The sequence below is a fragment of the Massilia niastensis DSM 21313 genome, from assembly GCF_000382345.1.
Classification (GTDB): Bacteria; Pseudomonadota; Gammaproteobacteria; order Burkholderiales; family Burkholderiaceae_D; genus Telluria; species Telluria niastensis.
The window spans coordinates 55,874-112,831 of record NZ_KB908084.1 but is presented as its reverse complement, the minus strand read 5'-3'; the positions used below and the strand labels follow the sequence as shown (position 1 = coordinate 112,831).

52 protein-coding genes (2 of these 52 only partly in view) are annotated in these 56,958 nt (G+C 67.2%); 30 read left to right on the top strand and 22 right to left on the bottom strand.

The genetic code is table 11. From position 1 onward, the window contains the following. Positions 1-790, bottom strand: partial view of a family 43 glycosylhydrolase gene (locus H162_RS35645; RefSeq protein ID WP_020652830.1) — the beginning only. Its footprint begins 1,553 nt before the window's first position; the window shows 790 of its 2,343 coding nt (coding positions 1-790); its start codon is at positions 788-790; its stop codon lies beyond the left edge, outside the window. 205 nt (positions 791-995) lie between these two features. Here H162_RS35645 and H162_RS0107435 point away from each other — a divergent pair, with 205 nt between their 5' ends. Genes H162_RS0107435 through H162_RS0107410 form a run of 6 tightly spaced genes read left to right on the top strand, consistent with a single transcriptional unit; the run spans position 996 to position 6,896 of the window. Next, positions 996-1,466 carry a MarR family winged helix-turn-helix transcriptional regulator gene (locus H162_RS0107435; RefSeq protein WP_020652829.1) on the top strand — a complete coding sequence of 157 codons (471 nt, stop codon included), beginning with the start codon at positions 996-998 and terminating at the stop codon, positions 1,464-1,466. Next, positions 1,463-3,511: an FUSC family protein gene (locus tag H162_RS0107430; RefSeq protein WP_020652828.1), complete on the top strand. Its 2,049-nt coding sequence runs from the start codon at positions 1,463-1,465 to the stop codon at positions 3,509-3,511. Before H162_RS0107435 ends, H162_RS0107430 begins: the two co-directional genes overlap by 4 nt. Then, a complete protein-coding gene (locus tag H162_RS0107425; protein ID WP_020652827.1) occupies positions 3,508-3,714 on the top strand; it encodes a DUF1656 domain-containing protein in 207 nt (68 codons plus the stop codon). Before H162_RS0107430 ends, H162_RS0107425 begins: the two co-directional genes overlap by 4 nt. Positions 3,715-3,721: 7 nt before the next feature. Then, positions 3,722-4,666 (top strand): efflux RND transporter periplasmic adaptor subunit, encoded by a 945-nt coding sequence (locus H162_RS0107420; RefSeq protein WP_084676959.1) that lies wholly within the window; start codon positions 3,722-3,724, stop codon positions 4,664-4,666. Continuing rightward, positions 4,666-6,099, top strand: coding sequence for an efflux transporter outer membrane subunit (locus tag H162_RS0107415; protein WP_026354359.1), 1,434 nt, complete (start codon positions 4,666-4,668; stop codon positions 6,097-6,099). Before H162_RS0107420 ends, H162_RS0107415 begins: the two co-directional genes overlap by 1 nt. A gap of 50 nt (positions 6,100-6,149) precedes the next feature. Then, positions 6,150-6,896 carry a hypothetical protein gene (locus H162_RS0107410; protein ID WP_020652824.1) on the top strand — a complete coding sequence of 249 codons (747 nt, stop codon included), beginning with the start codon at positions 6,150-6,152 and terminating at the stop codon, positions 6,894-6,896. Positions 6,897-6,999: 103 nt separating this feature from the next. On the opposite strand, the gene H162_RS0107405 is transcribed toward H162_RS0107410, so the two are convergent. Next, a complete protein-coding gene (locus H162_RS0107405; RefSeq protein WP_020652823.1) occupies positions 7,000-8,124 on the bottom strand; it encodes a branched-chain amino acid ABC transporter substrate-binding protein in 1,125 nt (374 codons plus the stop codon). A gap of 348 nt (positions 8,125-8,472) precedes the next feature. Here H162_RS0107405 and H162_RS30340 point away from each other — a divergent pair, with 348 nt between their 5' ends. Beyond that, a complete protein-coding gene (locus tag H162_RS30340) occupies positions 8,473-8,802 on the top strand; it encodes a hypothetical protein (RefSeq protein ID WP_020652822.1) in 330 nt (109 codons plus the stop codon). Here H162_RS30340 and H162_RS0107395 read toward each other — a convergent pair whose 3' ends face one another. From H162_RS0107395 to H162_RS0107380, 4 genes are all read right to left on the bottom strand, one after another. Continuing rightward, positions 8,803-10,137, bottom strand: a complete 1,335-nt coding sequence (locus tag H162_RS0107395; protein ID WP_020652821.1) for an ATP-binding protein — start codon at positions 10,135-10,137, stop codon at positions 8,803-8,805. After that, on the bottom strand, positions 10,134-10,796 hold the full coding sequence (locus H162_RS0107390) for a response regulator (RefSeq protein WP_026354358.1): 663 nt from the start codon (positions 10,794-10,796) through the stop codon (positions 10,134-10,136). The genes H162_RS0107395 and H162_RS0107390 overlap by 4 nt, the downstream gene beginning before the upstream one ends. Before the next feature lie 46 nt (positions 10,797-10,842). Then, positions 10,843-12,372 (bottom strand): Do family serine endopeptidase, encoded by a 1,530-nt coding sequence (locus tag H162_RS0107385; RefSeq protein WP_020652819.1) that lies wholly within the window; start codon positions 12,370-12,372, stop codon positions 10,843-10,845. A gap of 243 nt (positions 12,373-12,615) precedes the next feature. Next, positions 12,616-13,080: an Hsp20 family protein gene (locus tag H162_RS0107380; protein ID WP_020652818.1), complete on the bottom strand. Its 465-nt coding sequence runs from the start codon at positions 13,078-13,080 to the stop codon at positions 12,616-12,618. 300 nt (positions 13,081-13,380) lie between these two features. Between H162_RS0107380 and H162_RS0107375 the strand changes: the two genes are divergently transcribed. Further along, the gene (locus tag H162_RS0107375; protein ID WP_040786734.1) at positions 13,381-14,118 is read left to right on the top strand and encodes a DUF4386 domain-containing protein; all 738 of its coding nucleotides are present in this window, start codon (positions 13,381-13,383) and stop codon (positions 14,116-14,118) included. A gap of 11 nt (positions 14,119-14,129) precedes the next feature. Here the strand turns inward: H162_RS0107375 and hisN are convergent, their stop codons facing one another. The 4 genes from hisN to H162_RS0107355 form a co-directional block, all read right to left on the bottom strand. Continuing rightward, entirely contained in the window at positions 14,130-14,927 is a 798-nt protein-coding gene (gene hisN, locus H162_RS0107370) for a histidinol-phosphatase (protein ID WP_020652816.1), read from the bottom strand. A gap of 22 nt (positions 14,928-14,949) precedes the next feature. Further along, the gene (locus H162_RS35540) at positions 14,950-15,081 is read right to left on the bottom strand and encodes a hypothetical protein (RefSeq protein ID WP_020652815.1); all 132 of its coding nucleotides are present in this window, start codon (positions 15,079-15,081) and stop codon (positions 14,950-14,952) included. Positions 15,082-15,345: 264 nt separating this feature from the next. After that, positions 15,346-15,795 (bottom strand): GNAT family N-acetyltransferase, encoded by a 450-nt coding sequence (locus tag H162_RS0107360; RefSeq protein WP_020652814.1) that lies wholly within the window; start codon positions 15,793-15,795, stop codon positions 15,346-15,348. Then, positions 15,792-16,571 (bottom strand): alpha/beta hydrolase family protein, encoded by a 780-nt coding sequence (locus H162_RS0107355; protein WP_026354356.1) that lies wholly within the window; start codon positions 16,569-16,571, stop codon positions 15,792-15,794. Before H162_RS0107355 ends, H162_RS0107360 begins: the two co-directional genes overlap by 4 nt. A 241-nt stretch (positions 16,572-16,812) precedes the next feature. Here H162_RS0107355 and H162_RS30330 point away from each other — a divergent pair, with 241 nt between their 5' ends. Both H162_RS30330 and H162_RS0107345 read left to right on the top strand, forming a co-directional pair. Continuing rightward, positions 16,813-17,517, top strand: a complete 705-nt coding sequence (locus H162_RS30330) for a GNAT family N-acetyltransferase (protein ID WP_020652812.1) — start codon at positions 16,813-16,815, stop codon at positions 17,515-17,517. A gap of 94 nt (positions 17,518-17,611) precedes the next feature. After that, a complete protein-coding gene (locus H162_RS0107345) occupies positions 17,612-18,901 on the top strand; it encodes an aspartyl/asparaginyl beta-hydroxylase domain-containing protein (protein WP_020652811.1) in 1,290 nt (429 codons plus the stop codon). A 36-nt stretch (positions 18,902-18,937) separates the two neighbouring features. On the opposite strand, the gene H162_RS0107340 is transcribed toward H162_RS0107345, so the two are convergent. Beyond that, positions 18,938-20,419: a Y-family DNA polymerase gene (locus H162_RS0107340; RefSeq protein ID WP_084676956.1), complete on the bottom strand. Its 1,482-nt coding sequence runs from the start codon at positions 20,417-20,419 to the stop codon at positions 18,938-18,940. Then, positions 20,349-21,059 carry a translesion DNA synthesis-associated protein ImuA gene (gene imuA / locus H162_RS0107335; RefSeq protein WP_026354355.1) on the bottom strand — a complete coding sequence of 237 codons (711 nt, stop codon included), beginning with the start codon at positions 21,057-21,059 and terminating at the stop codon, positions 20,349-20,351. Before imuA ends, H162_RS0107340 begins: the two co-directional genes overlap by 71 nt. Positions 21,060-21,284: 225 nt before the next feature. Here imuA and H162_RS0107330 point away from each other — a divergent pair, with 225 nt between their 5' ends. From H162_RS0107330 to H162_RS30325, 6 genes are all read left to right on the top strand, one after another. Then, positions 21,285-22,523 (top strand): putative Na+/H+ antiporter, encoded by a 1,239-nt coding sequence (locus H162_RS0107330; protein WP_020652808.1) that lies wholly within the window; start codon positions 21,285-21,287, stop codon positions 22,521-22,523. A gap of 18 nt (positions 22,524-22,541) precedes the next feature. Further along, positions 22,542-22,961: a type VII toxin-antitoxin system HepT family RNase toxin gene (gene hepT, locus H162_RS0107325; protein ID WP_020652807.1), complete on the top strand. Its 420-nt coding sequence runs from the start codon at positions 22,542-22,544 to the stop codon at positions 22,959-22,961. Positions 22,962-23,089: 128 nt separating this feature from the next. Continuing rightward, entirely contained in the window at positions 23,090-23,671 is a 582-nt protein-coding gene (locus tag H162_RS0107320; RefSeq protein WP_020652806.1) for a DUF2760 domain-containing protein, read from the top strand. Beyond that, positions 23,668-25,515 (top strand): Hsp70 family protein, encoded by a 1,848-nt coding sequence (locus H162_RS0107315; protein ID WP_020652805.1) that lies wholly within the window; start codon positions 23,668-23,670, stop codon positions 25,513-25,515. Before H162_RS0107320 ends, H162_RS0107315 begins: the two co-directional genes overlap by 4 nt. Beyond that, positions 25,512-28,340 carry an Hsp70 family protein gene (locus tag H162_RS0107310; RefSeq protein ID WP_020652804.1) on the top strand — a complete coding sequence of 943 codons (2,829 nt, stop codon included), beginning with the start codon at positions 25,512-25,514 and terminating at the stop codon, positions 28,338-28,340. Before H162_RS0107315 ends, H162_RS0107310 begins: the two co-directional genes overlap by 4 nt. A gap of 223 nt (positions 28,341-28,563) precedes the next feature. Further along, complete coding sequence (locus H162_RS30325; protein ID WP_020652803.1) at positions 28,564-29,154, top strand: phasin family protein; 591 nt, start codon at positions 28,564-28,566, stop codon at positions 29,152-29,154. A 213-nt stretch (positions 29,155-29,367) separates the two neighbouring features. Here the strand turns inward: H162_RS30325 and H162_RS0107300 are convergent, their stop codons facing one another. Then, positions 29,368-29,577, bottom strand: a complete 210-nt coding sequence (locus H162_RS0107300; RefSeq protein WP_020652802.1) for a cold-shock protein — start codon at positions 29,575-29,577, stop codon at positions 29,368-29,370. A 314-nt stretch (positions 29,578-29,891) separates the two neighbouring features. Here H162_RS0107300 and H162_RS0107295 point away from each other — a divergent pair, with 314 nt between their 5' ends. The 5 genes from H162_RS0107295 (at position 29,892) to H162_RS32565 (ending at position 35,494) form a co-directional block, all read left to right on the top strand. Continuing rightward, positions 29,892-31,307 (top strand): circularly permuted type 2 ATP-grasp protein, encoded by a 1,416-nt coding sequence (locus H162_RS0107295; RefSeq protein ID WP_020652801.1) that lies wholly within the window; start codon positions 29,892-29,894, stop codon positions 31,305-31,307. Further along, on the top strand, positions 31,307-32,248 hold the full coding sequence (locus H162_RS0107290; RefSeq protein ID WP_026354354.1) for an alpha-E domain-containing protein: 942 nt from the start codon (positions 31,307-31,309) through the stop codon (positions 32,246-32,248). Before H162_RS0107295 ends, H162_RS0107290 begins: the two co-directional genes overlap by 1 nt. 1 nt (position 32,249) lies before the next feature. Then, positions 32,250-33,062 (top strand): transglutaminase family protein, encoded by an 813-nt coding sequence (locus H162_RS0107285; RefSeq protein WP_020652799.1) that lies wholly within the window; start codon positions 32,250-32,252, stop codon positions 33,060-33,062. Positions 33,063-33,104: 42 nt separating this feature from the next. Further along, positions 33,105-33,980: a proteasome-type protease gene (locus H162_RS0107280; protein ID WP_040786730.1), complete on the top strand. Its 876-nt coding sequence runs from the start codon at positions 33,105-33,107 to the stop codon at positions 33,978-33,980. Positions 33,981-34,711: 731 nt separating this feature from the next. Further along, positions 34,712-35,494 carry a PRC-barrel domain-containing protein gene (locus tag H162_RS32565; RefSeq protein ID WP_026354353.1) on the top strand — a complete coding sequence of 261 codons (783 nt, stop codon included), beginning with the start codon at positions 34,712-34,714 and terminating at the stop codon, positions 35,492-35,494. A gap of 58 nt (positions 35,495-35,552) precedes the next feature. On the opposite strand, the gene hrpA is transcribed toward H162_RS32565, so the two are convergent. Continuing rightward, positions 35,553-39,581: an ATP-dependent RNA helicase HrpA gene (gene hrpA / locus H162_RS0107265; protein WP_020652795.1), complete on the bottom strand. Its 4,029-nt coding sequence runs from the start codon at positions 39,579-39,581 to the stop codon at positions 35,553-35,555. 169 nt (positions 39,582-39,750) lie between these two features. Between hrpA and argA the strand changes: the two genes are divergently transcribed. Together argA and H162_RS0107255 are read left to right on the top strand one after the other, a co-directional pair. Beyond that, on the top strand, positions 39,751-41,064 hold the full coding sequence (gene argA, locus H162_RS0107260; RefSeq protein ID WP_026354351.1) for an amino-acid N-acetyltransferase: 1,314 nt from the start codon (positions 39,751-39,753) through the stop codon (positions 41,062-41,064). Between the two features lie 37 nt (positions 41,065-41,101). Then, on the top strand, positions 41,102-41,374 hold the full coding sequence (locus tag H162_RS0107255; RefSeq protein ID WP_020652793.1) for an oxidative damage protection protein: 273 nt from the start codon (positions 41,102-41,104) through the stop codon (positions 41,372-41,374). Between the two features lie 48 nt (positions 41,375-41,422). Here H162_RS0107255 and H162_RS0107250 read toward each other — a convergent pair whose 3' ends face one another. Beyond that, positions 41,423-41,737: a YdgH/BhsA/McbA family protein gene (locus tag H162_RS0107250; RefSeq protein WP_020652792.1), complete on the bottom strand. Its 315-nt coding sequence runs from the start codon at positions 41,735-41,737 to the stop codon at positions 41,423-41,425. Positions 41,738-41,751: 14 nt separating this feature from the next. Next, the gene (gene rpiA, locus H162_RS0107245) at positions 41,752-42,429 is read right to left on the bottom strand and encodes a ribose-5-phosphate isomerase RpiA (RefSeq protein WP_026354350.1); all 678 of its coding nucleotides are present in this window, start codon (positions 42,427-42,429) and stop codon (positions 41,752-41,754) included. 418 nt (positions 42,430-42,847) lie between these two features. Between rpiA and H162_RS35640 the strand changes: the two genes are divergently transcribed. After that, the gene (locus H162_RS35640) at positions 42,848-44,518 is read left to right on the top strand and encodes a methyl-accepting chemotaxis protein (protein WP_020652790.1); all 1,671 of its coding nucleotides are present in this window, start codon (positions 42,848-42,850) and stop codon (positions 44,516-44,518) included. Between the two features lie 2 nt (positions 44,519-44,520). Here H162_RS35640 and H162_RS33935 read toward each other — a convergent pair whose 3' ends face one another. From H162_RS33935 to edd, 4 genes are read right to left on the bottom strand one after another with little or no spacing between them, the layout of a single operon-like run. Beyond that, on the bottom strand, positions 44,521-44,799 hold the full coding sequence (locus H162_RS33935; protein WP_156885503.1) for a hypothetical protein: 279 nt from the start codon (positions 44,797-44,799) through the stop codon (positions 44,521-44,523). A 36-nt stretch (positions 44,800-44,835) separates the two neighbouring features. Continuing rightward, positions 44,836-45,396 carry a hypothetical protein gene (locus H162_RS30315; protein ID WP_020652788.1) on the bottom strand — a complete coding sequence of 187 codons (561 nt, stop codon included), beginning with the start codon at positions 45,394-45,396 and terminating at the stop codon, positions 44,836-44,838. A gap of 8 nt (positions 45,397-45,404) precedes the next feature. Next, positions 45,405-46,025, bottom strand: coding sequence for a bifunctional 4-hydroxy-2-oxoglutarate aldolase/2-dehydro-3-deoxy-phosphogluconate aldolase (gene eda / locus H162_RS0107225; RefSeq protein WP_020652787.1), 621 nt, complete (start codon positions 46,023-46,025; stop codon positions 45,405-45,407). Next, on the bottom strand, positions 46,022-47,941 hold the full coding sequence (gene edd, locus H162_RS0107220) for a phosphogluconate dehydratase (RefSeq protein WP_020652786.1): 1,920 nt from the start codon (positions 47,939-47,941) through the stop codon (positions 46,022-46,024). The genes eda and edd overlap by 4 nt, the downstream gene beginning before the upstream one ends. 227 nt (positions 47,942-48,168) lie before the next feature. Here edd and pgi point away from each other — a divergent pair, with 227 nt between their 5' ends. Together pgi and H162_RS0107210 are read left to right on the top strand one after the other, a co-directional pair. Further along, entirely contained in the window at positions 48,169-49,812 is a 1,644-nt protein-coding gene (pgi, locus tag H162_RS0107215) for a glucose-6-phosphate isomerase (RefSeq protein ID WP_026354349.1), read from the top strand. Between the two features lie 30 nt (positions 49,813-49,842). Beyond that, positions 49,843-50,739: an SMP-30/gluconolactonase/LRE family protein gene (locus tag H162_RS0107210; RefSeq protein ID WP_026354348.1), complete on the top strand. Its 897-nt coding sequence runs from the start codon at positions 49,843-49,845 to the stop codon at positions 50,737-50,739. Between the two features lie 93 nt (positions 50,740-50,832). Here H162_RS0107210 and H162_RS0107205 read toward each other — a convergent pair whose 3' ends face one another. Next, entirely contained in the window at positions 50,833-52,275 is a 1,443-nt protein-coding gene (locus H162_RS0107205; RefSeq protein ID WP_020652783.1) for a methyl-accepting chemotaxis protein, read from the bottom strand. Between the two features lie 262 nt (positions 52,276-52,537). Here H162_RS0107205 and zwf point away from each other — a divergent pair, with 262 nt between their 5' ends. The 4 genes from zwf to tal all read left to right on the top strand — a co-directional run bounded on the left by zwf (position 52,538) and on the right by tal (position 56,503). Continuing rightward, a complete protein-coding gene (gene zwf / locus H162_RS0107200) occupies positions 52,538-54,007 on the top strand; it encodes a glucose-6-phosphate dehydrogenase (protein ID WP_026354347.1) in 1,470 nt (489 codons plus the stop codon). Positions 54,008-54,017: 10 nt separating this feature from the next. Continuing rightward, a complete protein-coding gene (locus H162_RS0107195; protein WP_020652781.1) occupies positions 54,018-54,872 on the top strand; it encodes an SIS domain-containing protein in 855 nt (284 codons plus the stop codon). Between the two features lie 126 nt (positions 54,873-54,998). Further along, on the top strand, positions 54,999-55,496 hold the full coding sequence (gene msrC / locus H162_RS0107190) for a free L-methionine (R)-S-oxide reductase MsrC (protein WP_020652780.1): 498 nt from the start codon (positions 54,999-55,001) through the stop codon (positions 55,494-55,496). Positions 55,497-55,573: 77 nt separating this feature from the next. Then, on the top strand, positions 55,574-56,503 hold the full coding sequence (gene tal, locus H162_RS0107185; RefSeq protein WP_020652779.1) for a transaldolase: 930 nt from the start codon (positions 55,574-55,576) through the stop codon (positions 56,501-56,503). A 63-nt stretch (positions 56,504-56,566) separates the two neighbouring features. Here the strand turns inward: tal and H162_RS0107180 are convergent, their stop codons facing one another. Beyond that, positions 56,567-56,958: the 3' portion of a TetR family transcriptional regulator C-terminal domain-containing protein gene (locus tag H162_RS0107180; RefSeq protein ID WP_020652778.1), read on the bottom strand. 70 nt of this gene lie beyond the right edge of the window; only the last 392 of its 462 coding nucleotides appear in the window; its start codon lies off the right edge, out of view — the gene reads right to left on this strand; its stop codon occupies positions 56,567-56,569.

The window sequence follows — 56,958 nt, the reverse complement described above, 5'->3', positions numbered from 1 at the left end:
CCCGCATGTTGTAGCCGCCGCTCGCATCCAGGCCGCCGAACGAGGTGAACATGTAGTAGTAGCCGCTGGCCGGGCTGTACATCACATACGCCCCTTCGATGCGGCTGTGGTTACCGCCGATCAGGCGCTTGCCGTAGCCCTGGCCCGGCAGGGGCATGCCATTGGCCGGGTTCATCTGCATGATGAAGATCCCGCCCGAATACGAGCCGTAGATCATCCACAGCTTGCCGCCATTATCGAAGAACACATGCGGGTCGACGGCGTTCGGGTGCTTGAGCGCGTCGTAGACCGTGCCGTCATGGCTCGCCTGCCCCCACATGCCGGACTTCAGGATGATGCCCTTGTCGACGTAGGGACCTTCGATGTTGCTGGCCACGGCGATGCCCAGGGCCGAGCGCGGCGAATCGCCCTTGCAGGCGTTGTAGTACATGTAGAACCTGCCGTCGGCCAGCTGACGGACGTCCGCCGCCCACAGCGTGTTCGACTGCGCCCAGCTGAAGGTCTCGGCCAGTTCGGTGAACACGTTCGCCGCGCCGTTCAGGAACAGCGGATTGGTGGCGCTGACGCTGTCGGTCATCTGCTGCCACTTCATCAGGTCCTTCGACTTCGCCGCGGCCAGGTGGGAACCGAACACATAGAACGTGTCGCCGACCTTGATCACCGAAGGATCGTGGACGGATGCGTTTTGAAAGCTGATGGGAGTAAAACCCGCCTGGGCGGCGGCATGCTGGGAAAACATGGACGAGGCCAGGATGGCGCAGGTCCCCACCAGGGACAGTGTCTTCTTCAATTGTCGTCTCCGTGATTTTATCGTTATCGGTATGTGTGATGAATACGCAGGATGGTGGAAATTCAATTGTTCTTCCAATCACATTTATCAGCCTACCGATATCAAAAATTACATCTTTCGCCATGGCGTTCCAGGCAGGCCTGCTGTTTTGCAGCAAATTACTTCGCATGCTAAACTTTAGGACTCAAACCAAAACGCGCCCGCCATGGACTCCTTCGACCACACCCTGATGCAACTCACCTCCGCCCTCACCCAGGCGTCGCGCGCCTACAAGGCGATGGCGGACAAGGTCGCTTCCCAGTACAGCCTGTCGCAGGCGACCGCGCTGCCAGTGCTGATCCTGGGCCGCCTGGGCGAGAACGGCGCGCGTCCCGGCGTGCTGGCCGATGCGCTCGGCCTCGAAGCCTCGTCCCTGGTGCGGGTGGTCGACCTCCTGATCGAGAACGGCCTGATCGAACGGCGCGAGGATCCGCAGGACCGCCGCGCCAAGCTGCTGCAGCTCACCGCTGACGGCAAGACCCGCGCGGCGCAGATGGAAGACGCGCTGATGCCGTTCCGCCGCCAGGTCTTCTCCGGCTTCGACCGGGCCGACATCGAGGCCTGCCTGCGCGTGCTCACCGGGATCCAGTCCATGATCAAGCCCTGCGAAGGCGCCGCCGGAGACAAGACGGCGTGAGCCTGCCGAGCAAAGCCGAGGCCCTGTTCTCGGTCAAGAGTTTCGCCGCCGCGATGCTGGCGCTGTACATCGCGATGAGCATCGGGCTGCCGCGCCCGTTCTGGGCGCTGATGACCGCCTACATCGTGGCGGCGCCCTTCGCCGGCCCGACCCGCTCGAAGGCCGTCTACCGCTTCGGCGGCACCTTGCTGGGCGCCTTCGCCACCGTGCTGATCGTGCCGGCCTTCTACAACTCGCCGGAGCTGCTGTCGCTGGCGCTGTCGCTATGGGTCGGCGGCTGCCTGTTCGTGTCGCTGCTCGACCGCACGCCGCGTTCCTATGTCCTGATGCTGGCCGGGTACACGGCCGGCCTGATCGCCTTCCCGGCGGTGAACGAACCGGGCACGATCTTCGACATCGCGCTGGCCCGCGTCGAGGAGATCCTGCTCGGGATCACCTGCGCGACGGTGGTGCACTCGCTGGTGTTCCCGCAAGGCTTCGGCCCCGTCATGCTGGCGCGTCTCGACCACGCCCTGCGCGACGCCCGGCATTGGATCGCCGACGCGCTGGCTCCCGGCGGCGACACGAAGAGCGCGCAGGACCGGCGCAAGCTGGCCGGCGACATCACCGAGCTGCGCATGATGGCCGTGCACCTGCCCTTCGATACCTCGCACCTGCGCTGGACCTCGAACGCGATCCACGCGCTGCAGGAGCGCCTGGCCGCCATGGTGCCGCTGCTGTCCTCGATCGAAGACCGGCTGCTGGCGCTGCGCCAGCTCGGAGCGTCCGACCAGTCCTCGCGCTGGCGCACGCTGCTGGCCGATATCACGGCATGGAGCGGCGCCGGACACGACGGCAAGCCGACCGACACGGCGACGCTGCACGGCGCCATCGATGCGCTGGCTCCAGAGCCGCAGCGCCATGCCGGCTGGCCCGACCTGCTCCAGCTGAACCTCGCCGCGCGCCTGCACGGGCTGGTCGACGCCTGCGCCGAGGCGCGAAGCTTGCGCCGCCATATCGGCATCGGCGTGGCGGGCGCCTTGCCGCTACAGGCGCGGCACCTGGCCGGCGTTCCGGCGCACGCCCTGCACCTGGACCACGGCATGGCCGTCCTGTCGGCGCTGGCCGCGGTCATCGCCACCCTCGCCGGCTGCGCCTTCTGGATTCTCACCGGCTGGCCCGCCGGCTCGGCGATGCCGATGATGGCGGCCGTGATGTCCTGCTTCTTCGCCACCCAGGACGACCCGGTGCCCTTCATCAAGGGCTTCCTCGTATGGACGATCTATTCGGTGCCGGTGTCCGCCATCTACCTCCTGGCCGTGCTGCCGGCGATCCACAGCTTCGAGATGCTGGTGCTGGCCTGCGCCCCGGTCTTCCTGCTGCTCGGCGTGCTGATCGCGCGGCCGGCCACCTTCGGCAAGGCGATGCCCTTCGTGATGGGCATCGGCGGCACGCTGGCGCTGCAGGACACGAATACCGCCGATACCGCCTCCTTCATCAATGCCACCCTGGCCCAGCTGGCCGGCCTGGCGCTGGCGGCGCTGGTGATGGGCATGTTCCGCAGCGTCGGCGCCGGCTGGACCGCGCGCCGCGTGCTGCGCGCCGGCTGGGGCGAACTGGCGCGCATCGGCGACGGCCGGCAGCTGACTTCGGCGCCGGAGTTCTCGGCGCGCATGGTCGACCGCATCGCCCTGCTGACGCCGCGCCTGAGGATGGCCGGCGCCCAGCAGGACCTGCAGGCGGCCGATGCGCTGGTCGACCTGCGCATCGGCCTGAACATGGCGCACCTGCAGTCGTCAAGCCACGAACTGGGACGCAGCCAGGCCGCGCTGCGGGAGCTGATGGCGCACCTGTCCCGGCATTTCGAGGCGCGCCCGGCCCTGGACCCGCGCGAAGACGCGCAGCTGCTGGCATCGCTCGACAATGCCCTGCGCTCGGTCAGCGCGGCGCAGGAATCGGAGGCCCGCCGCGCGGCGCTGGTCGCGCTGGCCGGCATCCGGCGCGACCTGTTCCCGCAAGCCCCGCCCTATCAACCCGCGCCCATGCCCGACAAGGAGAACCGATGATCGGCGAAGTCAGCCTCTATGGCATCTATGTTCCACCGCTGCTGCTGCTGGCCCTGCCCGCGCTCGCGGCCTCGCGCCTGTGCAAGCACGTGCTGGCGCGCACCGGCTTCTACCGGTTCGTCTGGCATCCTGCGCTGTTCGATTTTTCGCTGTTCATCATCGTGCTGGGCAGTCTCGCTTTCCTTGGTTCCAACTGGTTTTGACATGGACATGAAATTCTCTCTTCCGGCCGTGAGCCGGGTCGCCGTCACCCTGCTGGCCGCCGCCGGCGCCGCCTATGCCGGCTGGCAGCTGTGGCGCCATTACGAAGTCGAACCCTGGACGCGCGATGGCCGCGTCAAGGCCTATGTGGTGCAGGTCGCGCCCGACGTCACCGGCCAGGTGACCAGGGTGCACGTGCACGACAACCAGCAGGTGAATGCGGGCGACCTGCTGTTCGAGGTCGACCGCGCCCGCTTCGAACTGGCGCTGCGCCAGGCCGAAGCCGCCGAGCAGTCCGCGCAGGCCGCGCTGAACCAGGCGCAGCGCGAAGCGCGCCGCAACGTGCAGCTCGACGAACTGGTGGCCCAGGAAACCCGCGAACAGGGCCAGTCGCGCGTCGAGCTGGCGCGCGCGGCGCTGGCCCAGGCGGTGGTCAACCGCGATACCGCGAAGCTGGACCTCGAGCGCACCCAGGTCAGGTCGGTCGTCGACGGCTTCGTCACCAACCTCGACCTGCGCGCCGGCGCCTACGTCAGCGCCAGCCATCCGGTGATGGCGCTGGTGGACCGCGCTTCCTTCTACGTCGAGGGCTATTTCGAGGAGACCAAGCTGCCGGCGATCCACCTCGGCGATCCGGTCACCGTCTCTCTGATGGGCGCGACGCAGAAGCTGCACGGCCACATCGAGAGCTTCGCGGAAGGCATCTCGGACCGCGACCGCACGACCGGCAGCAACCTCCTGCCGAACATCAACCCGACCTTCAACTGGGTCCGGCTGGCGCAGCGCATCCCGGTGCGCGTCGCGCTCGACCCGATCCCCGCCGGCGTGCGCCTGGTCGCCGGCCAGACCGCGACCGTGCAGGTGCTGCCGGCCACTGGCAAACGGGTCGCACCGGTCCAGGCGCACGCGATGGCCGCTCCCAGCGCGCTGAAGAACGGATGGCCGCGCTCATGATGGATGTCCGCTCGTTCTCCCTGGCGGCGCTGGCGGCGCTGGCGCTCGGCGCCTGCAGCACGACCGTCGGCCCCGACTACCGCGTGCCCGACGCGGCGGTCGCCAAGCGCGGCGAGGCCGCGGCGCCATTCGTGGGCGCCACGGGAAAGCCCTACAGCGCCGCGCCCCTGCCGGCCCAATGGTGGCGGCTCTACCACGACAGCACGCTCGACGCCCTGGTCGACCGGGCCTTCGCCGCCAACGCCGACCTGAGGGTGGCCGGCGCCAACCTGGCGCGCGCCCGCGCGCTGCTGTCGGAAGCGGAACAGCTGCGCCGGCCGGAGGTCGACCTGAGCGCATCCCCGGCGCTCGGGCACGCGTCCGGCGCCGCCAACGGCGCATCGCACGCGCTGCCCGACCGGGCCAGCTACGACGCCGGACTGCACGTGTCCTACCAGCTCGACCTGTTTGGCCAGATCAGGCGTGCGGTCGAGGCGGCGAATGCCGATTCGGAAAGCGCCCAGGCCGCGGTCGACCTGGCGCGGGTGACGGTGGCTGCCGACACGGCGCGCGCCTATGCCGAAGCCTGTGCGGCCGGCCAGCAGATCGCGATCGCGCGGCAGTCGGTCGGCCTGCAGGGCAGGTTCGTCGCGTCGACCGCACAGCGCGTCAAGCTGGGCCGCGGCACCGCGCTGGACAACAGCCGCGCGCTCGGCCAGCTGGAACAGTTGCGCGCCGCCCTGCCGCCGCTCGAGGCCCAGCGGCGCACCGCGCTGTACCGGCTGGCCGTGCTGACGGGCGAGGCGCCGGCGCGTTTCCCGCAAGCGGTCGCCCGGTGCGCCACGGTGCCGCAGCTGGGGTCCACGATTCCCGTCGGCGACGGCGCCGCGCTGCTGCGCCGCCGGCCGGATATCCGCCAGGCCGAACGCACGCTCGCGGGCGCCACCGCGCGCATCGGCGTGGCGACGGCGGAGCTGTACCCGCAGGTCAGCCTGGGCCTGTCGGCGGGCAGCGCCGGCGCCCTGTCCAGCTTCGGAAAGGGCGACAGCTTGCGCTACAGCCTCGGTCCCCTGATTTCCTGGACCCTGCCCTCGACCGGCGCCGCCCGCGCGCACATCGCGCAGGCCGAGGCCAGCGCGGCGGCGGCACTGGCGCGCTTCGACGGCGTGGTGCTGAACGCATTGCGCGAGACCGAGACCGCCTTGACCGCGTATGCCCGTGAGCTCGACCGCCATGCCGCGCTGAAGGCGGCGCGCGACCAGAGCGCGCTGGCCTCGCAGCAGGCGGCGAAGCTGTACCGCTTCGGCCGCACGGACTTCCTGACCACGCTCGACGCCGAGCGCACGCTGGCGTCGGCGCAGGCGGCGGTGGCCGCCTCGGAGGCCAAGCTGGCGACGGACCAGGTGACGCTGTTCCTGGCGCTGGGCGGGGGATGGGAGAGTCCAGCGCGCTGACGCCCCCGTGTGTCAGAATAGCGCGCCAGACCAGAGCGCGAGGAAGTTTCATGCAGAAGTTAATTTCAGAACTCAACAGGCTGTACCTGCCGCCGGCGGCGCTGCCGTCCGAAGCGCTGGCGCGGCATGTGCAAGGCCAGGAGACCTTCGCCATCGGTCTTGTGACGGCCGACGACCTCACCCGTGGGGTGATGATCCCGTTCCATCAGTTGGACAAGGGCGACGAGGCGGCGCATTGGACGCAATTGTGTGTGGTGGCGAATGCGCTGCAGAATGAACTCGACCTTCCGGCGCCGGCGGTGAGCATTTCAGGCGCCAGCGGCTACGGGCTGTGGCTGTCGCTGGAGACGCCGACGCCGGTGGCGCAGGTGCAGGCCTTCGTCGAGCGGCTGCATGCCGCCTACTTTCCCGAGCAGAAGCTCGGTCCGGACATCGTCCGGGCCCAGGTCGAGCTGCCGCCTTGCCTGAACCGGAGCAGCGGCAAATGGGCCGCGTTCATCCACCCCGGCATGGGGGCGTCGTTTGCCGAGGAGTCGGGGCTGGAGATGGCGCCGCCGCTGGCCGGGCAAGTCGCCTTCCTGGAGGGATTGCAGAGCATGAGCGGGGAGCAGTTCAGGCATGCGCTGGAGCTGCTGCAGCCGGCGCGGGATGCGGCGCCGGCGCCGGCCAGCGCGCCATCGAAGCCCGCCGGCGTTCCCGACGGGCTGCTGCTGAAGGATGCGACGCTGGAGGACATCGTCAGGCACCTGCACTCGAAGAATATCGAGCCGACCTTCCGGCATCTGATTCCCCGGTAGGGTGGGCAGCTGCGCTGCCCACGCGTCGATTATTGAAGGCACCTATATCGTCTTCGATGATCTCGCTTTAACTATCACCGCGTGGGCGGGAGACCCGCCCACGCTACTTGGTGACCGTCAGCACCGAGCGCTTGCCGCCCTTGAACGAATACAGCGTGATGGTCCCGTCGCGGATATCGCCACGCTGGTCGAACGCGATCGGTCCGGTCACACCCTTGTACTGGATCTTCGCCAGCACCGGCAGGTACTTCGAAGGCGCCGGCGAGCCGGCCTTCACCATCGCCTCGGCCATGGTCATCACCGCATCGTAGGCATACGGCGCATTGATCTGCACATCGATGCCGAAGCGCTTCCTGTAGTCGGCGCGGAACTTGTCCATGCCGGCCCTGGCCTCGCCCTGCACCCCGCCCGCCTCCGCGCACACCACCTGGCCATCGGTCATGGTGCCGCCCGACAGCTTGTGGATCTCGTCCGAGCAGATGCCGTCGCCGCCCATCATGCGCACGTTCATGCCCAGCTGCTTCATCTGGCGCAGCATCGGGCCCGCGGTCGCGCTCATGCCGCCGAAGAAGACCAGGTCCGGCTTGGTGGCGCGGATGCGCGTGATGATGGCGCTGAAATCGGTCGCCTTGTCGTGCGTGAACTCGCGCGCCACCACGCTGCCGCCCTGCTTCTGCAGGCTGCGCGAGAACTCGGTCACCAGGCCCTGGCCGTACGCGGTGCGGTCGTCCACCACCGCCACCCGGCGCGCCGCCATGCCGCCGATGGCGTAGCGGCCCAGCGCCTGGCCCAGCTGCACGTCGTTGGCCACCACCCGGAAGCTGGTGTTGAAACCCTGCTGCGTGTACTTCGGGCTGGTGCTCGACGGCGAGATTTGCGGGATGCCGGCGGCGTGGTAGATCTTGGAAGCCGGGATCGTGGTGCCCGAGGTCTCGTGGCCGACCATGCCGTGGATCTTCGCGTCGACCAGCTTCTGCGCCACGCTGGTGGCCTGTTTCGGGTCGCCCGCATCGTCCTCGGCCATCAGCTCGAACTTCACCTTCCTGCCGCCGATCGCCACGCCGCGCGCGTTCAGCGCCTCGATGGCCATGCGCGCGCCGTTCTCGGTGTCCTTGCCGAAGTAGGCCACCGGCCCGGTCACGGCCGCCGCATGGCCGATCTTCACCACGTCCTGCGCCGACGCCATCCCGGCCGCCGCCAGCGCTCCCAACATCACAATCTTCTTCATCGATTCCTCATCTTTACATGCCGGTTTTCCCCGACCAAACCAGGCATTCTACCGCCAGCCCGGCAGCCGCGCCGGCCGTGACAATTGTAGAGAATATGGCGCCGGGAACTCGGGTATCCTGCTGCGCTTGACCGGCGCATGGACACCTGCCCGCAGCGCGGGCGTACAGAAGAATAAACGGAGACCGCTATCGTTACACCAGCCAGATCCAGAGCTGCCGGCCTGCTTGCCAGCGGCCTGCTGCTACTGCTTGCCGCCGCGTCCACCCACGCCCAGCTTCCCCAGCCGGGACGGACGATCTACAAGTGCGTTATCAAGGGAAAGACCAGCTATTCCGACGAGCCCTGCTTGGGCGCCCAGCGCCTGGATGTCGTTCCGACACGCGGCGTCAACAAGCTGTCGGGGAACGAACGCATCGGGGCCGACGTTGCTCGTGAGCGCAATCGGGAAATGTTTGCTGACGGGGTGCAGCCATTGACCGACATGAACGCCCAGCAGCTGGAAAGCGCCACCCGCCGCCGGCGCCTGGATACGCGCTCCAAGCAGGAATGCAGGGAGCTTGAAGGCGCTATCATCGAGAGCGAACGGGCCGAGCGGCGTGGTGGCACGGCCCTGATCGAATCCCTGCAGCACGACCTGCTCATCATGCGCAAGCGGTATCACCAGCTCGGCTGCTGATCAGGCCCCGTTCTTGAAGACGACCGTGGCGGCCAGCCCTTTCAGGCGCTCGGACTGGCCGAGCGTCAGGGTAGCGCCGTGGCGTTCGGCGATCGCCTTGATGATCGCCAGCCCCAGGCCGCTGCCGGCGGCTTCGCTGCCGGCCACGCGGTAGAAGCGGTCGAACACGCGCTCGCGTTCCTCGGGCGGGATGCCCGGGCCGCTGTCCTCGACCTGCACCACCACCCGGCCCGCCTCGGCATGCACCGAGATGTCGACCGTGCCGCCCGCGGGCGTGTACTTGATCGCGTTGTCCACCAGGTTGCGCAGCAGGATCTGCAGCGCGTCCGGCTGCCCTTCCACGCTCGCGTGGTCGGCCTGCTGCACGCCCACGTCCACGCCCTTGCTGGCGGCCACGCCGGCCAGGTCGGCCACCGTGCGGCGCGCCAGGTCGGCCAGGTCCACCGGGCGGCAGGCCGCGCCGGTGGCGGCGGTGGCTTCCTGCCGCGCCAGCACCAGCAGCTGCTCGACCAGCCGGGTGGCGCGGTCGATGCCGGCGGTCAGGCGCGCGACCGCGGTGCGGCGCGCTTCCGGCGTCTCGGCGCGGTCCAGGCTCTGGGCCTGCAGCCGCAGCGCGGCCAGCGGCGTGCGCAGCTCGTGCGCGGCGTCGCCGACGAAATTCTGCTGGGCCTCGAACGCGGTCTTGACGCGCCCGAACAGCAGGTTCAGTTCCTGCACCAGCGGGCGCACTTCGTCGGGCAGGCCCGCCTCGGACACCGGCGACAGGTCGTCGGCCTGGCGCGAGGCCACCTGCGAGCGCACCCGCGCCACCGGTTCCAGCGAGCCGCTGACGACCCACCACACCACCAGCATCAGGATCGGCATCATCACCGCGATCGGACCCAGGGTGCGCAGCGCCAGGTTGCCCGCCATGTTGCGGCGTACGGCGAGGTCCTGCGCCACCTGCACGGTCTGGTTCGCGGTCTGGATCGAGAACACGCGGTACACCGTGCCGTTGGCCTTCACGTTGGAAAAGCCCAGCACCGCGCGCTGCGGCAGGCGCGCGCGCGAGACGCTGTGGAACATCTGCACGCCGTCGGGCGACCACATCTGCACCACCATGTCGTCGTTGCCGCTGCCGTTGTCGGCTTCGGCGCGCGCGCTCGCCTCGATGTTCGACAGCGGCGTGCCCGAACGCAGCGACAGCGCCATCTGCTGCATGTGGTAGTCGAAGATCTGGTCGGCGTCGTGCAGCGCGGTGCGGTAGGCGATCGAGGCCTGCGCCAGCGCCGCGATGGTGATCGCGGCAAGCAGGAACCATAGCAGGCGCCCGCGCAGGGAGTGCGTGACTTTCATGCCTTGGGCACCATGTAGCCGACCCCGCGCACGTTCTGGATCAGGTCGCTGCCCAGCTTCTTGCGCAGGCCGTGGATGTAGACTTCCACCGCGTTGCTGCTGACTTCATCGCGCCAGCTGTACAGCTTTTCCTCGAGCTGCGCGCGCGACAGCACCGCGCCGGGACGCGCCACCAGCGCTTCCAGCACCGCCCATTCGCGCGCCGACAGCGATACCTGGACGCCGTCGACCAGCACTTCGCGGGTGGCGGGGTTGACCGTGATGTTCTTGTACTCGAAGATGGGTTCGGCGCGCCCGGCGGCGCGGCGCAGCAGCGCGCGGATGCGCGCCAGCAGTTCGTCGAGATCGTAGGGCTTGAGGACGTAGTCGTCGGCGCCGGCGTCGAGGCCGGCGATCCGCTGCGCGACCGAGTCGCGCGCGGTGGCGACCAGTACCGGCGTGCGATCCTTGCGGGAGCGCATCGAGCGCAGCACGTCCAGGCCATCCTTGCGCGGCAGCCCGAGGTCGAGCAGCACAAGGTCGTAGTTCTGGTTCTGCATCAGGGCCGTGTCGGCCATTTCGCCGTCCTTGACCCAGTCGACGGCGTAGTGCTCGGCCCTTAACAGGTCGAGCACTACTTCGCCGATCATCGTATCGTCTTCCACCAGCAATAGCCGCATGAATTCCCCGTTCTTGAAACCAGCAGGTCGAGGACGCTACGCCTCCTTAACCGATCCGCACTGGAATGAAGATTCTGTCATTCCCGCGCTGGATCAGCAAGGCCACAGACTTAGTGGATTTCCCCACCACGTCGCGGACCTGGTCGACGGTATTCACCGTACGACCGTTGACTGAAATAAGTACATCGCCCGGCTCGACACCCGCGATCGCGGCGGCGCCCGAGGCATCCTCGATCACCAGGCCCGTCGCGATGCCGCTCTGGCGGCGCTCGACCGGCTCCAGCGGACGCAGGGCCAGGCCCAGCTTGGCGCTGCTGTCGGCCGTCGCGGCCAGCTCTTCCTGCGGGCTGCGCTTGGCCTTCTCGCTGGCGTCGCCCAGCACCGCATCGATGCGCACGACCTTGCCGTCGCGCCACACGTCGAGGCTGATCTTGTCGCCCGGCTTGTTCAGCGACAGCATGCCCGGCAGGTCGCCCGAATCGACGATGGCCCGGCCGTTCAGGCGGCGGATCACGTCGCCCGACTTCAGGCCGGCGCGCTCGGCCGCACTGCCGCGCTCGACGCTGGAAACCAGCGCGCCTTCCGGCGACTCGAGCTTGAACGAGTCGGCGAAGCCCTGGTTCACTTCCTGCACCGTCACGCCCAGCTTGGCGTGCGCCACCTTGCCGGTGGACACGATCTGGTCCTTGATCTTGATCGCCATGTCGATCGGGATCGCGAACGACAGGCCCTGGTAGCCGCCGGTCTGGCTGTAGATCTGCGAGTTGATGCCGACCACTTCGCCGCGGGTGTTGAACAGCGGGCCGCCCGAGTTGCCCGGGTTGACCGCCACGTCGGTCTGGATGAACGGCACCGCGCCATCCTGCAGCGAACGGCCGGTCGCGCTGACCACGCCGGCGGTGACGGTGCTTTCCAGGCCGTACGGCGAACCGATGGCCAGCACCCACTCGCCCGCCAGCAGCGAACCGGATTTGCCGATCGGCGCCACCGGCAGGTTCCTGGCGTCGATCTTCAGCACGGCCACGTCGGTGCGCGGGTCGGAGCCCAGGACCTTGGCGCGGAATTCGCGGCGGTCCTGCAGCTTGACGGTCACTTCGTCGGCGCCTTGCACGACGTGGGCGTTGGTCAGGATGACGCCGTCCGGGCTTACGATAAAGCCCGATCCGGCGCCGAAAACGGGAGCTTCACGACCGCGTCCGCCACCATAGCGGGGATCCTGGAACTGTCGGAAAAATTCATAGAACGGATGGCTCGGGTCGATTTCCGGCATGCGGCCGCGCGCCGCGGTCTTGGTGCCGCCGACGACACGAATGTTCACCACCGCCTTGCCGTTCGTCGAGGCGATGCGCGTGAAATCAGGAAGGGTCACCGTCGACGCAGGCACGGCAGCAACGGCTGCGGGCGCGGGCGCCGGCGCCGGGACGGGAGCGGCCGCGACTTCGGCTGCGCCGTTCGCGGCGGCGTTGTTGTGGTTGACGGCAATTGCACCGACCGCTCCGCCAATGACGCCCGCGGCACACAGGGCCAGCGTGAGGCGTTTGGCAGTGATGGCAGTGACGGCACCTTCGTTAGACATGTTCTGTGCTCCTGATAAAAATGGTTGACCGATGTTGTTGCTATCGATGGGCTTATCTTCCCGTACCAGCCTTAGGACATACTTAAGTTGGCAAGACCCAGCCTTAAAGCAGGCTTAAGCATGAACCAGCCCAGCCGTGTGCGCCAGGTAACACCACGCGTCCAGGCGTGGAAAAGGGCGCCCCAACCGCGAGCGCCCTTTCTTTCAATCGACTACCAAGGTGTTACCTGCAGCTTGAACCGCTCAGGCGGCGTCGCGTTGTTCCAGTGCCTGGACGTTGCCGGTGTTGCCGGTCGCGTCAGCGATGGCAATCTTGCGCGGCTTCAGGGCTTCCGGCACTTCACGCACCAGTTCGATGGTGAGCATGCCGTTGTCGTACGACGCGGTGGTCACCTTCACGTGGTTGGCCAGCTGGAAGCGCTGTTCGAAATCGCGTGCGGCGATGCCACGGTGCAGGAAGGTACGCTGGATGTCGTCCTTCTGCTTGCGGCCGACGACATGCAGGCTGTCGCGCTCGGTCACGATCTCGATCTCGTCACGGGTGAAACCGGCGAGGGCCATCACGATGCGGTACTTGTCTTCGCTCACCAGTTCGATGTTGTACGGCGGGTAGCTCGGCTGCGCGTCGGCGCGTTGCTCGAGCAGGTTGGCCAGGCGATCGAAACCGATGGCGGAACGGTACAGCGGAGTCAGGTCAAAAGTACGCATGATGTCATATCCTTTTCAAGTTAAGCGATAAGTTGACGGACCTCAATTGAGCATCCGTTGAGACCAATCTAAAGCCAGGTGATCGCATTTTCAAGGTATGCAAAATACGAATTTTTTGCCATATCTAAAAATTTTATTTGGATCGCACACTCCCTGCGGACCAGCTGGCTCGACGATGGGGATGACGTGGGTTATGCTCGTCCGGAGTGCATTCCGGACACCCGGGATCGGCTGGAAGCACGGTTCGCACTGGCGAAACATGCCTGGCTTCATTGCGTTGTCGTGACATGGAGGCATCCGATGGAAGAAACAAGGATGGAAGCGGCCGGGCTGCGGCCTTTTCCGGCACGAGCGGCCGCCCGCCTGGGCGGCGCCTTCTACCTCGCGGTGATCGTGCTGGGGCTGTTCGGCGAAGCGGTCGTTCGCGGCCGCGTGGTCGTCAGCGGCGACGCGGCCGCCACGGCGCAGCGGCTGAGCGAATCGGTCTTCCTGTGGCGTCTCGGAGTGGCCGGCGAACTGCTGCTGCTGCTGTGCGCGGCCGGCGTGACCGTGGCCTGGTACCTGCTGTTTCGCGTCGTGAACCGGGAGCTGGCCGTGTTCATGGCCTTCCTCGGCCTGCTCTCGATCGCTGTCGAAAGCGTCGGCGCTTTTCACCTGCAATCGGCGCTCACGCCCTTGAGCAGCGCGGCCTTCGCCGGCGTGCAGGATCCGGGCGCGGCCCAGGCCCAGGCTTACCTGGCGGTCGTCGCGCACGGCCAGACCTTCGGCATCGCATTGATCTTCTTCGGCGTGGAGTGCCTGGTGGTTGGCCAGCTGATCCGCAAGTCCGGATTCGTACCGGGGACGATCGGCATCCTGATGCAGGTCGCGGGGCTGTGCTATCTCGTGAACAGCTTCAGCCTCGTCCTGCATCCGCCCCTGGCCCGCCTGCTCTTTCCCGCCATCCTGCTGCCGGCGCTGGTGGCGGAAGCCTCACTGTGCGGCTGGATGCTGTTCAAAGGCGTGGATGAAGCGGCATGGCGGCGGCGTGTTGGCTAGCTGCGCACTACTTATGCGATGCGAAGGCGCCGGATCAGCCGCAGCAGCGCGCCATGCAGCGCCTTGTCGCCGCAGGCCAGCACCGAGCCGCCGTGCTGCGGATCGCCGCCTTCCCAGGTGGTGATCACGCCGCCGGCGCCCTCGACCACCGGAATCAGGGCCTGCACGTCGTGGATCTCGAGGTGGGCTTCCAGCACCACGTCCACCAGGCCATGCGCCAGCAGCCCATAGGCGTAGCAGTCGCCGCCGTGGCGCACCATCTGCGCGCCGCCGGCGATGGCCTTGAAGACCGGCTCGTCCGCTTCGCTGGCGCCGGCCGCCGGCTTCGTCAGCATGACCCGGGCGCAGGCCAGGTCGGGACAGGCGCGGGTGCGGATCGGGACGCCGTTGAGCCAGGCGCCGGCGGGCGTGCCGACGAAGCGCTCGCGCGTGTAGGGCTGGTTGATGATGCCGATGACCGGGCGCGTACCATCGTTCAGCGCGATCAGCGTGCCCCAGACCGGCAGGCCCATGACGAAGGCGCGGGTGCCGTCGATCGGGTCGAGCACCCAGGTCAGCGGGCTGGCGCCGGCCACCCTGCCCTCTTCCTCGCCGATGATGCCGTGCGTGCGATGGTTGGCGGCGATCGCGTCGCGCATGACCCGCTCGGCCAGGCGGTCGGCCACCGTCACGGGATCGAAGACCTTGCCGTCCTTGTCCTCGACCTCCAGCCTGCCGCGGAAATACGGCAGGATCGCGGCGCCGGAGATGTCCGCGAGTTCTTCGGCAAAGGCCTGGAGCACGTCCAGTTCGCGTGTGTCAAGTAGCATGGTCCCTCCCAGGAATGCATCGTCATTTCCATTCGCCGCGCTCGTTCACCAGCGTCCTGCCGCCGTTCGTGACCACCAGGCGGCCATCGGCATGCACGGTATAGCGCACGCGGCCGGAGCGGAACAGGTAGCCCTGGAACGCGCAGGGCGTCACGCCGTCGCGGCAGGTCGCGCAGGGTCTTGCCGCGCAGCGTGATCGACCGGCCCGAGCGCTTGCTGGTGCCAGTGTAGACCACATCGTCGCAGCTGACCTTGCCTTCCGCGCAGCGCGATGCGATGGTGACCGTGCAGGTCGGGGTCTCCAGCGTCTCCCCATGGGCCGCCGCCGCGCACAGCAGCGCCGGCGGCATGCACCCTCGTCTCATGCGTTCTCCTTCCAGTCACGGCGCCGGTTTCGCTCACGCGCCCGTCCCGGCCATCAGGGAGCCGTGAGCGGACGGTGCAGCGTATAGCACACGTAGTCGTCCGCGGGCGTGACGCTGCGCAGCCACCCGCAAGCCTGGTAGAAGCGGTCGGCGCGCGTCCCGCCGGTGGTCTGCAGCCGGACCGTGTCGTGTCCCATGCCGAACAGCCAGTCGGCCGCCATGCCCAGCAGCGTGCGGCCGATGCCGAGGCCCTCGTAGTGCTGGCGCATGAACAGCGCCCAGATCGAGCCGTCCTGGAGGTCGGCATAGGCGAAACCGACGATCTCGCCGTCCGCCTCGCACACCCAGCCGCGCCCGAGCCGCCCCAGGTAGTCGAGGTACATGTCGTGCGTGATGCGGTCGGGCGAGGACAGGCGGTTTTCGCGCACGGCGAGGCGGATGGCGGACATCGCGGGGATGTCCGCCGGTTCCGCCTGGCGGTAGCGCAGGATAGCTGCGTTCACGGCGCCTCGTCTTTTCGCAGGTCGAGGTAGCGCGCGCTCCAGGCCGCGATCACGTTGGCGACATACACCGCGTCCTCGCGGCGCGTCAGCAGGTGGTCGGCGCCGTCGAGCGACACGAAGCTCTTCGGATGGCGCGCGGCCTGGAAGATGTGGAAGGCATTCGAGATATCGACCGTGCGGTCGAGCGGCGAATGCATGACCAGCAGCGCGCGTTCCAGCGCCTGCGTCTTCTTGTCGAGGCGGTGCTCGGCCGCGTCCTCGATGAACTGCTGCTTGATGGTGAAATCGCGCCCGGCCAGCTTGACCAGCGCTTCGCCGTGCTCGGCGATCGTGTCGAGGTGTTCGCTGAACAGGCCGGTGACATGGTGCGGGTCGCTCGGCGCCGCGATGGTCGCCACCGCGCGCACTTCGGGCATGCTGGCCGCGGCCGCGAGCACCGCCGCGCCGCCCAGGCTGTGGCCGATCAGGAGCCGGGGAGCTTCGTACTCGGCGCGCAGGAAGTCGCAGGCTGCCACCAGGTCGGCGATGTTCGATGAAAAATTCGTGTTGGAGAAATCGCCTTCACTGGCCCCGAGGCCCGTGAAGTCGAAGCGCAGCACGGCGATGCCATGCCGCGTCAGCGCCTGGGCGGTGCGTGCTGCCGCGAACACATCCTTGCCGCAACTGAAGCAGTGGGCGAACAGCGCGTAGGCGCGCACCAGGCCATCCGGTGCGTCGAGGCGCGCCGCCAGCATCTGCCCATCCGCCCCCCGGAAATGAACCGCTTCCCCAGCCATGGCCTACTCCTCCCTTCAGGTTTGACATGCGAGCCCGGGCCATCGCTTGCAGCCGGCGCCGTGCCATGCAAGCAACGATAGCATAGCGTCCGCGCAGGCTGGTATCGTCCAATTGGCCAGCACGATGGGCGCCCGGGCGCATCGCCGCAGCGCGGTGGCGGCGGCGCGGTATCATTGTCCGGCATCATCGGTACGGCGCCTCCTGGCGCCGCAGGCGTCAACGTTCACGGCGATTCACGACATGCTGACTTTCACACTCTCTTCCACCGCCCAGGCGGCGCTCGACCATCCGGTCTGGTCCAGCCTGACCGGCGGACACCGGCACTTCGCCCTGGGCGGCCCGCTGGCCAAACGCTATCCGCGCGAGATCGGCCCGTTCGCCGCGCTGGCCGAGGACAGTCCGGGCGCATGGAATGCCCTGGGCGCGCTGATCGGGCCGGAAGAAGCGGTCATGCTGGTGACGCCTGAAGCGGTACGCGTGGCGCCCGGCTTCACCTTCACCGGACTCAGTCCGGTCCTGCAGATGGTCGCCACCCGCGACACGGGCGCGTCGAGCGCCGACCCGCTGCTGCTGGGCGATGCCGATGCCGAGCAGATGCGCGCGCTGACGGCGCTGACCAATCCCGGGCCCTTCGGCTCCCGTACCCACGAACTGGGCGAATTCCTCGGCTTTCGCGAAGGCGGCGCCCTGGCCGCGATGACCGGCGAGCGCATGCGCTTGCCGGGACTGGTCGAGGTGAGCGCCGTGTGCGTGCATCCCGGGCATCGCGGCAAGGCCTATGCGCGCATCCTGATGGTCGAAAAGATGCGCCGCATCGTGGACCGGGGCGATGTTCCCTTCCTGCACGTCTATCCGCATAACCATGGCGCGATCGCCCTGTACGCGTCGCTGGGATATGTGGTGCGCCGGCAGTTGCACCTGACCCGGGTCAGGCTCGCCGAATAAACTTGTATCTCATAAATACAACTTGCCAGTATGCATATGTTTGGCCCAGAATCGTATGTACAAAAAATACATACATCCACAACGGGAGCCAGGCATGCAGAATACGGTCATCAACGGAATCGCAGCACTCGAGAACGAGGCGCTGCAGGCGGGCAGGCGGGGCGATGGAAAGCGCGCCGTCCGCTTGTGGGACGACATCCTGGCGCGCGTCCCCGGCCATCCGGGAGCATTGCGGGCGCTCTCCCAGGCGGCCTTCCAGTCCGGCCAGGTGGCGCGCGCCCGCGACCTGCTGCAGCGGCTGGTCGAGGTTGACGGCCGCGACAGGCAGCACTGGCTCAACCTGGCCGTCGCATGCCTGGCGCTGAAGGACGAGGAAGGCGAGGAAGCCGCCATCCGCGGAGCGCTCACGGTCGATCCCTATGACCTGGTCGCCCTGATCCTGCGCGCCAGGCTGTATATCCGCCAGGGCAAGCGCCAAGCGGCGGCCGGCGCGTGCGCCGCGGTGGCCGCGGTCGCGCCGCCGCTGGACTCCCTGCCCGCCGACCTGAAGCCGGCGGTGCGCGAAGCGCTGGCCTGGCACGAGACCTACAACCGCGAGCTGGGCGCATTCCTGGACGACTACCTCGCGCCCCACTTCCGCGAGCTGCAGGGGGAAAACCTGCGCCGCTTCCGCGATTCGCTGGACGTGATGACCGGCCGCAAGCGCCGCTACGATCCGCAGCCGGCGCTGTTTCACTACCAGGGCCTGTCGCCGGTCAGCTTCTTCGAGCGCGCCGATTTTCCCTGGCTCGACGCGATCGAGGCCGCCACCGAGGAGATCCGCGCCGAATTCCTGGCGGTGCTGGGCGCCGAGGAAGGCTTCACGCCCTACATCGATTATTCGGCCGACCAGCCGCTGAACCAGTGGGCGGAACTGAACAAGTCGCTGAGCTGGAGCGCCTTCCGCCTGATCGAGGGCGGACAGGTGGTCGGGGAGAATGCCGCCCGCTGTCCGCGCACGATGGCGGCCCTGGGCGGCGCGCCGCAGCCCGACCAGCCCGGACGCACGCCCAGCGCGATGTTCTCGGTGCTGAAACCGGCAACCCGGATTCCGCCGCATTCGGGGGTCAGCAATGTGCGGCTGGTGACGCACCTGCCGCTGATCGTGCCGCCCGGATGCGGGTTCCGGGTCGGTAACGACACGCGTGAATGGGTGCCCGGCAAGGCGTGGGTGTTCGACGATACGATCGAGCACGAAGCCTGGAATAACAGCGATCAGTTGCGCGTGGTGCTGATCTTCGATATCTGGCATCCGCATTTGTCGGCGGCCGAGCGGGCGATGATCACGGCCATGGCTGCCGGGCTGAACCAGATGACGCAGTCCGAAGGGGGATTCGGGCTCTGAACCTGGCGCCGGCCGGGTGCGACGGGGTGAGGATGCTCACCCGAACAGCCCATGCAGGAACCACCGCGGCAGCGCATCCTCCCCCGCCCCGACGATGCGCTCGCGGTAGATCCAGTACAGCGTATGGTCCTGCCCTTCCGCGATGAAGTAATCGCGCGCCTGGAGCTCGCTCCACCACCCGGCCTCGATGCGCTCCGGGCTGGACGCCACTTTCAGGGGCGATCCATAGAACGGCCGGTGATTGCGCATCAGCAGCGCGATCGGCTTGGCCAGCAGCCAGGTCGGGCGCGGCAGGCTCTGCACGTCGGGCGGCATCTGCGATGCGCGCGCCGCCGCGCTGACCTTCTGCTGCACCGGCACCCACACGTTCGCGATCTCGGGGCGGTAGTCGGCATGCGGCAGCGCCTGCAGCACGTTGTCGGCGCCCAGGCGCGCCACCAGCAGCTCGATCATGCGCATCCGGTCTTCCTCGCTGCCGCCGGGCTCGGGGAACAGCGATTCGGTGGGCGGCGCCATCGCCTGCAACTGCTGCGCCTCCAGCCCGATGCCGATCACCGGCGCTTCCAGTTCCAGCTTGGCGAGGCGCTCTTTCAGCAGGCGCATCAGGTGCTCGTCGCGCCAGGTGGGCTCGGCCAGCGCCACCTCGACCGTTGTGGGCGGACGCGCCACCCGGCCGCGCTCGTGCTCCAGCAGCAGCCGGATGCGCTCGACCGCCAGCTGGCGCGCGCACAGCCAGCCGGTCAGCTGCAGCACCAGGTGGTGGGCGCCGGCCAGCAGCAGGTCGGCCTGGTCGATGCGGTCGAACAGTTCGAGCCGCGCATGGAAGCGTTCGGGCGGCTCGACCCATTCGAACAGTTCCGGACTGAGGCCATAGGCCGCATCCACGATATCGAGCAGCGCGCGCCCGCAGCGCCGCTGCAGGCCGGGCCGCGGCAGGCGCCGCAGCTCGCCCAGATGGCGGCAGCCGATGCCCTCGAACCAGTCGGCGTAGGCGCGCGCGGGCGGCAGCAGGGTCACCGGCAGCCGGTCGAGGCGCCGCGTCAGCGACTCCATGCGCAGCGCACGGCCGGCGTTGCGGCGCGCCAGCAGCCAGGCGCCGCGCGCGGTGGGCGCGCAGCCGAGGCAGGCGGTGAAGCCCAGCGCGCGCAGGTTGGCGCGCACGCGCTCGCACAGCCGGCGGATGCCGCCGAACAGGCGCAGGCTGGCGCCGATGTCGAGCAGGAGCGTGGCTTCCTCGGCCTGGGCCACCTGCGGCGTGTACTGCAGCAGCGCCATCGCCACCGCGTCCAGGGCCTCGGCTTCGCGCGTGCCGCTGCGCTCGACCAGGCGCGCCTCGGGCAGGAGCATCAGCACGCCGCCGCGCCGCATGCCGGGCCGCACCCCGGCCGCGCGCGCGGCCGCCGACATCGCCAGCACCCTCTCCTGCTCGAGCACGACGCTGCCGGGGTCACTGGACCAGTTCGGGCTGAAGACCTCGAGCGGTAGCTGGGGCAAATACAGTCCGATCCAGAGACGCATGGCGTTGCAATAGTGAAGGAGTAAGGGGCAGGAACAGCGGCGCGTCGCGCTGCGGTCCCCGGCGTTTGAGGAAACCGATCTCCATGCCGCCGGCCGCCGGGCGCAGCGAAAGACGCAGGGGCGCGGGGGATGCGTCTTGTGCCGCGGCCAGCGGGCGGAGCATGAAAAACAGGGTTTCGCCGCTTTGCGCCGCCAGGTGCAGGCGGCGCAGGCTGTCGCTGCGCACATGACCGGTCCAGAACAGCAGCGCCCCGCAACTGCCGCTGCGCAGCACCTGCTCGGCCGCCCACAGGGCATCGGCGCTGCGGCTGGTGCGCAGCCACAGCAGCTGCGAAGGCTCCAGGCCGAGCGCGGCCAGCGCCAGCGCCTGGGGCGGATGGGGCGGCTGCAGCAGCACGATGCGGCGCTCGGCGCAGGCTGCGAGCGCGGGACGCAGCAGGCGCATTTCGCCGATGCCGGGCTGTTGCAGCAGCAGGTCGACCAGGGTGCCGGTGGGCCAGCCGCCGCCCGGCAGCTGCTTCGACAAAGTCGCATGACCGGTGTCCACGCAGCGCGCGCCGCCACGCGCCAGCTGCGAAGCGCGCCACAGCGAAGGGTGCAAGGCCTCGGGCGCAGCACGGGTTTCTGAGCAATTTATCATAATTATCAAACGAATACTGTACAAACATACAGTACTAGCTGGGATAGAGTTTGGCAAGGTGTATTCATTTTGAACATACCAGTTGCGGATTTGGTATTCAGTAAACTCAAAGGCAGACCACGCCGAAAAATTCCAGCCGGCTAGCAAAAGATGAAATAATGTAGGCTGATAAATTTACATTTTCACAATGCTTGCAAGCTCGATTCGCCCCTGCGGAGGGGCCCGATGAACCCCATCGACATCATCAGCGCCGTCCTGTTCGCCCTCGCCCTGATCCACACCTTTTCCACCAAGGCCTTCGAGGTCCTGGCCCACCGTTACCCGCGCCATGCCGGCCTGCTCCACCTGCTGGGCGAAGTCGAGGTCGTGTTCGGCTTCTGGGCCTTCGTGCTGGTGCTCGCCATGGCCCTGCTGGGCGGCGGCGCGGCCGCGATCGGCTATGTCGAGTCGCGCCAGTACACCGAGCCGCTGTTCGTGTTCGTGGTGATGGTGATCGCCGCCTCGCGCCCGGTGCTGGACGCCGTGCGCAATCTGCTGGGCCTGCTTGCCCGGCTGGCGCCGGCGCGCACCGAGGCGGCGTTGTGCTGGCTCGGCCTGGCCCTGGTGCCGCTGGCCGGCTCCCTGATCACCGAACCGGCCGCGATGACCCTGGCTGCCCTGATGCTGGCGCCCTACGTATTCCGTCCCGGCATGCCCGAATGGCTCAAGTACGGCGCGCTCGGCGTGCTGTTCGTCAACGTATCGATCGGCGGCACCCTGACCTCGTACGCCGCGCCGCCGGTGCTGATGGTGGCCGGTCCCTGGGGCTGGGACAGCGCCTTCATGGCCGCCACCTTCGGCTGGCGCGCCGCGCTCGCGGTGCTCGTCAACGCCACCGTCGTCACCCTGCTGCTGCGCCGCCACCTGGCGCCGCACGACACCGCCGGCGCGCCCTCGGCGCCGCTGGCGGTCTCGCTGATCCACCTTGCCTTCCTGGCCGCCGTGGTGCTGCTGGCCCACCACCCGGTGCTGTTCATCGGCCTGTTCCTGCTGTTCCTCGGCTTCACCCAGGCCTATCATCGCCACCAGGATCCACTGATCCTGAAGGAAGCCCTGCTGGTGGGCTTCTTCCTCGCCGGCCTGGTGGTGCTGGGCGGCATGCAGCAGTGGTGGCTCCAGCCGATCGTCTCCAGCCTGGAGCCGACCGCGCTGTTCTTCGGCGCGCTGGCCCTGACCGCGATCACCGACAATGCGGCATTGACCTACCTCGGCTCCCTGATCAGCGGGCTGTCCGACGAGGCCAAGTACATGCTGGTGGCCGGCGCGGTCGGCGGCGGCGGCCTGACGGTGATCGCGAACGCCCCCAACCCGGCCGGCGCGGCCCTGCTGCGCCAGGGCTTCAACCATGGGTCGATCGGCATGGTAGGCTTGTTCCTGGGCGCGCTCGCACCCACCTGTACGGCAGTGGTGTTTTTCCTGATCTGATACCAACACGGGGGACGCATGGAAGACGACATTCTTGTCAGCAAGGCCGGCACCATCGAGCGCTGCTGCAGCCGCGCCCGCGAGGAATACGAGAAGGATCCGGCGACCTTTTCCGAAGACCTCACCCGCCAGGACGCGGCCACCCTGAACGTGATCCGCGCCTGGGAAGCGGCGATCGAGATGGGCGACTACGTGATCGGTTCCGCCCGCCTCGGCCTGCCGCACGACGAGCGCGAAGTCATCACCCTGCTCGCCGACAATGGCTGGATCGCTCCCACCCTGGCCGAGGATCTCAAGCGCACCGGCGAGTTCTGCCGCGCCGAATGGGATTACCAGCAGGCGCCGCTGCCGGCGCTGGTGACGATCATCAAGCGCGGCCTGGACGACTTTCGCGATTACGCGACCGCCCTGATGAGCGGCGCACGCACGACCGGCTGAAGCTTGCCGCCCGCCGCGACCACAGCGGGAGCGGCATACTACTGGTATGATTCGCAATTTTCCGGGGTCGATTCCCGAGCCTGTCCTACGGCGCCCGGCGACCGCTCTCGCACCCACTTAAAAAAAACATGACCACACCGACCAATTTGCCCTCCTTCTGGAGCAGGATTTCGATTGCCTTCGGCGCCTTCTTCAAGTCGATCGGCGACGCCGAGTTCGCCGCGCGCGTGCGTGACGACGGCGTCGGCCCGACCGCCGCGCCGGCTCCCGCCCCTGTTGCGCCAGCTCCAGCGCCGACGCCAGCCCCGGCCCCCACGCCGCTGCGCGCCCCGACGCCGGACTCCGCGCTGCAACTGCTGAGCCTTTTCCAGCGTGAAGCGCGCCTGATCGACTTCACCCAGGAGAACCTGTCCGCCTACTCGGACGCCGACATCGGCGCCGCCGCGCGCGTCGTGCACGAAGGCTGCGCGCGCGTGCTGCGCGAGCACTTCACGATCGAGCCGGTGCGCGGCGAAGCCGAAGGCAGCCGCCTCACGCTCGCCGAAGGCTTCGACGCCGCCAGCGTGCGCCTGACCGGCAACGTGGTCGGCAAGGCGCCGTTCACCGGCACGCTCAGCCACCGCGGCTGGCGCGCTTCCACAGTGACGCTGCCGCAGCTGGCCGAAGCCCATGACGCGCGCGTGCTGGCGCCGGCGGAGGTGGAACTGTGAGCGATCCCCGTTACGCCATCGGCATCGACCTCGGCACCACCCACAGCGCCATCTCGTATGTCGACCTGCAGGCCAGCGATGGCGAGAAGACCGCGGACGGCGTGCTGCCGGTGCCGCAGCTGACCGCTCCCGGCACCGTCGAAGCGCTGCCGCTGCTGCCGTCCTTCCTCTACCTGCCGCACCCGGACGAACTGCCGCAGGCCGAACTGGCCCTGCCCTGGAGCACGGAAGGCGAGACCGCGATCGCCGGCGAGATGGCGCGCAGCCGCGGCGCCACCACCCCGATCCGCCTGGTGTCCTCGGCCAAGAGCTGGCTGTGCCACCCCGGCGTCGACCGCCGCGCCGCGATCCTGCCGCACGACGCGCCGGAAGAAGTCACGCGCGTCTCGCCGCTCGAGGCGTCCACCCGCTACCTGAGCCACCTGCGCCAGGCCTGGAACGCCGCCCATCCGGACGCGCCGTTCGAGCAGCAGTCGGTCACCGTCACCATCCCCGCATCGTTCGACCCCGCCGCACGCGAACTGACCGCCGAGGCGGCGCGCCACGCCGGCTTCGCGCCCACCCTGCTGGAAGAGCCGCAGGCGGCCCTGTACAGCTGGATCCAGGGCAGCGGCGGCCGCTGGCGCAAGCAGGTGCAGCCGGGCGACATCATCCTGGTGGTGGACGTCGGCGGCGGCACCAGCGACTTCTCGCTGATCGCCATCCTCGAGCGCGACGGCAAGCTGGAACCGCACCGCGTCGCCGTGGGCGACCATATCCTGCTGGGCGGCGACAACATGGACCTGGCGCTGGCCCACTTCGTGGCGCGCAAGCTGGCCGCGAACGGCACCCAGCTCGACGCCTGGCAGATGCGCTCCCTCACCTACGGCTGCCGCGGCGCCAAGGAACACCTGCTGGCCGATCCGGAAGCCACCACCTGGCCGATCGTGGTGCCGAGCCGCGGCTCGAAGCTGATCGGCGGCTCGATCCGCACCGAACTCACGCGCGAGGAAGTCACCGCCTTCATCACCGACGGCTTCTTCCCGCGCGTCGAAGCCGCGGCGCGTCCTGCCACCCGCGCGCGCGCCGGCCTGACCCAGCTCGGCCTGCCGTATGCGCAGGACGCGGCGATCACCCGCCACCTGGCGGCCTTCCTGGCGCGCCAGGCCGGCGCCACCTCCGAACTGGAAGGCTTCAGCGGCCGCGTCAATCCGGAGCACAGCTTCCTGCACCCGAGCGCGGTGCTGTTCAACGGCGGCGTGTTCAAGTCGAGCATCCTGGCCCAGCGCGTGATGGACACCATCAACGACTGGCTGTACATGGAAGGCGCGGAACCGGCGCGCATGCTGGAAGGCGCGGACCTCGACCTCGCGGTCGCGCGCGGCGCCGCCTACTACAGCTACGCCCGGCGCGGCGGCGGCGTGCGCATCCGCGGCGGCACGGCCCGCTCCTACTACGTCGGCGTGGAATCGTCGATGCCGGCGATCCCGGGCATGGAACCGCCGCTCCAGGCGCTGTGCGTGGCGCCGTTCGGCATGGAAGAAGGCAGCGAACTCGAACTGCCGGGCCAGGAATTCGGCCTGGTGGTGGGCGAGCCGGTGCACTTCCGCTTCTTCGGCTCGACCACCCGGCGCCAGGACCGCATCGGCGAGATGCTCGAATCCTGGGGCCCAGAAGAGCTGCAGGAACTGAACGAGATCCAGGCCACCTTGCCGGCCGAAGGCCGCGTCACCGGCGACGTCGTGCAGGTGACGCTGCATGCGCTGGCGACCGACACCGGCACCCTGGAACTGGCCGCCGTGTCGCGCAGCGGCGAACGCTGGAAGGTCGAATTCGACGTGCGCGCAGCGCCTGAAGGGCAGTGACCTACCTCGTCGGCATCGACCTCGGCACCACCAACACGGTGCTGGCCTGGGCCGCCGGCAAGGGCGGCATCGAGCTGTTCTCCATCGACCAGCTGGTCGCGCCCGGCGAGGTAGCCGGCGCGCCGCTGCTGCCGTCGATGCGCTACCACGTGGCGCCGGACGAACTCGCGCCCGGCGAGCTGCAGCTGCCGTGGGCGCAGATCGACCCCGCCGGGGTCGAGCGCGTGGCCCTCGGACGGCTGGCGCGGGTGCTGGGCGCGGCCACGCCGGGCCGGCTGGTCGCCAGCGCCAAGAGCTGGCTGTCGCATCCGGGCGTCGACCGCATGGCGCCCATCCTGCCGTGGGGCGCCGAGGCCGAGGTGCCGAAGGTCTCGCCGGTGGCCGCCAGCGCCAGCTACCTGGCGCACCTGCGCGCGGCATGGAACGCGCGCTTCCCCAGGCATCCCCTCGAACGACAGCAGATCGTCCTCACCGTTCCCGCCTCCTTCGACGAAGGCGCACGCGCGCTCACATTGGAAGCGGCGAAGCAGGCCGGCCTGGGCTCGGTGCGCCTGCTGGAGGAACCGCAGGCCGCACTGTACGACTGGCTGTACCGCCACCACGCCACCCTCGCCGCCGACCTTGGCGACGCGCGCCTGGTGCTGGTCGCCGACGTCGGCGGCGGCACCACCGATTTCAGCCTGGTCAAGGTCGAACTGGAGGACGGCGAGCCGCGCCTGACCCGCATCGGCGTCGGCAACCATTTGATCCTGGGCGGCGACAACATGGACCTGGCGCTGGCCCACCTGCTCGAGGCCCGCATGGCCGAGCAGGATCCGCCCGGCAGCCCGCGCACGCGGCTGTCGGCGGCGCGCCTGGCCCAGCTCACCGAACGCTGCCGCGCGGCCAAGGAACAGCTGCTGGCCCCGGATGCCCCGGAGCAGGTCGGCGTCACCCTGCTCGGCGCCGGTTCGCGCCTGATCGGCGCCAGCCGCAAGGCCGAACTGCGCCGCGCGGACGTCGAGCGCGTCGTGCTCGACGGCTTCTTCCCGCTCAATCCGGCGCAGGAAGAAGCCAAGCGGGCGCGCGCCGGCATCGTCGAATTCGGCCTGCCCTACGCCAGCGATCCGGCCGTCACGCATCACCTGGCGGGCTTCCTGCGCCAGCATGCGGATGCCGCGCGCGCGGCGCTGGGACTGCCGGACGACGGCACCCTGCCGGTGCCCGATACGCTGCTGCTCAATGGCGGCGTGTTCCGCGGCGCGGCGCTGGCGCAGCGGCTGGCCGACACCCTGGCCGGCTGGCGCGGCGCGCCGCTGCGCGTGCTGCACAACGAGAATCCGGATGTCGCCGTGGCGCGCGGCGGCGTCGCCTATTCGCTGGCGCGCCAGGGCCTGGCGCCGTCCATCGAAAGCGGCGCGGCGCGCAGCTACTACCTGCTGCTCGACGGCGAGGCGCGCGGCGACATGCTGCGCGCCGTCTGCCTGCTGCCGCGCGGGACGCCGGCCGCCCTTGAAGTGGCGCTGGCCGGGCGCAGCTTCGGCTTGCGGGTGGGACGCCCGGTGCGCTTCCACCTCGTGTCCACGGTCGCCGATGCGGTCGCGCCGCAGGCCGGCGAACTGGTCGATCTCTCCCCTTCCGACGTGGTGCGCCTGCCGGCGATTTCCACCGTACTGCGCGCGGCGCCCGGCTCCAGCGCCCGCGCCGAGATCCCGGTGCAGCTGGTGACGGCGCTCAGTGAAGTCGGTTCGCTCGACGTGCACTGCGTCGCCGAGGATGGCAGCGGCCAGCGCTGGCAGCTCGCCTTCCAGCTGCGCGGGGCCGAAGAGGAAGACGGCGGCGACACGCCTGCCGCCGAGGTGCTTCCGCCCCAGCTCGACGGGGCGATCGAGAAGATCGAGCGCGTGTTCGGCGCGCGCTCGAAGCAGGTCGACGTGAAGGAAGTGCGCCAGCTGCGCGCCGGCCTCGAACACCTGCTCGGCGCGCGCGAGCGCTGGGACACGCCGCTGCTGCGCCACCTGTTCGACGCCCTGATGGCGCGCGCCAAGGGCCGGCGCCGCTCGGCCGAGCACGAGCGCGCCTGGCTGAACCTGGCCGGCTACTGCCTGCGCCCCGGCTTCGGCCATCCGCTCGACGAATGGCGCATGGAGCAGCTGTGGGAGATGTTCGAAACCGGCGTCCAGTACCACAAGGACAGCCAGGTGCGCGCCGAATGGTGGACGCTATGGCGGCGCGTGGCCGGTGGCCTGTCGACGGAGGCGCAGCTGCGCGTGCTGGACGACTTCGCGTTCAACCTGCAGGCCGACGAATCCGAGCGCGGGCGGCGGCCGGTGACCCTGGTCGACGGCAGCGAGGACGACATGCTGCGCGTGGGCGCCTCGCTGGAACGCATCCCGGCCGCCTACAAGGCGGAAATCGGCGAATGGATGCTGGCGCAGATCATGGCGATTCCCGCCGCGGCCAAGCTCGATGCCAGGACGACTGCACGCTATGGCCGCTACCTGTGGGCGCTGGGGCGTGTGGGTGCGCGCCAGTCGTTCCAGTCCAGCGCGCACGAGGTGGCGCCGCTGGAAGTGGCCGAGGAATGGTTGAACAGGCTGCTGCAACTGGACTGGCGCAAGGTCGAACCGGCGGGCTTCGCGGCCGCGCACATCGCGCGCATGACGGGCGACCGTTCGCGCGACATCGGCGAGACGGTGCGCGAGGAGGTGCTGCGGCGCCTGGCGTCCAGCGGCGCCCCGGCCGCGTGGGCCGACATGGTGCGCGAGGTCGTCGAACTGGACCAGGCCAGCGAGACCCGGATGCTGGGCGATGCGCTGCCGCCCGGACTGAAGCTGCTGCGCTGACGCCGGCTGTTCCGCACATTGCCGGAATTTAACGCGCGCAAATACATTTGCGGTTTGTCCCGTGCTCACCACAAAGAGGCGCATAGTCCTAGTTGTTCGCACGATCCTTCTTGATCCTGCGCGAGCAGCACGCTGCTGCTTCCTTCCCTGGTCCGCCAGGCGCCTCCGCAAGTCATTCCTCACGTGATCGCATTTTGTGCGGCTCAAACCGAAAAGGTACGCCATGTTCCCATTTTCCCAATCCGTCAATCCTGCTGTCCGCTCCCATCTCGACTCCCAGGTCGCATTCTTCAACGACCTGTCAAAGTCGCTGTCGGGTTGTTTCCAAAGCCTGTGCGAAGCCAATCTCAAGCTCTGCCAGAGCATGCTCGAGGAAACCATGACCGCCATCCAGCGCATGCTGACGACCAGGGACGCTGGCGAAGCGTTTCGGGCCGTCGCATCCCATGCCCAACCGGCATCGGACAAACTGCGCGCCTACCAGCAGCAGCTCTCCCGCCTTACAACCGATGCGCAGGCCGAAATGGCGCGTGTCACCCAGCAGTATGTACCGCAAACTTCCCGTACCGCACATGCCTTGGCAGACGAGGTGACGCGTGTCGCTGCGGAACAAACCGACCGCACTGTGCGCCAGCAAGAAGAAGCCCTGAAGAACGTTCGCGACCCGTTCCTGCAGGAGGGCACGCAAGGCGACAACGATAGTGCTCAAGCCAAGGCCAGTCCGCAAAGTACCGGCGAAGGCGCGAGCGAGAGCGTCTTCGCGCACTTTGCCAATGTAGCGGGAAGCAACCGGAAGACGCCATCGAAGACATGAGCGTCCCGGCCTGTCGCAGGGCTTCTGCATGGTCCGGGTCATTTGGAGAGCCATAATGAAAAACGGATTCACGTTGCACGTGAATCCGTTTTATCCCAAGCCCCCGGAGCGCAATGCCTCAACTGACTGGCATTGGCCGGAAGGCGGGCTTTTCAGCGCTGCGGCGGCGCCCATGCTATCTGCATGGTGCGGGCCGCTAACCAGGCTGGCTGATTAAATCACGCGGATATTGCCGGCTTTGTCGCCTTTGGGACCAGTCGAGCGAACGAATTCGACGCGCTGGTTTTCGGACAGGCTCTTGAAGCCTTCCGATTGAATATCCTGGAAATGGGCGAACAGGTCGCCACCGCCCGCGTCAGGCGTAATGAAGCCGAAGCCCTTGGAGTCATTGAACCATTTCACGGTGCCGGTTTGAGTAGTCATTTTTAGTCCTTTAGATTTGCATGGGCAAGACGCCCGATATGCACATCGACCAAGAGGGGGTATAACGGAGGAAATCAAACAGGACCGCCGAAAGGCGAGACGGGAGAGAAAGACCAACAGTAACAACGACTTGATGTAGTGCCAGACAAAAGATACAGCACTTCCCCCGATTCACCTAATCATTTCGGTCTATTTTTTTCCCGGCTGTCTTTTTCTCTTTCCCCATCTTCACGCACCAGGACGGTGCATTTCCCCGGTGTTTTTCGGGCACGATTCTTGATATACCAAGAGTGTCGACACTCAGGGACAAGAACATGCGGGATTTTTTCAACGAGATGACGGATGGCGCGGACGGCCTGGTACGCGACCACTACCGCGAATTCGACACCTGGCTCAAGCTGCAATCGCTGGAGCGCATCGAACGCAAGCGCGCCGAGGCGGACCTGACCTTCCGCCGCGTCGGCATCACCTTCGCAGTGGTTGGCGACGGCGCCGGCACCGAGCGCCTGATTCCCTTCGATACGATCCCGCGCATCATCCCGGCGCACGAATGGAGCGCGCTGCAGGCCGGCCTGGCCCAGCGCGTCAAGGCGCTCAACATGTTCGTGCACGACATCTACCACGACCAGAACATCATCAACGCCGGCATCATCCCGGCCCAGCAGATCTACCAGAACGCCCAGTACCGCCCCGAGATGCAGGGCATCAGCGTGGCTTCGGATATCTACGCCCACATCGCCGGCGTCGACATCGTCCGCGCCGGCGCGGGCGAGTTCTACGTCCTCGAGGACAACCTGCGCGTGCCGTCCGGCGTCTCCTACATGCTGGAAGACCGCAAGATGATGATGCGCCTGTTCCCGGAACTGTTCGCGCGCCACCGCATCGCGCCGGTCGAGCACTACCCCGACATGCTGCTCGAGAACCTGCGCTCGGTGGCGCCGGCCGGCGTCCTGGACCCGACCATCGTGGTCATGACGCCGGGGATGCATAACTCGGCCTACTTCGAGCACGCCTTCCTGGCCCAGCAGATGGGCGTCGAACTGGTCGAGGGCAAGGACTTGTTCGTCAACGCCAACGCGGTCTACATGCGCACCATCCGCGGGCCGCGCCGCGTCGACGTGATCTACCGGCGCCTGGACGACGACTTCCTCGATCCGCTGGCCTTCCGTTCCGATTCCACCCTGGGCGTGCCCGGCCTGCTGTCGGTGTACCGCGCCGGCCGCGTGACCCTGGCGAACGCGATCGGCACCGGCGTCGCCGACGACAAGTCGATCTATCCCTACGTGCCGGACATGATCCGCTTCTACCTGACAGAGGAGCCGCTGCTGAACAACGTGCCGACCTGGCAATGCCGCAAGCCGGAAGACCTGAAGTACACCCTGGCGCACCTCGACCAGCTGGTGGTCAAGGAAGTGCACGGCGCCGGCGGCTACGGCATGCTGATCGGCCCGGCCGCCAGCAGGCAGCAGATCGAGGACTTCCGCCGCCGCCTCATCGCCCGGCCGGACGGCTACATCGCCCAGCCGACCCTGGCCCTGTCGGCCTGCCCGACCCATGTCGAGAGCGGCATCGCGCCGCGCCACATCGACCTGCGTCCCTTCGTCCTGTCGGGCAAGACCATCTCGATGGTGCCCGGCGGGCTGACCCGGGTGGCGCTGCAGGAAGGCTCGCTGGTGGTGAACTCGTCGCAGGGCGGCGGCACCAAGGACACCTGGATACTGGAGGAATGATGCTCAGCCGGACCGCAGACCACTTGTACTGGATGGCGCGCTATACCGAGCGCGCCGAGAATACCGCGCGCATGCTCGATGTGGCGGTGCAGACCTCGATGCTGCCGCAGTCGGCCTTCGATACCGGGCAGGCCTGGCGCGCCATGCTCGGCATCTCGGAATTGCGCGCCGCCTTCGACGCCCGCCACGCCGTCCTCGATGCGAAGAACGTGCTGGCCTTCATGGCCACCGATCCGGGCAACCCGTCCTCGATCGTGTCCTGCCTGACGGCGGCGCGCGAGAACGCCCGCGCCGTGCGCGGGGTCCTGACCACCGAGGTATGGGAAACCCAGAACGCGACCTGGATCGAATTGCGCGAGCGCGCCGCCGTGGACGGCGACCCGAGCGCCTTCTTCGACTGGGTCAAGCACCGCTGCCACCTGTCGCGCGGCGTCACCGTCGGCACCATGCTGGACGACGAGGCCCTGGTCTTCATCCGCCTCGGCACCTTCCTCGAACGGGCCGACAACACCGCGCGCCTGCTCGACGTGAAGTACCACGGCGCCAAGAGCAGCGCCACCCACGACATGCTCACCCAGCGCGAATTCTATTACTGGTCCGCCCTGCTGCGCTCGGTGGCGGGCTTCGAGACCTACCGCAAGGTGTACCGCGATTCGGTCACGCCCTCGCGGGTGGCCGAATTGCTGATGCTGCGCGCCGACATGCCGCGCTCGCTGCTGGCCTGCATGGCCCAGGTCGTGGCCAACCTGAAGGCGGTGCGCAACGATGTCTCCAGCGAGACCGAGCGGCTGGCCGGCAAGATGCACGCGGAGCTGCAGTTCGCGCGCATCGAAGACATCCTCGCCGCCGGCATCGACGATACCCTGGGCGCCTTCATGGAAAACATCTACGCGCTCGGCAACGGCATCAGCCGCGATTTCCTCGTGCCCCTGGGAGCCTGACATGCACCTGTCCATCCGCCACGAAACCCTGTACCGCTACACCCAGGCCCAGGCCTATAGCATCGAGCAATTGCACCTGACACCGCGCGGCGAAGCGCAGCAGCATGTCCTGTCCTGGAAGATCTCGACGCCAGGTCATTGTTCCTCCTATACGGATGCGTATGGCAATTTCTCGCACATGCTGACGGTCAACGAAGCGCACGACGCGGTGCGCATCCTGGTCGAAGGCGTGGTGGCGACCACCGCGCTGCATGGAGGCCGCCTGCAGGGCGCCGACAGCCTGTCGCCGCTGATCTTCACGGTGCCGACCCACCTGACCCAGCCGACGCCGATGCTGGCCGACGTCGCCGGGCATTGCCTGCCGCCGCCCGGCGCCCGGATCGGCACCGCCGACCTGATGAAACTGGCTTCGCACATCCACGGTGCGGTCACGTATCGCAGTGGTGCGACCGATGTGTTCAGCACGGCGGGCGACGCCATGATCCTGGGAGCCGGCGTCTGCCAGGACCATGCCCACATCTTCCTGGCCTGCTGCCACGCGCGCGGCGTTCCGGCACGCTATGTCTCGGGCTATATCGATCCGGAATCGACCGGGCATGCGGCCAGCCATGCCTGGGTCGACGCCTGGGTCGAGGACGAGGATTTCTCGGGCTGGATCAGCATCGACGTCACCCACAACCGGCTGATGACCCAGTCTTATTGCCGACTAGCAATCGGACGCGACTATGAATCGGCGGCGCCGGTACGCGGCATGCGCCGCGGCGGCGGCGGCGAAACCATGAGCGTCGAAGCCCTGATCGTGCCCGTCCAGTAGCCATGTAGAATGGAACGGACCTGATCACCGAGTAAACATGCAATGACATATTGTGTAGGCATGCGCCTGGATGCGGGACTGGTATTCCTGGCAGATTCACGCACCAACGCCGGGGTCGACCAGGTCGGCACCTTCCGCAAGCTGAGCGTGTTCGAGCAGCCGGGCGAGCGCATGATGGTGCTGATGACCGCGGGTAACCTGTCGATCTCGCAGGCCGTCCGCCAGATCATCGCCAGCCACGCCGGCGTCGACGGCACGACCATCTGGACCGCGCCGAACCTGTACGAGGCGGCGCGCATCGTCGGCGAAGCCGTGCGCACGGTGCACAAGCAGGAAGGCGCCAGGCTCGCCGAGCACGGCGTCGACTTCAATATCAGCATGATCTTCGGCGGGCAGATCGCGGGCGAGCGCTGCCGCCTGTTCTACGTGTACTCGGCCGGCAATTTCATCGAGTCGCACGACGAAAACCCGTATTTCCAGATCGGCGAAGACAAGTACGGCAAGCCGATCATCGACCGCGTCATCTCGCCGCACACCTCGCTCGACGATGCCGCCAAGTGCGCGCTGATCTCGATGGACTCGACCTTGCGTTCGAATATTTCGGTCGGCCTGCCGCTCGACCTGCTGGTCTATGAGAAGGACAGCCTGGCCGTCACGCGCTTCGTCTCGATCGACGAACAGAACCAGTACTTCCAGCAATTGCGCAGCAGCTGGGGCCAGCAATTGAAAGCCGTCTTCGAAGGCATCGCCGCGCCGGTATGGAATGCCGCGCCGGAGCAGAAGGAGAATGTGCTGTCCTCGGCCGGCGCGAGCGGCCGGCCGGTGCGGGTTGCGCTGCCGCCGGGATTGGCGGCGACCGCGCCAGCGGCGCCGCTGCAGTCGCTGGCCGAGGGGCAGGCACCCGGCTCCCAGCCTTAGTGCCAGCGGCGCTCGTGCGTTGACGGCGCCTCGCAAGCCTTCACTCGCCCTGACCGGCCCAGTCGCCGGTGCGCAGAGGCCGCTCGTACAGATCAGCGCGATGCATGAACAAGGGGCATCCAACAGCTGGAGCTCGTCAATTGGACAAGAGCGGCATCCGATCGTTCCAGATCGCAGGCGCCGGGTTCGGTGTGGACGCCGCTGCAGGTGTCGGGCGGCCAGAGGCAGGGAAAACTGGGGAGTGTCGGAGAATCGTCGCCAATGAAGCGTCCCGGCCGGCCGAACTGGCGGCAGCCCTGGTCACGCTGGCGTCGGACGAGGCGCGCCATACCGCCGGCCACGTCCATGGTGTGGCAGTGGCAGCGGCGCCTCCTGAACGGAGAAGGGCCCGGGTTCGGCGAACCCGGAGCGCCGGTCAGCGGCTATGCAGCCAGCGCAGGCGCGCAAACAGGGTGGACAGGGAACGGGTACGGATCAGTTTGCCCAGCGTCCCGCCATAGTTGCAACGCGAAGTGATCGTCATTTTTATGGTCTCCGAAGTTTCTTATCACAATAGACACGCTTGTTGTTCAGTTCTGTGCGCTACCTCGCATAGCGCAACATCTGATCCATTACTAACGCGCGCCCCTTACTTCGATTGAGCCATATCATTGTTACAGCAATGTTGCAGGCTGCCTTATCAAGGTGGTTTGTTGCGTTGCGGTGGCAAATCAACCGAACAGGAGGATGCCATGAGCTACGCAGATCGTGACAAATATGGGATGTACAAAGACTCCCGACATGCAGGTCCCGGCCCCGCACTGATGGGCGCCAACACGCTGATCGGCGATGGCGTCGTTAATGCCGCAGAGGAAGATCTCGGCGACATCAAGGAAATCATGCTCGACATGCAGACCGGCCAGGTGGCCTATGCCGTGCTGTCTTTCGGCGGCTTCCTCGGCATGGGTGAAAAGCTGTTCGCCGTGCCCTGGCAGGCCTTGCACCTCGATACCGTCAACCACCGCTTCGTGCTGGATGTCGACAAGGAGCGCCTGCAAACCGCTCCCGGCTTCGATGCGGACGCATGGCCGAACATGAGCGACATGGGCTGGGCAAGCGGTGTCCACAGCTTCTACGGCACCGACCCTGATCGTCCGGGCGCTCCGAGCATGGGGCCGGTTGCCCCGATGGGCGGCCTGGTCGGCGGCGGGAGCGGCACGAGCACAGGCTCGAGGATGGGCTCGGGCATGGGTTCAGGCATGGGCGCCGGCTCGGCCGGCAGCAGCGACCTGGGCGGCAGCTCGGGCGTGGGCGGCGCCGGCAGCAACCTGGGATCGGGCGCAGGCGGGGGCAGCAGCGCCCTCGGCGGCAGCGCGGGTTCGGGCACCGCAGCGGGCTCGGGAAGCTCGTCGCTGGGCTCGGGCGCCGGCGGTTCGTCGACCGAATACGGGAAGGCCGGCAGCCTCGATCCACGTCCGGACAACCTGGGCGATGACAAGAACCTGAGTCATATCAGGGGCAGCAACATCGGCTAAGCAGCCGTCACAAGCAAACGGGTGGTGCGGGCGCTTGCCCGGCCACCCGTTTTCCTGTCTAGCGCAGCATCGACTCCCACACCTTCTGCAGGCGCTTGGCCGACACCGGCATCGGCGTGCGCAGCTCCTGCGCGAACAGCGACACCCGCAACTCTTCCAGCATCCAGCGGAACTCGATCATGCGCGGATCATTGTTCTTGCCCGCCAGGTTCTTCAGCGTGCGCTGGAACTGGCTGGCCGCGTTCTGCCATTCGGCCATCAGCTGCGCATCGCGCGACGGATTGCCGCGCAGCTTCTCCAGGCGCACGTTGATCGCCTTCAGGTAGCGCGGGAAGTGCGACAGCTGGCTGTACTCGTTGTCCGCGATGAAGCGCTTGTGCACCAGTCCCTGCAACTGCGACTGGATGTCCGCCGCCACCGGCTGCGGCAGGCTTTGCAGGCGCTTCGGCATGCCGTGGTACTCGGCCAGGACCTGCCCCGCCAGGCGCGCAACCTCATTGATCAGGAGGCCGATGCGGCCCTTGCCCTCATCCTTGCGCTTGTTGAACGAGGCGGCATCGACAGGGAGCGGATCCTGCAGGCAGGCGATGTCGATCGCCTTGGCGATGATCTGGTCGCGCAGGTCTTCCTGCGAACCGATGTTCATGAACTGCATGCCCATCCCCTGCAGGCCAGGGATGTTCTTTTCCGCGAACTTCAGCTGGTCCTTGAACTGCAGCGCGAACAGGCGGCGCAGGCCGATGCGGTGGATGCGCGCCGCCACGTTCGGGTCGTCGAACACTTCCAGGTCGCAGTGCGTGCCCTTGTCGACCAGGGCCGGGAAACCGATCAGGGTCAGCTTGCCTTGCGTGATCTCCAGCAGCTCGGGCAGCTCGCCGAAGGTCCAGCCAGTCAAGCCCGTATGCGCGCTCGGCGCTGCCGGTGCGGCGGTCGCGGCCGGCGCGGCGGCAGGCTGCGCGCCGCCCTTGCCCCTGGCGGCAGGCGCCGCTGCGGCCGGCGCCTGCGCGGGCTGCAGCTTGCCGGGCGCCGCCGCCGGCTTCACCTCGGCCATCTTCTGGAAGCTCTGGCGCGCCTGCCCGCCCAGTTCGGCCTGCAGGGTCGCCAGGTTGCGTCCCATGTCGAGCTGGCGCCCGTGCTCGTCGATCACCTTGAAATTCATGGACAGGTGGGCCGGCAGGGTCTCCAGCTTGAAGTCGCCGGTCAGCACGGCGATGCCGGTCTGGGCGCGGATGTCCGCGATCAGCATGTCGACCAGGTCGCCACGGCCGAAATTCAGCTTCGCCTCGACGCGCTCGACGAAGCGCGCCGCATACTCCGGCAGCGGCACGCAATGGCGGCGCAGCTTCTGCGGCAGGGATTTCAGCAGCAGGTGCACCTTCTCCTTCAGCATGCCCGGCACCAGCCAGCCCGCGCGCTCCTGCGGAATCTGGTTCAGCGCGAACAGCGGCACCGCCAGCGTCACGCCATCGCGCACGCTGCCCGGCTCGAAGTGGTACGACAGGCCCATCTCGATGCCGGTGACGGTCATCGTCTTCGGGAACAGCTCGGTGGTGACGCCGGCCGCCTCGTGGCGCATCAGCTCTTCGCGGTTCAGGTAGAGCAGCTTCGGGTTGTCGCGCGACGCATCCTTGTACCACTTCTCGAAACCGGCGCCATTCACCACGCTGGTCGGGATTTCCTTGTCGTAGAAGGCGGCGATCAGCTGCTCGTCCACCAGCACGTCGAGACGGCGCGACTTGTGCTCGAGGTTCTCGATCTCCTTCACCAGCTTGTGGTTGTGGGCGAAGAACGGGGCGCGGGTCTCGTAGTCGCCCGCCACCAGGGCGTCGCGGATGAAGATCTCGCGCGCCTCGACCGGGTTGTGCTGGCTGTAGTTGATGCGGCGGTTGCTGTACACGACGATGCCGTACAGGGTCGCGCGCTCGAGCGCCGTCACCTGCGCCTGTTTCTTTTCCCAGCGCGGCTCGCCCCAGGATTTCTTCAGCAGGTGGCCGCCGATCTTCTCGATCCACTCGGGCTGGATCTGCGCGATGGTGCGCGCGTACAGGCGCGTGGTCTCGACCAGTTCGGCCGCCATCACCCAGCGTCCCGCCTTCTTGCCCAGGGTCGAACCCGGCCAGATGTGGAACTTGATGCCGCGCGCACCCAGGTAGACGCCGCCCTGCTCGTCCTCGGCCTTGAAGCCGATGTTCCCGAGCAGGCCGGTGAGCAGCGCCAGGTGCAGCTGGTCGTAGGTGGCCGCGGTCTCGTTCAGGCGCCAGCCCTGCTCGCGCACGATGGTGAGCAGCTGCGAATGCACGTCGCGCCACTCGCGCAGGCGCAGCTGCGACAGGAAGTTGGCGCGGCAGTTCTCCTGCAGCAGCCGGTTCGACTTCTTGTGCTCGATCGCGTCCTCGAACCAGTTCCAGATCTTCAGGTAGCTGAGGAACTCGGACTTCTCGTCGGCGAACTTCTTGTGCTTCTCGTCGGCCTGCTGCTGGTACTCGATCGGGCGGTCGCGCGGGTCCTGGGTCGACAGCGCCGAGGCCACGATCAGCATCTCGCTCAGGCAGTCGTTGTCCAGCGCGGCCAGGATCATGCGGCCCACGCGCGGGTCGAGCGGCAGCTTGGCCAGCTTGCGGCCCAGCGGGGTCAGCTCGTTGGTGTCGTCCACCGCGCCGATTTCCTGCAGCAGCTGGTAGCCGTCGGCGATCGCGCGGCCCTGCGGCGCCTCGATGAACGGGAAGCTCTCCACGTCCGTCAGGCGCAGCGACTTCATGCGCAGGATGACCGAGGCCAGCGACGAGCGCAGGATTTCCGGATCGCTGAATTTCGGGCGCTTGAGGAAGTCGTCTTCCTCGTACAGGCGGATGCAGACGCCGTCGGCCACGCGGCCGCAGCGGCCGGCGCGCTGGTTGGCGGCCGACTGCGCGACCGGTTCGATCTGGAGCTGCTCGACCTTGTTGCGGAAGCTGTAGCGCTTCACGCGCGCCAGGCCGGTATCGACCACGTAGCGGATGCCCGGCACGGTCAGCGAGGTCTCGGCCACGTTGGTGGCCAGCACGATGCGGCGCGCGTTCGTGGTGCGGAACACGCGGTCCTGCTCCTCGACCGACAGGCGCGCGAACAGCGGCAGGATCTCGACATGCGGCGGATGGTGCTTGCGCAGCGCCTCGGCGCAGTCGCGGATCTCGCGTTCGCCCGGCAGGAACACCAGCACGTCGCCCGAGCCGATGCGGCACAGTTCATCGACACCGTCGACCACCGCGTCCATCAGGTCGCGCTTGTCGCGCGCGGCCTGCGCCTTGGGCATCGGCTCGCCCGGCCTGGACGCGCCGGCGCCCGTGACCGGATCGCGGTCCACCGGGCGGTAGCGCACTTCGACCTTGTACAGGCGGCCCGAGACCTCGATCACCGGCGCCGGCTTTTCCGGCGTGCCGAAGTGGCGCGCGAAGCGGTCGGCGTCGATGGTCGCCGAGGTGATGATGATCTTCAGGTCGGGACGGCGCGGCAGCAGCTGCTTCAGGTAGCCGAGCAGGAAGTCGATGTTCAGGCTGCGCTCGTGCGCTTCGTCGATGATGATCGTGTCGTAGGCCCTGAGCAGCGGGTCGGTCTGGGTCTCGGCCAGCAGGATGCCGTCGGTCATCAGCTTGACCGAGGCGCCGCGCTGCAGGGTGTCGTTGAAGCGCACCTTGAAGCCCACGTGCTCGCCCAGCGGCGAACCCAGTTCCTGCGCGATGCGCTTGGCGGTCGACGAGGCCGCGATACGGCGCGGCTGGGTGTGGCCGATCAGGCCCTTGCTGCCGCGGCCCAGCTCCAGGCAGATCTTCGGCAGCTGGGTGGTCTTGCCCGAGCCGGTCTCGCCGGACACGATGACCACCTGGTTCTCGCTGACCGCCTTCGCGATCTCCGCGCGGCGGCCCGAGACCGGCAGGTCTTCGGGGAAGACGATCGGCGGCAGCGGATTGCGCTCCCGCGGCGCGCGCTCTTCGTCGCGCGCATGTTCCTGCCTGCGCGGGCGCTCGCGCTGCCGGTCGCCGGCGGCGCGTGGTCCGCCGCTGCGGCGCTCGCCTTTCGCCTGCGGTTCGCCCTCGCGGGCCTGCGTCATCGGCGCACGCGGCTCACCCTCCGTGCGGCGCCGAGGCTCGCCAGTGGATGCGGAAGTTGGGGAAGCAGCGACGCGCGCCGCCGGTGGCGCAGGCTTGTTACTCTGTTCAGACATTGATTTTTACAAGGTATTTGGTGCGCACAACGCGCAGCGAATTATAATGCGGCAAATGGAAAACCCTACCCAATTCGTCCAGTGGTTGCGCTCCGTCGCGCCGTACATTCATACCTTCGGCGGCAGGACTTTCGTCGTCGCCTTCCCCGGTGAACTCGTCGCCGCCGGCGCCCTGCCGACGCTGGCGCAAGACCTGTCGCTGCTGCTCGGCCTCGGCATCCGCGTGGTGCTGGTGCACGGTTCGCGTCCCCAGGTGGCGGAACAGCTGGCGCTGCGCAATGTCGAAGGCCGTTTCCATAACGGTATCCGGATCACCGATCCCGCCGCGCTCGAATGCGCGAAGGAAGCCGCCGGCGAATTGCGTCTCGACATCGAAGCAGCCTTCAGCCAGGGGCTCCCGAACACGCCGATGTCGCACGCGCAGATCAGTATCGTGTCGGGCAACTTCGTCGTCGCGCGTCCGCTGGGCGTGATCGACGGCATCGATTTCGAACTCACCGGCGTGACGCGCAAGATTGCCGCCGAAAAGATCCACCCCATCCTCCAGACCGAAGACAGCCTGGTGCTGCTGTCGCCGCTGGGTTTCTCGCCGACCGGCGAGATCTTCAACCTGACCATGGAAGACGTGGCCGCCTCGGCCGCCATCGCCCTGCGCGCCGACAAGCTGATCTACATCACCGAAACCCCGATCATGAAGGACGTCGCCGGCGTCGAGCTGCGCGAGCTGTCCTCGCACCAGGCCGAAGCCGTGCTGCAGGCCGACTTCCTGCCGGCCGACGCGGCCTTCTACCTCCAGCATGCGATCAAGGCCTGCCACAGCGGCGTGGACCGTGCGCACATCGTACCGTTCGAACTGGACGGTTCGACCCTGCTCGAACTGTTCACCCACGACGGCGTGGGCACCATGATCAGCCACGAGAACCTGGAAAGCCTGCGTCAGGCCTCAATTGAGGACGTCGGCGGAATTATCAAGCTCATCGAGCCGCTGGAAGCCGACGGCACCCTGGTCTACCGCGGCCGCGAGCTGATCGAGCGCGAGATCGACCAGTTCTCGGTGATCGAGCACGACGGCGTGATCTTCGGCTGCGCGGCGCTGTATCCCTTCCCCGAATCGAAGATGGGCGAGATGGCCTGCCTGACGGTGAGCATGGATTCGCAGGCCCAGGGCGACGGCGAGCGGATCCTGAAACACATGGAAAACCGGGCGCGGGCGGCCGGCCTGAACAAATTGTTCGTGCTGACCACGCGCACGGCGCACTGGTTCAAGAAACGCGGTTTCGTGCCCGCCACCGTGGACGACCTGCCGAAGGACCGCCAGCACATGTATAACTGGCAGCGCCGGTCACAGGTTTTGATCAAGACTCTATAATATTGTTTTACACCGATACGGATAACAGGAGTACACGATGGCCCGCACCGTCCACTGCATCAAACTGAACAAGGAAGCCGAAGGGCTGGATTTCCCGCCGGTCCCTGGCGAAATGGGCAAAAAGCTCTACCTGTCGGTCTCGAAAGAGGCATGGCAGGCCTGGCTGAAGCACCAGACCATGCTGATCAACGAAAACCGCCTGAACCTGGCGGATGACCGCGCGCGCAAGTATCTGGCGACGCAGATGGAAAAGCATTTCTTTGGCGAGGGCGCGGATCAGGCGATGGGTTACGTGCCGCCGGCGGCCTGACGCCAATGCAGGGTGGACTGAATTCCCCGTCCACCCTGCATCAACCGATCACATCTTCCTGCACTGCCTGAGCTCGCAGCGCGCCAGGAACACCTTCCCGTTATCGCACTGCATGCGATACACCTCGACCGGCCCCGGCTCGGTCATCAGCCCCGCACCCTTCCCTCCGGTACAGGCCTGCTCCGCCGCGAGTTTTTCGACGGTCGCCGACGACACGCCCACCTGGAACGGCACGCGCTCGATCTGCGCGCCCGGCTGCACGGCCACCGGCTGCACGGCCGCCACCGGCGCCGGCTCCATCCTGCCATTCAACATGGAACAGCCGCCCAGCAGGACGGCCGCCAGCACCAGCGCGCGCTTCATCGGCACCCTCCCGCTTAGAACGACAGGGTCTTGACGCCTTCCGCCGTGCCCAGCAGGCAGACATCGGCGCCCGGGCTGGCGAACAGGCCGACGGCGATCACGCCGACGATCTGGTTGATCTCGGCTTCCAGCGCCACCGGGTCCGTGATCGACAGGCCGGCCACGTCGATGATCTCGCCGCCGTTGTCGGTGATCAGGGCTTCATCGCTGTCCTTCCTGGTGCGCAGGCGCGGCTGGCCGCCGAGGGCCGCCAGCTTGCGCATCACGGAGGCGCGCGCCATCGGGATGACTTCGACCGGCAGCGGGAACTTGCCCAGCGTGTCCACCAGCTTCGAGCCGTCGGCGATGCAGACGAACTTCTTCGACACCGACGCCACGATCTTCTCGCGCGTGTGCGCCGCGCCGCCGCCCTTGATCATTGCGCCGGTAGCGGTGATCTCGTCCGCGCCGTCGATGTAGACCGCCATCGATTCCACTTCGTTCAGGTCGAACACCGGAATGCCGTGGCCGCGCAGGCGCGCCGCGGTCGCTTCCGACGAGGCCACGGTGCCCTTGATGCGGTCCTTGATCCTGGCCAGTTCGTCGATGAAGAAGTTGGCGGTCGAGCCGGTGCCGACGCCGATGATTTCGCCGTCGACCACGTAATCGATGGCGGCGCGCGCCACTGCCTGCTTGAGTTCGTCTTGAGTCATGATGCTGTTGGTAGAAGAAAAAGAATCCGCCATTTTAGCGGATCGCCCCGCGCCACTCCCAGAATTCGTCGCTCGCACCACAGGATTCGGGTCAGGTCTGTCATTCGGACACCGATCGAGCACCTTTGCTCTATCTCAAAATGCTGGTTTGTTTATCCCAAACTCGTCAATTCTCGGCTCACATTTGCCATCGAAACCCGCGCATCACGCCCCGGATGGGCAATAGCGGCGTGCGGGAACTCCCCATCCGGCCATGAACGATAATGTTTAGACACCATTTCGTTTCTTGTTTGCAACAGTACTGTTGAAATTTTTACTTCGGTTTGACCAAGCCAGCCCATTGCGAATTATTCTTGACGATTGATTCTAGAATAATTGATCTATAAATCCATCGACATCGCTTTCTGACTTGGACTCCATGAAAATCAACGACCTCAATATCGGCATCCGGCTGGGCGGAGCATTCGCTGCAGTCATTTTCCTTATGGCACTCATGCTCGCGAGTATGCTATGGCAACTCGATCGCATCGGCGCGGCGAAGACGGTCATGGCACAAGCCAGCCACAAGGCCTCCCTCGCCAAGGACTGGCTCGAAGGGATTTCTGCCAACAGCGTGCGCATCGTCGCAAAGCTCAGGAGCACCGTCGCCGGCGACGACCAGTACTACGACGACCGGATCCAGGCCGCGCGCGCCAAGGTGACCAAGGTGCAGCAGGAACTGGCAGCGCTGGTCGACAGAGAACACGACAAGGCCCTGCTGGACCAGGTGATCGCGCAGGACCGGACCTGGTACAGCCTGGGCGACGAGGGCTTCCGGCGCAAGGCCGAACTCGGTGGCGACAGTCCCGAGGTGCAGAAATTTTTCAAGGAAAAAGTCGCCCCCCAGATGCGCGCCTACATGGCGTCGGTCGAGGAGCTGGTCGCTTACCAGGGCAAGCTATCCGAGCAGGCGCAGGCCGACATCGACGCGCTGCAGGTGTCCGGGCGCCGTGTCCTGGTCGGCGTCGGCGCCTTCGCGCTGGCCAGCGCGGCGCTGTTCGGCTGGCTACTCACGCGCAGCATCACCGGGCCGCTCGCACGTGCCGTAGACCTGGCGCGGCAGGTCGCATCCGGCGACCTGACGGCTGACATCCGGATCGATTCACGCGACGAGGTCGGCAAGCTGATGGAGGCACTCAAGACCATGAACGCCAGCCTGCTCAAGACCGTCACCGCGGTGCGCGCCGGCACCGATACCATCGTCACCGCCTCGCAGCAGATCACCGCCGGCAACCTCGACCTGTCGGCGCGCACCGAGCAGCAGGCCGGCTCGCTGGAGGAGACTGCGTCCTCGATGGAAGAGCTGACCGGCACCGTCCGCCAGAATGCCGACAATGCGCGCCAGGCCGATACCCTGGCCAGGAACGCCTCCCTGATCGCCGCCCGCGGCGGCGAGGTGGTGGCCCAGGTCGTGACCACCATGGCCTCGATCAACGAATCCTCGAAGAAGATCGCCGACATCATCGGCGTCATCGATGGCATCGCCTTCCAGACCAACATCCTGGCGCTGAACGCGGCGGTCGAGGCGGCGCGCGCCGGCGAGCAGGGACGCGGCTTCGCGGTCGTCGCCTCCGAGGTGCGCAGCCTGGCGCAGCGCTCGGCCGGGGCGGCCAAGGAGATCCGCACCCTGATCGGCGATTCGGTGGACAAGGTCGACGCCGGCGGGCGCCTGGTCGACCAGGCTGGCGCAACCATGCAGGAGATCGTGCAGGGGATCGCGCACGTGACCGACATCATGTCCGAGATCGCCGCCGCCAGCGCCGAGCAGACGCTCGGCATCGAGCAGGTCAATGCCGCCATTACCCGGATGGATGGCGTGACCCAGCAGAACGCGGCCTTGGTCGAAGAGGCCGCCGCGGCGGCGGCTTCGTTGCAGGAGCAGGCCACGACCCTGGCCGGGCTGGTGAGCGTATTCGATGTCGGCGACAGCGCGGCCGGCGCGCGCGCCCCGCTTGCGCGGCCGGGGTCGCGCCGGTTGCCGGCCGGCCGCGCATTGGCCATGCGCGCCAGCGCGGCGCACAGCGAGGTCGAGGAAATCGCCTCCGCCTGAAGTCAGGCCAGGCAGGCCAGCCAGCGCGCCGGCCCAGGGTTCAGGTTGGCCTTGTCGGCTGGATCGCGCAGGAACGGCGCCAGCACCTGCTGGAACAGCGCCAGGCTGTGGCGGTGGCCTGGCTGCCGTCTTCTGCTGGAAAGGCATATGGCGCCGGACGTGAATACGGACGCGGCTGTAGTCGATGGCGTCGCGGAACAGCAGCGGACCATGCCGGAAAGAGGAAAACGTCTCAGCATGCTCAAAACCGTTCTGAGATTTCGCAAGGGTTGTCCGTCCATGTCCGAATGACAGATCTGACCCTGAATGCGGCAAATTCAAGCGACCGGCTTCGGCGTGAACCACCCCGCCAGCCAGCGCGCCGGTCCATGGTGCAGGTTGTCCAGGCTCGCCGGATCGGCAAGGAACTGCGCCAGCACCTTCTCGTACAGGGCCAGGCTGTTGCGATAGCGCTGCTGCCGCATCGCCTGCGGCTTGCCCAGGTACTTCAACATGAAATAATCGGCCAGCAGGTCGCCCTGGGCCTCCATGTTGTAGTCCGCCAGGGTCGCATCCTCGCGCAGGGCATAGCCGTAGGACAGCCCGATACGGAAAGCGCCGCGCAGGCGCACCGGATAGCCCAGCTGGTGCTGCCACACATGCACCATCTCGTGCATGAACCAGTGGATCGCGGGCGGGTCGCCGCGCGTGTAGTCGGGGAGAAAACAGGAATAGTGGAAGTACATGCTGCCGTTCGGCGTCATCGCGCAGTTCCTCGGCTGGAACGGCAGATAACGCCGGTTGTACACGCGTACCCGGCGGTAGTCGATGGCGTCGCCGAACAGCTGCGACGCCATCGCGATTTCGCCCGCGCTCAGCGGGCGCGCCAGCGACGGCACGGCCAGGCTTACTGGCGCAGCGTGGCGGCCGCTTTCGCCAGTTCGGTGATCCTGCCCCAGTCGCCCGCGGCGATCACGTCCTTCGGCGTCAGCCAGGAACCGCCCACGCAGGCCACGTTCTTACAGGCCAGGAACTTCGGCGCGGTCTCGATCGAGATGCCGCCGGTCGGGCAGAAGGTCACGTCCGGCAGCGGGCCGGCGATCGCATTCAGCATGCCCACGCCGCCCGCCGGCACCGCCGGGAACAGCTTGAGCTGGCGGAAGCCGGCTTCGCGCGCCAGCAGCACTTCGGACGGGGTCATCACGCCCGGCAGCAGCGGCAGGCCGCTCTTCCTGCTGGCTTCGATCAGGGCCGGGGTCAGGCCCGGCGACACGCCGAACACCGCGCCCGCATCGCGCGAGGCGGCGAATTCTTCCGGCTGGGTCAGGGTGCCGACGCCGACGATCGCGCCTTCGACCTGGCTCATGGCGCGGATCGCGCCCAGGCCATGCTCGGTGCGCAGGGTCACTTCGAGCACGCGGATGCCGCCCGCTACCAGGGCTTTCGCCAGCGGCACGGCATGCTCGGGATCGTCGATGGCGATAACCGGGATCACGCTCGCCGAGCGCATGATGTCAAGAAGGGTCATTTCTGGGTCCTGAAAAGAAAGTCTTCATCGGAGCCGGGCATGATCTCGCCGCTGTCGGCGCCCTCATGCAACGGCACGGTGGTCGGGATCGGCGACGGCAGCGGGAAGGTGGCCGCACCCTCCTCGGCCGCGCTGATCGCCTGTCGGAATACCGCAAACAGTTCGCGTCCCATGCCGATGTGGCTCTTCGACAGGTCGGCGGTGGCCATGCTGCGCGCATGCCAGACATCGTCCGGCACCAGCGCTTCCAGGGTGCCGGTGGTGGCGTCGACGCGGATCATGTCGCCGTTGCGCACCAGGCCGAGCGGGCCGCCGGCCAGGATTTCAGGCGACACGTGGATCGCCGCCGGCACCTTGCCGGAGGCGCCCGACATGCGGCCGTCGGTCACCATCGCCACATGGTAGCCGGCGTCCTGCAGGTTCGACAGCGCCGGCGTCAGGGCGTGCAGTTCCGGCATGCCGTTCGCGCGCGGACCCTGGAAACGGATCACGGCCACGAAGTTGCGGTTCAGCTGGCCGGCCTTGTAGGCGTGCATGAAGTCTTCCTGCGAGTCGAAGGTGATGGCCGGGGCCTCGACCACGTGGTAATCCTTCTTGACCGCCGAGACCTTCATGACCGCGCGGCCCAGGTTGCCCTTCACCAGCACCATGCCGCCATTGGCGCTGAACGGATTCGACACCGGGCGCAGCACCGATTCGTCGGCGCTTTGCGCCGGCACGTCCTTCCACACCACCTTGCCGTCTTCGCCCAGGAAAGGCTCCTTGCAGTGGTTGCGCAGGCCGTGGCCGAGGATGGTGTTGACGTCGTCGTGGGCCAGGCCGGCGTCGAGCAGTTCGCGGATCACGAAGCCCGGACCGCCGGCGGCCTGGAAGTGGTTGACGTCGGCTTCGCCGTTCGGGTAGATGCGGGTCAGGAGCGGCACCACCTTGGACAGCTCGTCGAAATCGTTCCAGTCGATCACGATGCCGGCCGCGCGCGCGATCGCCACGATGTGCAGGGTGTGGTTGGTCGAGCCGCCGGTCGCGTGCAGCGCGACGATGGCGTTGACGATGCTCTTCTCGTCGACCACGTGGCCGACCGGCATGTAGTTGCCACCCTGCTGGGAAATCGCGACCGCGCGCCGTGCGGCTTCGGCCGTCAGCGCATCGCGCAGCGGCGTGCCTGGCGTGATGAAGGCGGAACCCGGCAGGTGCAGGCCCATCATCTCCATCAGCATCTGGTTGCTGTTGGCGGTGCCGTAGAAGGTGCAGGTGCCCTCGCTGTGGTAGGACTGCGCCTCGTTTTCGAGCAGCTCATCGCGGGTGGCCTTGCCCTGCGCGTACAGCTGGCGCACGCGCGCCTTTTCCTTGTTCGAAATGCCGGAAGTCATCGGGCCGCCCGGCACGAACACGCCCGGGATGTGGCCGAAGTGTAGTGCGCCGATCAGCAGGCCCGGCACGATCTTGTCGCAGATGCCGAGATAGGTCGCGGCGTCGAACATGTTGTGCGACATCGCCACCGCAGTGCTCATCGCGATCGTATCGCGCGAGAACAGCGACAGCTCCATGCCCGGCTGGCCCTGGGTCACGCCGTCGCACATGGCCGGCACGCCTCCGGCGAACTGGGCCACGGCATCGACTTCGCGCGCGGCTTCCTTGATGATTTTCGGATAATACTCGAACGGATGGTGCGCGGACAGCATGTCGTTATAGGACGATACGATCGCCACCGAGGGCTTCTTGTATTCGCGCAGCTTGAGCTTGTCGCTGGGCGGGAAGGCCGCAAAGCCGTGCGCCAGGTTGGTGCACGCCAGCGCGCCGCGCTGGACCCCGTGGGAGCGCGCTGCTTCGAGATGCGCGAGGTAAGCCGAACGCGACGGCCGGCTGCGCTGGATGATGCGGTTGGTGACCTGTTCAACTACGGGGTGGAGCGCCATGTTCGTTCCTTCCTAAATTTGGTATCTGAAATTTTACTACAGATTTATACGGAGCGGACGCAAGCTGCTTTTCTCTCTCCCGGCAGGCGTTCCGGACAGAACGGGGATTGCCCGTGCTGAAATGGCAGAGCATATGCACGGTCATTTTTTGTAGTGAATTTACGCGGAGTTCCTTGTATTATTCAATAATCTGCTATTGACAACATTGTGCCACGCACCCCCAACCCATGCGCCAGCCACCTTTGACCACTACCGCCAGCTTCCAAGCCCTCGCCACCCATGCCGCCGATGCCAGGGACTGGCTGATGCGCGACCTGTTCGCAGCCGATCCGCAGCGCTTCGAGCGCCTGTCGGTCGAGGCCGCGGGGTTGTTCCTAGACTATTCAAAAAATCGCGTCGACGGGCGCACGCTTGAACTGCTGGCAAGCCTGGCGCGCGAGCGCGGCGTGGAGGCGCGCCGCGACGCGATGTTCGCCGGCGAACGCATCAACAACACCGAGAACCGCGCGGTGCTGCATACCGCCCTGCGCGCCCCGCGCGGCAGCAAGCTGGTCGTGGATGGCCAGGATATCGACGCCGACGTGCACGCCGTGCTCGACCGCGTCAAGTCCTTCACCGACGCGGTGCGCAGCGGCGAATGGCTGGGCCATACCGGCAAGCCGATCACGGACGTGGTCAACATCGGCATCGGCGGCTCCGACCTGGGTCCGAAGATGGTCTGCCTGGCGCTGCGCCACTACACCCATCCGCGCCTGCGCATGCACTTCGTGTCGAACGTCGACGGCCACGACATGGACGCCGCCCTCGCCCAGGTGAATCCGGAAACCACGCTGTTCATCGTCGCCTCGAAGACCTTCACCACGGCCGAGACCATGATGAACGCGCAGACCGCGCGCAGCTGGTTCCTGGGCCAGGCGCCGGAACCGGCGCTGGCCAGGCACTTCGTCGCCGTCTCCACCAACACCGAGGCCATCAAGACCTTCGGCATCGATCCGGCCAACATGTTCCCGTTCTGGGACTGGGTCGGCGGCCGCTATTCCGTATGGTCGGCGATCGGCCTGCCGGTCGCGCTGGCGGTCGGCTTCGGCTACTTCAGCGATTTCCTGGCCGGCGCCCATGAGCTCGACGAGCACTTCCGCACCGCCCCGCTCGAACAGAACCTGCCGGCGATCCTGGCCCTGGTCGGCTTCTGGAACCGCCAGTTCCTGGGCGCGCCCTCGGTCACGATCGCGCCCTACCACCAGGACCTGAACCGCTTCCCGGCCTACCTCCAGCAGCTCGACATGGAGAGCAACGGCAAGCGCGTCACCCGCGACGGCGCGCCGGTCGACACCCCGACCTGCCCGGCGATCTGGGGCGAGTGCGGCACCAACGGCCAGCACGCCTACTTCCAGCTGCTGCACCAGGGTACCGACGTCACGCCGATCGACTTCATCGCCGCCCTGCGTCCGGCCCATGAATTCGGCAACCACCACACCGCCCTGCTGGCGAACTGCTTCGCCCAGTCGGAGGCCTTCATGAAGGGCAAGACCGCCGACGAGGTGCGCGCGGACCTGCAACAGCAGGGACTGGATGCGTCCGAAGTCGAGCGCCTGACCCCGCACAAGACCTTCCCGGGCAATCGCCCGAGCAACACCATTCTGATGGAGCGCCTGACCCCCTCCACCCTGGGCGCCCTCATTGCACTGTACGAACACAAGACTTTCGTGCAGGGCGTGCTCTGGGATGTCAACAGTTTCGACCAGTGGGGCGTTGAACTGGGCAAGGTCCTGGCGAAAAAGATCGAGGCCGAGCTCGGCGGCGAGGCCCAGCCCGCGCAGCACGACAGCTCCACCAACGGCCTGATCGCCCGCGCCAGGGCGGCTGTCTGACTCACAAACACAACAAGCAACACGCACTCTATGGCAACGCAAAAATTTGAAGTCCTGCACGATACGCCGATGCTGGTCGGCGAATCCCCGACCTGGCACGAGGTCGAGTCTGCGCTGTACTGGGTCGACATCAATGGCCACACCGTGAACCGGGTGCACCCGGCCAGCGGCAAGTTCACGTCCTGGAAGATGGGATCGGAACCCTCGGCCCTGGCGGTGGACGGCGACAACAACCTGGTGGTCGCCACCCGCACCGGCCTGGTGTGCCTGAACACGACGAGCGGCGCGGAACACCTGATCGCCGAAGCGCCCTACGATACCGGCAAGGTGCGCTTCAACGACGGCCGCGTCGATCCGGCGGGCCGCTTCTGGATCGGCACCATGTACGAGCCGCGCGACCAGCCCGCGGCCGAGATGTACGTGCTCGAGCGCGGCAAGCTGCGCCGCGCCTGGGCCGGCGGCATGACCAACTCGAACGGCCTGGCCTGGAGCCTGGACGGCCGCACGATGTTCCATGCCGATACCACCAGCCACCGTATCGACTGCTACGACTTCGATCCCGCCACCGGCGCCCACAGCAACGGACGCACCCTGACGACCTTCCCGGCCGATAAAACGGCGCCCGGCTACGGCGGCCGTCCGGACGGCGCGACGATCGACGAGGAAGGCGCGTACTGGGTCGCGATGTTCGAAGGCGGGCGCGTGCTGCGCATCGCGCCGAACGGCGAAATCCTGCGCGAGATCGCCCTGCCGGTGCGCTGTCCCACTTCCGTCGCCTTCGGCGGGACCGACCTGCGCACGCTGTACATCACCAGCGCCAGCCATGGCCGCTCGCCCGAGGAGCTGGCGAAGTATCCGCTGAGCGGCAAGGTGCTGTGCACGCGCGTGGGCGTGGCGGGACGCGAGGAGCCCGAGTACCGCGGCTAGTAGGGTGGGCGGCTTTGCCGCCCACGCGTGCAACGCACGGTGGCGCATTCGTGCATGCGTTATTTGAACGCGTGGGCGGGAAACCCGCCCACGCTACGATTGCATGCGCGCGGAATCGTAGCCGATCCGCACCGCGCCCCAGTGGCGGCCCTCGATCATGACCGGCATCGACAGGTCGTTGATCACCTCCCCGGTATCGCGCAGGTAGGTCTGGAGCAGGAAGGGCTGGCGGTTCTTCGCCAGCTTGCCGCCGACCGGGTCGTCGAAGATGCGCTTGTTGCGGCAATAGACCAGGTCGTGTTCGGGGCGGCCGGTGGGCGGCTGCGAGAATTTGGTGTTGTGCGCCGGCGCAAAGCCGCGGTTGTCGACCGCCAGCGCGTACGCCGCGCCCGGCAGGTCGCCCAGCACGCGGTCGAAGATGGCCTGCAGGTCGCGCTCCACGGCGCGGTCCCACGAAGTCGTGAAGCGCGGCGGGTTCGATTGCGGGATCGGCTTGTAGGCCTGGTCGAAGATGTCGGCGCCGCCGGCGGCATGGCGCCCAAGGCAGGACAGCACGTCTTCGCGCAGGCGGGTGGTGGTTTCCACCAGCGCGTCGAAGGGCGTGCCGCCGGTGCGGAATTCCGCCAGCACGCCCTGGATCTCTTCGGTGGCCACGCGCACCTCGTCGACGCGGCGCGAAGCGTCGGTCATGGTGCTGGCCGAGGTGGAGGCATTCGCGGCCACCTCGCCCACCCGGGCGCCGATCTGCTGGTTGATGCCGTCCAGCGACTGCATCGCGGCCGCCATCTCGTTCACGGTCCCGGTCATGCGCTCGAAATCGGCGACGAAGGTGGTGAAGTGCCCGGCCGCCAGGCCGACCTCGCGCGCGGAGACGTTCACGCCGGCCAGCACATCGGCGGTCGCGCCGGAGGTCGACTCGACCAGCGAACGCATGGCGCCGCTCGCCGTCGAGATCTTCACGACTTCCGCGTTGACCACCTGCGACAGGCGGCGCACCTCGGCCGCCACCACGGCGAAGCCCCTGCCCGCCTCGCCGGCGCGGGCCGCCTCGATGGCCGCATTGATGGCCAGCAGGTTGGTCTGGTTGGCGACGTTCTCGATGATGGTGCCGAATGCGGTGATCGACTGCAGGTGCACCACCAGCTGCTCGACGGTGCGCGAAAAGCCCTGCACCTGGCTCTCGATGTGGCGCATGCGCTGCTCCAGGCGCGCCAGCTCGTCCATCGATGCGCGCGCCACCCCGAGGTTGCGCTCGGCCGTGCGGGCGATCTGGTCGGCGCCCAGCTTGACGCCGGCGGACAGCTGGGTCACCTCGTGCGCCGCATCGGCCAGCTCGTGCGCCGCCTCGTACTGCCGCGTGGCCTGGGCCAGCGCATGGTCGACCTCCTTGTGCAGCCGCGCCGTGTTGATCGCCGTCCTGATGCTGCCGTCCCTGGCCTTGACCACCAGCGCGCGCACGCTGCCGCTGACGCCGCCCCTGCCGGCCGGCGCGAACGCCATCCTGGAAGCGCGCATGGCGCCTTTCAACCACTTCATCCCTGTCTCCTTCCGCTTCCCGGCTCCCGCCTGCTGCGCATGGCCAGTGTATTTACGTACGGCAACTATATGCCGATTCGCCCCTGTTGTCATCGGAAAACGCGCGCGTGCGGCGCGGATCGACCGCGCCTCCCATGCGGTAAATGTGGCACCATGCATCCTGCTCGGGCCAAACTTACGTAGTAAATTTTCTTGCAGATCAGGTATTTATGTAGTAAATTTACATGCGACGCTTCCACCCACTTTTGCCCCGACATTGACCATGGCTCTATCCGATTTCGATCTCGTTCTCTTTGGCGGCAGCGGCGACCTTGCGATGCGCAAGCTGCTCCCTGCGATGTACTCGCGCGACGTCGCCGGCGACCTGCCGCCGACCGCGCGCATCATCTGTGTCGGCCGTGACGAAGCGTCACAGGAACAGTTCCTGCAGACCATCGAGACCAATTCGAAGCCGCATATCAAGGACACCCCGTCCAGCGAAGCCTGGGCCCGCTTCCTGAAGCGCATCGTCTACGTGGGGCTCAACGCCACCGACGTCGCCACCTATGGCGACCTGGTCGAAGCCCTGCGCAAGGACGAGGCGCTGACCCGGGTGTACTACCTGGCCACCCCGCCGCACCTGTTCGCCACGATCTGCGACAACCTGGCCGCCACCAGCCTGGTCACGCCGAATTCGCGCGTGGTGCTGGAAAAGCCCCTGGGCCGCGACCTGGCCTCGGCCAAGCAGATCAACCTCGAGGTCGGCAAGGTGTTCGCCGAATCGCAGATCTACCGGATCGACCACTACCTGGGCAAGGAAACCGTGCAGAACCTGCTGGCCCTGCGCTTCGGGAACATCCTGTTCGAGCCGCTGTGGCGCCGCGAATGGATCTCGGACGTGCAGATCACCATCGCCGAGAAGATCGGCGTGGGCAACCGCCTGGGCTACTACGACACCTCGGGCGCGCTGCGCGACATGCTGCAGAACCACCTGCTGCAGCTGCTGTGCATCGTCGCCATGGAACCGCCGGCCTCGATCGCGCCGGACGCCGTGCGCGACGCCAAGCTGCAGGTGCTGCGCTCGCTGAAACGCTTCACCCCGACCACCCTGGCGCAGAACATCGTGCGCGGCCAGTACCGCTCCGGCTACGTGGACGGCATGCCGGTGCCGGGCTACCGCGAGGAGCCGGAAGCGCCGAAGTATTCGAAGACCGAGACCTTCGTCGCCATGAAGGCCGAGATCGACACCTGGCGCTGGGCCGGCGTGCCCTTCTACCTGCGCACCGGCAAGCGCATGGCCGACCGCCTGGCCGAGATCGTGGTGCGCTTCAAGCCGATCCCGCATTCGATCTTCAACCAGCCGACCTCGAGCTTCCAGCCGAACAGCCTGGTGATCCGCCTGCAGCCGGACGAAGGCCTGTCGATGAACCTGATGGCCAAGACCCCGGGCGACGCCATGCGCCTGAAGCAGGCCGAACTCGAACTGGACTTCCGCGAGCAGTTCAAGAGCCCGCGCATGGAAGCCTACGAGCGCCTGCTGGTCGACGTGCTGCGCGGCCAGCTGACCCTGTTCATGCGCGGCGACGAACTGGAAGCGGCCTGGGAATGGGTCGAGCCGATCCTGGAATACTGGGAGCAGGACGACACCACGCCGGTGCCCTACACCTCGGGCACCTGGGGCCCTGCCGCCTCGAGCGCGCTGATCGGGCGCGACGGCCTGCAGTGGCGCGAAGAAGTGCTGCCGGAAGACTGAGGCCAGGCCCATGCTGCTCGACTCGATCCGCACCCAGCTCGATACGCTCTCCAAGTCGGAGCGCAAGGTCGCGCTCGCGGTGCTTGCCGCGCCGTCCGTGACGGTCAGCCAGAACATCACGGCGCTCGCCAAGAGCGCCCAGGTGTCCGAACCGACCGTGGTGCGCTTCTGCCGCACGCTCGGCTACGAGGGCTGGCACGAGTTCAAGCTCAAGCTGGCGCAGGGGCTGGCGCTGGCCCTGCCCGGCGCCAATGAACAGCCGGCCCAGGACGACCTGGCGGCCGACCTGATCAACAAGATCTGCAGCCGCTCGATCAATACCCTGCTCGACCTGCGCAACAACCTGAATCCCGAACTGATCCAGAAGGCGCTCGAGATCCTGGCGCGCGCCAACAAGATCGAGTTCTACGGCCAGGGCACCTCGGGCTTCGTCGCGGCCGACGCCCAGCACAAGTTCTTCCGCTCGGGCGTGCCGACCGTGGCCTATACCGACCCGGCGATCCATTCGATCGCGGCGGCGCTGCTGCGCGAGGGAGACGCCGTGGTGGCGATCTCACAGCGCGGCAACAACCCCTCGATGGTGCGCTCGGCCAAGCTGGCCCGCAGCGGCGGCGCGGAAGTGATCGTGCTGGCGCCGTCGGGCACGCCGCTGGCCGAGATGGCCACGCTGTTCATCCCGATCGACCTGGTGTTCGCGATCGATCCGTATACGCCGATCTCGGCGCGGCTGGCCTACCTGGTGGTCATCGACGTGCTGGCGGTCGGACTGGCGCTGCGCCGCGGGCCCGAGTTCCGCAAGAAGATGCAGAATGCGCAGAAGGCCTTGCAGGAGTTCGACATGCAGTTCGATTCCTTCATCGGCTAGGAGCCGCCTGACTGAGCTTGCCGACCGGTCCTTTGAGCGGATGCCGCTGGCGCTGTTCCGCCAGCCTTCCCAGCTGTGCGCGGCACAGGTGTAAAATACCCGGTTTCGACAGTTCCCGGCCCCGCCATGCACATCAATCCCGAACGCAGCGCCCGCCCCGACTATGACCTGCTGGTGCGCCAGGTCGCCAGCGTCCTCGAAGGCGAACGCGACCTGATCGCCAATGCGTCGCAGTTTTCCGCCCTCGTCTACGACACCCTCGCCGACCTGAACTGGGCCGGTTTCTACCTGACCGTGCCCGCCAAGAAGGGCGAAGGCCAGGACCTGCTGGTCGGCCCGTTCCAGGGCAAGCCGGCCTGCGCCCGCATCCCGTTCGGACGCGGCGTGTGCGGCGCCACCGCGGTCGAGCGCAAGACCATCGTCGTGCCGGACGTGCACGCGTTTCCGGGGCATATCGCCTGCGATTCGGCGTCGGCCTCGGAAATCGTGCTGCCGCTGATCAAGGATGGGAAGCTGGTCGGCGTGTTCGATATCGACAGCCCGACAGTGGATCGCTTTTCCGACGACGACCGTGTCGGCCTGGAACGCATGGTTGCGGCCTTCCTCGAGGGTACGGACTGCTGATGCGTCAGCGGCTTTTCAACTGAGGCCCCAGAATCCCCGTTTCACCGATCAACACCAGATTCACCACCGAGACCGCCATGAACCAACTCGAACAGCTCAAGCAGTACACCACCGTGGTCGCCGACACCGGCGACTTCCAGTCGATCAAGGCCTACGCGCCGCAGGATGCGACCACCAACCCGTCGCTGATCCTGAAGGCCGTGCAGAAGCCGGAATACCTCCCGCTGCTGGAAAAAGCCATCGCCGACGCGCCGCACGCCGAGATCGATGAGATCGTCGACAACCTCCTGATCGGTTTCGGCGTCGAGATCCTGAAATTCGTCCCGGGCCGCGTCTCGACCGAGATCGATGCCGCCCTGTCCTTCGATACCGAAGCCACCGTCGCCAAGGGCCGCGAACTGATCGCCCTGTACGAGAAGGCCGGCGTGTCGCGCGAGCGCGTGCTGATCAAGATCGCCTCGACCTGGGAAGGCATCCGCGCCGCCGAGATCCTGGAGAAGGAAGGCATCCACTGCAACCTGACCCTGCTGTTCTCGCTGTGCCAGGCCGTCGCCTGCGCCGAAGCCGGCGTCCAGCTGATCTCGCCCTTCGTCGGCCGCATCTACGACTGGTACAAGAAATCGACCGGCACCGACTACCAGGGCGCCGACGATCCGGGCGTGCAGTCGGTCAAGCGCATCTACCAGTACTACCGCAAGTTCGGCTACAAGACCGAAGTCATGGGCGCAAGCTTCCGCAACACCTCGCAGATCCTGGAACTGGCCGGCTGCGACCTGCTCACCATCTCGCCGGACCTGCTGCAGAAGCTGGCCGATTCCGACGCGACGGTCGAGCGCAAGCTGGTGCTTGACGCCGACGCCGACATCGCGAAGATCGCCATCGACGAGAAGAGCTTCCGCTTCATGCTCAACGACGACGCGATGGCGACCGAGAAGCTGGCCGAAGGCATCCGCGCCTTCGTCGCCGACTCGATCAAGCTCAAGAAGATGATCAAGGAAATGCGCTAAGCGCGTCGCTTCTTGGCGTAGTACGGCGCGCCACGCCCCGTGGCGCGCCGACAAGGCCTGGCGTCAGCGGGCGCGCAGGCCGGCCAGGTAGGTGTCCAGCACCTGCCCGCCCAGTTCCATCAGGTCGTAGGTCGAGGGCTCGAACACCCAGTTGCGGATCAGCCCATCGATCATGGTCCAGAAACCCATCGCCGCATTGCGCGGATCGACCCCGGGACGCAACAGTCCCATTGCCAGCGCCAGGTTCAGGTAGCCTTCCATCCGTTCCTGCCACTGCGTCATCGACTCGCGCCGGCGCACGCGCACGGCATCGACCTCGTCGGTGAATTCCACCTTCAGCATCGCGATCTCGAACACCCGGCGCGCCTTCGGATCCTCCACCGTGATGCGCAGCACCGTCATCAACTCGTCGCGCAGGCATTGCAGGGGATCGCCAGCCGCGCGCTCGTCGAGCA

Bases quoted from the DNA above. Each gene is read 5' to 3' on its own strand.
- H162_RS0107435 (WP_020652829.1), top strand. From the start codon at position 996: ATGGACTCCTTCGACCACACCCTGATGCAACTCACCTCCGCCCTCACC.
- H162_RS0107425 (WP_020652827.1), top strand. From the start codon at position 3,508: ATGATCGGCGAAGTCAGCCTCTATGGCATCTATGTTCCACCGCTGCTG.
- H162_RS0107420 (WP_084676959.1), top strand. From the start codon at position 3,722: ATGAAATTCTCTCTTCCGGCCGTGAGCCGGGTCGCCGTCACCCTGCTG.
- H162_RS0107415 (WP_026354359.1), top strand. From the start codon at position 4,666: ATGGATGTCCGCTCGTTCTCCCTGGCGGCGCTGGCGGCGCTGGCGCTC.
- H162_RS0107410 (WP_020652824.1), top strand. From the start codon at position 6,150: ATGCAGAAGTTAATTTCAGAACTCAACAGGCTGTACCTGCCGCCGGCG.
- H162_RS0107405 (WP_020652823.1), bottom strand. From the start codon at position 8,124: ATGAAGAAGATTGTGATGTTGGGAGCGCTGGCGGCGGCCGGGATGGCG.
- H162_RS0107395 (WP_020652821.1), bottom strand. From the start codon at position 10,137: ATGAAAGTCACGCACTCCCTGCGCGGGCGCCTGCTATGGTTCCTGCTT.
- H162_RS0107390 (WP_026354358.1), bottom strand. From the start codon at position 10,796: ATGCGGCTATTGCTGGTGGAAGACGATACGATGATCGGCGAAGTAGTG.
- H162_RS0107385 (WP_020652819.1), bottom strand. From the start codon at position 12,372: ATGTCTAACGAAGGTGCCGTCACTGCCATCACTGCCAAACGCCTCACG.
- H162_RS0107380 (WP_020652818.1), bottom strand. From the start codon at position 13,080: ATGCGTACTTTTGACCTGACTCCGCTGTACCGTTCCGCCATCGGTTTC.
- H162_RS0107375 (WP_040786734.1), top strand. From the start codon at position 13,381: ATGGAAGAAACAAGGATGGAAGCGGCCGGGCTGCGGCCTTTTCCGGCA.
- hisN (WP_020652816.1), bottom strand. From the start codon at position 14,927: ATGCTACTTGACACACGCGAACTGGACGTGCTCCAGGCCTTTGCCGAA.
- H162_RS0107355 (WP_026354356.1), bottom strand. From the start codon at position 16,571: ATGGCTGGGGAAGCGGTTCATTTCCGGGGGGCGGATGGGCAGATGCTG.
- H162_RS30330 (WP_020652812.1), top strand. From the start codon at position 16,813: ATGCTGACTTTCACACTCTCTTCCACCGCCCAGGCGGCGCTCGACCAT.
- H162_RS0107345 (WP_020652811.1), top strand. From the start codon at position 17,612: ATGCAGAATACGGTCATCAACGGAATCGCAGCACTCGAGAACGAGGCG.
- H162_RS0107340 (WP_084676956.1), bottom strand. From the start codon at position 20,419: ATGCGTCTCTGGATCGGACTGTATTTGCCCCAGCTACCGCTCGAGGTC.
- imuA (WP_026354355.1), bottom strand. From the start codon at position 21,059: ATGATAAATTGCTCAGAAACCCGTGCTGCGCCCGAGGCCTTGCACCCT.
- H162_RS0107330 (WP_020652808.1), top strand. From the start codon at position 21,285: ATGAACCCCATCGACATCATCAGCGCCGTCCTGTTCGCCCTCGCCCTG.
- hepT (WP_020652807.1), top strand. From the start codon at position 22,542: ATGGAAGACGACATTCTTGTCAGCAAGGCCGGCACCATCGAGCGCTGC.
- H162_RS0107320 (WP_020652806.1), top strand. From the start codon at position 23,090: ATGACCACACCGACCAATTTGCCCTCCTTCTGGAGCAGGATTTCGATT.
- H162_RS30325 (WP_020652803.1), top strand. From the start codon at position 28,564: ATGTTCCCATTTTCCCAATCCGTCAATCCTGCTGTCCGCTCCCATCTC.
- H162_RS0107300 (WP_020652802.1), bottom strand. From the start codon at position 29,577: ATGACTACTCAAACCGGCACCGTGAAATGGTTCAATGACTCCAAGGGC.
- H162_RS0107295 (WP_020652801.1), top strand. From the start codon at position 29,892: ATGCGGGATTTTTTCAACGAGATGACGGATGGCGCGGACGGCCTGGTA.
- H162_RS0107290 (WP_026354354.1), top strand. From the start codon at position 31,307: ATGCTCAGCCGGACCGCAGACCACTTGTACTGGATGGCGCGCTATACC.
- H162_RS0107285 (WP_020652799.1), top strand. From the start codon at position 32,250: ATGCACCTGTCCATCCGCCACGAAACCCTGTACCGCTACACCCAGGCC.
- H162_RS0107280 (WP_040786730.1), top strand. From the start codon at position 33,105: ATGACATATTGTGTAGGCATGCGCCTGGATGCGGGACTGGTATTCCTG.
- H162_RS32565 (WP_026354353.1), top strand. From the start codon at position 34,712: ATGAGCTACGCAGATCGTGACAAATATGGGATGTACAAAGACTCCCGA.
- hrpA (WP_020652795.1), bottom strand. From the start codon at position 39,581: ATGACGCAGGCCCGCGAGGGCGAACCGCAGGCGAAAGGCGAGCGCCGC.
- argA (WP_026354351.1), top strand. From the start codon at position 39,751: ATGGAAAACCCTACCCAATTCGTCCAGTGGTTGCGCTCCGTCGCGCCG.
- H162_RS0107255 (WP_020652793.1), top strand. From the start codon at position 41,102: ATGGCCCGCACCGTCCACTGCATCAAACTGAACAAGGAAGCCGAAGGG.
- H162_RS0107250 (WP_020652792.1), bottom strand. From the start codon at position 41,737: ATGAAGCGCGCGCTGGTGCTGGCGGCCGTCCTGCTGGGCGGCTGTTCC.
- rpiA (WP_026354350.1), bottom strand. From the start codon at position 42,429: ATGACTCAAGACGAACTCAAGCAGGCAGTGGCGCGCGCCGCCATCGAT.
- H162_RS35640 (WP_020652790.1), top strand. From the start codon at position 42,848: ATGAAAATCAACGACCTCAATATCGGCATCCGGCTGGGCGGAGCATTC.
- H162_RS33935 (WP_156885503.1), bottom strand. From the start codon at position 44,799: ATGGACGGACAACCCTTGCGAAATCTCAGAACGGTTTTGAGCATGCTG.
- eda (WP_020652787.1), bottom strand. From the start codon at position 46,025: ATGACCCTTCTTGACATCATGCGCTCGGCGAGCGTGATCCCGGTTATC.
- edd (WP_020652786.1), bottom strand. From the start codon at position 47,941: ATGGCGCTCCACCCCGTAGTTGAACAGGTCACCAACCGCATCATCCAG.
- pgi (WP_026354349.1), top strand. From the start codon at position 48,169: ATGCGCCAGCCACCTTTGACCACTACCGCCAGCTTCCAAGCCCTCGCC.
- H162_RS0107210 (WP_026354348.1), top strand. From the start codon at position 49,843: ATGGCAACGCAAAAATTTGAAGTCCTGCACGATACGCCGATGCTGGTC.
- H162_RS0107205 (WP_020652783.1), bottom strand. From the start codon at position 52,275: ATGAAGTGGTTGAAAGGCGCCATGCGCGCTTCCAGGATGGCGTTCGCG.
- zwf (WP_026354347.1), top strand. From the start codon at position 52,538: ATGGCTCTATCCGATTTCGATCTCGTTCTCTTTGGCGGCAGCGGCGAC.
- H162_RS0107195 (WP_020652781.1), top strand. From the start codon at position 54,018: ATGCTGCTCGACTCGATCCGCACCCAGCTCGATACGCTCTCCAAGTCG.
- msrC (WP_020652780.1), top strand. From the start codon at position 54,999: ATGCACATCAATCCCGAACGCAGCGCCCGCCCCGACTATGACCTGCTG.
- tal (WP_020652779.1), top strand. From the start codon at position 55,574: ATGAACCAACTCGAACAGCTCAAGCAGTACACCACCGTGGTCGCCGAC.